We start from the raw sequence: 57080 nt of genomic DNA, 5'->3' as shown, positions 1-57080 counted from the left end.
GCGCCGAGCACGTTGCCGGCGGTGGCCACCGTCACGGCCCACCCCGGGCGCACTCCTCCATAGATGAGGGCGGCCAGCACCGCCTCGGACGGAGCGGGAAGCACCGAGCCGGCCACCACCGCCACGAGGAACAGCCCCGGCAATCCCCATTCGGCGAGCGTGGACGCATCCGGCATCGTGCCGTCCACTCTACGCCGCCTCGGGCCCCGAGGGCTGTCTTCACGGACGTTGGGCGTGGAAGACTCCAGGAAGCCGTCAGCCAGCTTCCGGGTTCAGCAAGAGAGGTGCGCGCATGCGATGGGCATGGACGATGGGTGTCGTCTCACTGGCGGCTGGACTCGCTGGCTGTCCCAAACCGCAGATCCTGCGCTTCACCGCCACGCCCTCCATCGTCTGCCCGGGAGACGCGGTGACCCTGAGCTGGGACACGAACGGCTCGGCCTGGCTCGAGGCCATCCCCGCGCTCTCCGGCCTGGGAGACAAGGCGCGCTCGGGCACCCAGACACTCCCGGTGAAGGAGTCCACGCGCTTCCGTTTGGAAGTCTCACGGGGCTCCAAGACGGCGCTCACCGAGAGCGAGGTGCTCACACCTCCCCGCCCCGTGGAGTACGGCGTCGTCGACAGTGGCCAGCCGAGCCCCTTCACGTGCCGCACCGAAGAGCGGGTGCTGGAAACCACGCTGAGCCTCGAGGAGGCCAACCTGTCCCCCCAGGTGACCCTCGGCGAGGTGCGCAACCTCAACGCGCGCACCCTCGTGATGGAGAAGGCGGAGACCTCCGCGACCCTGGACGAGGGCGCCCGCTCCTCCGCCTTCGAGGGCCAGCCCGCCCTGGGCCGCTGGCGGCTGCGACTGCCGCTCGACGAGGGCGAGCGCTGCGAGGACGCGCTCGAAGCCGTGGACGGACGGCTGCTGCTCCAGCTCCAACTCTCCTGCCCGAGGTGACGCCATGGCCGCGCTCGACGGAATCCAGAGAATCGTCCTGCTGATGCTGGAGAACCGGTCGTTCGACCATCTGCTCGGGCATCTGTCGCTGGAGAACCTCCACCCGGACGTGGACGGCTTGCGCGAGCCGGACGTCAATCCGCGCTACGCCAACGTCTTCGAGAACCGCGTCCACCGCCCCTTCCTCATCGAGGACGAGGCGTCGGTCATCCGGGATCCGCCCCATCAACGGGAGCTCGTGGCCCGGCAGCTGGCCCGGAGCACGAGCGGCAGGTTCCGCATGTCCGGCTTCGTCGACGCCTACGTCACCTATACCCAGCACCGGGCCCAGCACTCGCCGCCCATGGGCTACTTCGACTCGCGGGGGGCGTGGATGTCCTCCTTCCTCGCCCGCGAGTACTGCGTCTGCGACCGCTGGTTCACCCCCCTGCCGGCGGACACCCAGCCCAACCGCTGCATGGCCTTCACGGGGGACACCCTCATCGATCGCACCGAGTCCCGTCTGCTGCCCCACCGGGACCATGTCTTCGACTGGTTGGACCGCCACCACGTGCGCTGGCGCGTCTACTACGACGGCCCGCCCTTCTTCCTGCTGTTCGGACGCTTCACGGAGCTGCTGGGCTCGAAGTACCGCCCCTTCGACTCGCTCGCGCGCGACCTGCGCGAGGAGCCCCCGGACTCCGCGCCCCAGGTCCTCTTCATCGAGCCGCGCTACTACGACATCGCCTGGACGGACGAGCCCGCCAACTGCAACCACCCGCTCGCGCTCGTCAGCCAGGGCGAGCTGCTCGTGCACCGGCTGTACACGGCGCTCACGCGCGACCCCGAGCAGTGGGCACGCACGCTGCTCATCATCACCTATGACGAGCACGGCGGCTTCTTCGATCACGTGCCGCCCCTGCCCATCGAGCAGCCCATCGCCGCGGGAGCGCACTACACCGAGCCCTTCACCACGACGGGCCCCCGCGTCCCCGGGCTGATCGTCTCGCCCTGGGTCCGGCCGGGCCGGGCCTTCCACGGCCCGCTCGATCACACCTCGCTCTTGCAGTTGTTCGCCGAGAAATTCGGCGCGGGGCCCGAGGACTACTCGGCCTCGGTCAACCACCGCCGCGCCCAGGGCATCCGCAGCGTGGCCGAGGCCCTGTCGGACGTCCCCACGCTCCGGGCCTTCCCCACCGTGGTGCCGCACGCGAGCGCGCCCCAGCCCTCGATGAGACGGCCCCCCCGCTCCGCCAGCGAGCGCGCCTTCCAGAAGGCCGCCCTCGAGCTCAAGCGGCACGAGGGCCCGCTCCCCGCCGAGGCGAAGTACCCCGAGCTGGCCACGGTGCCCCCGGAGACGTGACTCACGCCGCGACGGCGTGATCCAACGAGCGCCAGGTGCCCAGCGCCCACTCCTGCTCCTCGGGGTCATCGAAGCTGACGACGCACAGGGCCCGGTGCGCCCCGGCCTCGCACAGCGCCGTGAGCCGATACTCCCCCGATTCGCTCTGCAACGTGGCCCGGCCCTTCACCCGCTCGCCCCGGTGCTGGAACTCATAGGGCAGCTCCTGCTCGGGCCCCGGGGCGATGCCCCCCACGTCCTGCAACGGCAGGAAGCGCACGCTGCGGCGGTGATCCCTCGCCACCCAACTGCCGTCCGCCAGACGCTGCTCGGCCAGCGAGCCGGGGATGCGGATCTCCCACCCCTGGGGCAGCGTCACCTGCACCGAGCCGCGCCGGTAGCCGATGAGCGGACCCGAGGGAGCGGCCGACGCGCGCCGGGACACCTCCTCGGCCAGCGTCCCGCCCACGCCCAGGTAGCCCAGCACCTGCTGCCACTCGCGCCAGGGGTAGGACAGGGACGGGTCCTCCCGCCACGCCTGCTCCAGCCACCGGGCCACGTCGCGGAAGAGCTGGCGCTCCTCCTCGAGCAGGGGCGGACGCCACACCATCTCCGTCCAGATGCGGCTGAGCGCGCGGCCCAGCTTCTCCGCCGCGCTCCGGCCGGGCTCCCACCAGGGGAAGATGTCCTGGCCCCGCGAGGGATCCTCCCGGACGGCCCGCAGCCATGCCTCGTCACGAGGCCCCAGGGGCGTGAGCACGGCCCCGGGGTGCTCGAAACCATGCCCGGCGCGCAGCGACAACATGGCCCCCGAGTGGCCCTGCTTGCGGAAGTCCAACACCCGGCCCGCCATCTCCCCGAGCCAGGCCAGCATGCGCGGGGCGATACCGCTCGCGTCCCCCGTATGGAAGTAACCCGTGGGGTCTCCCACCCCCGCGGTGGTGATGGCCGAGTCCGCCCAGTCCACCTGGAGCGCGTCGCCCAGGGCATGCAGCAGATCGCACAGGTAGCGGTGATAGCCGGGCCCCACCATGGAGGTGTTGGCCGAGACCACCACCCGCCCCTGTCCGGCGGCCACGATGGCCACGTCGTCCGCGGCCGGATGCAGCCTCGACAGGAGGATGGGGCCCTGCGCGCTCTCCACCACCCGCGTGCCTTCCAGCTCGTCTCCCGCGGCCTCGCGCAGCCAGGCCTCCACGCGCCGCAACCAGGGACGGGGTGCCTCGGGACCCGAGAGCGCGTCTTCCTGTCCGTACCAACCCGCCAGCAGCAACTTCACACCCATCGCGTCCTCGTTTCTCCGTCTGCTTCGAGCCTCATCCCCTCGCAACGGGTGGAAGGCGCGGATTATGTCGCGAACCGGAGGTATTCCGGGGTTCCCCAGCCCCCCCCCGGCGCCCACCCGACACGTCTCGACACGGAGAGCGACCAGGCGGGCGCTTCCCATAACGGGCCCCTCACGACCAGCGCACCTCGTAATCGACGTCGAGCACGCCCCGGCGCTCGCCGCGCACCTGGATGTCGCGGGCCGAGGAGAGCTCGATCGCGGCGGTGATCATCCCCTCGTTGTACTGCAGGGGCATGAAGTCCCGGCGCGCCAGCAACCGGGCGTGCCCTTCTTCCAGTATCTCCAACGAGCGCTCGCCGTAGCTCAGCGACGCCCGGCACCCATTGGGGATGGCGGCGAGCACCCGCCCGGGGTCGTGGCCGGCAAGCGCGAGCAGCGTCTTGCCCACGGTGGACTGGGCGAAGTCCGTCGTCGCGCGCCGCCCGAGCAGGTGCAGGACGGCCTCGGTGCCCCCATGCGTCGGGCCGAGCACTTCCGCGGCGAGGAAGACGGACCGCAGGAAGTCCGCGATGGGGTAGCTGAAGAAGTCCACGAACTTGCGCTCACCCGCGGCCGCGAGGCATCGGGCCCGCAGCGGCTCGCCGCCCAGGGAGCGCGCGGCGTCCAGCAGGCCGTTGAAGAACATGCCCCGGCAGGTGTCCGTGGGATGGGCCAACGCCACGAGTTGCTCCATTCCGGGATCAGAGGGGGACGAAGGGTGCACCGGCAAGGCTCCTGGGCACGTGGGGGGCGGCCCGCATTAGAGTGCAGATTCCGACCCTCGCGTCACGCCGTGCGGATGGAAGCGGCCGCTTCCAACCCCAACTCCACCACCGAAACTTCTCGCATCCGGAATTTCTGTACCTTTCCCGTCACGGTCATCGGGAACTCCTCCACGAGCTTCCAGTAGCGGGGAATCTTGAAGGTGGAGATGCGGCCCGTGCAGTAGCGGGTGAGCTCCTCGTGGGTGACGGTGGCGCCCGGCTTGAGCTTCACCCAGGCCATGACCTCCTCGCCGTACTTCTCGCTGGGCACGCCGATGACCTGGGCCTCGCTGATGACCGGATGGGTATGGAGGAACTCCTCCACCTCGCGAGGGTAGACGTTCTCGCCGCCGCGGATGATGAGATCCTTGATGCGGCCGACGATCTTCACGTAGCCCTCCTCGTCCAGGGTGGCCAGGTCACCGGTGTGCATCCAGCCGGCCTCGTCGATGGCCTGGCGGGTGGCCTCGGGGTTGTTCCAGTAGCCGAGCATCACGCTGTAGCCGCGCGTGCACAGCTCCCCGGGCGAGCCGCGCGGCACCACCCCGCCCGTCGCCGGATCGACGACCTTCACCTCCACGTGCGGGTGCACCCGGCCCACCGTGGTGACGCGCTTGTCGAGTGGATCATCCACCGCGCTCTGCGTGGACACGGGCGAGGTCTCCGTCATGCCGTAGCAGATGGTGACCTCGCGCATGTTCATGCGCGACTGCACCTGCTTCATCACCTCGATGGGGCACGGCGAGCCGGCCATGATGCCGGTGCGCAGCGTGGAGAAATCGAACTCACCGAACCGAGGATGATCCAGCTCGGCGATGAACATGGTGGGCACGCCGTAGAGCGCCGTGCAGCGCTCGGCCCCCACCGCCCGCATCACCGCGAGCGGCTCGAACGCCTCGCCCGGAATCACCAGCGTCGAGCCGTGGGACGAGCAGGCCAGGTTGCCCATCACCATGCCGAAGCAGTGGTAGAAGGGCACGGGCACGCACACCCGGTCCTCGGGCCCGAGCCGCAGCGTCTCGCCCACGAAGAAGCCATTGTTGAGCACGCTGTGGTGACTGAGCGTGGCCCCCTTGGGGAACCCCGTGGTGCCGGACGTGTATTGGATGTTGATGGGATCGTCGAACTGGAGCGAGGCCTCGCGCTCGGCGAGCGTGGCCTCGCTCACCTCGTCACCGCCCGTGCACAGCGCCTCCCAGTCGCTCTCCAGCATCAGCGCGAGGCGCAGCGCCGGGCAACGGGGCCGCACCTCGTCCAGGATCTGCCGGTAGTTCGCCTGACGGAACCCCCGGGCGAACAACAGCACCTCGGTGCCGGACTGGTTGAGCGCGTACTCCAGCTCCGCCGTCTTGTACGCCGGGTTGAGGTTCACGAGGATGGCACCCACGCGCGCCACCGCGTACTGCGTCACCACCCACTCGAAGCGGTTGGGGGACCAGAGCCCCACCCGGTCCCCCTTGCGCACCCCGAGCGCGAGCAGGCCCCGCGCCACCCGGCTGGTCTGCTCCCAGAACTCGCGCCACGTGGCCCGATAGCCCTGGGAGAGGACGACGAGCGCCTCGCGGTCACCCCAGCGCTCGACGGTGCGGCGCAGGTTCTGGCCGATGGTCTCGCCGAGCAACGGAGTCGTGCCGATACCGTGGACATAGGAAGGAGCGGGCATGGGCCGGGATGATGTTCGCGACACGGCGAGGCTCGCAAGGGCGACGTCCCACGCAATGGCTCCACCGCTTGACGCGTCAGGACAGGGCGGACCGGGGTTCACGCCCAGCGGGAGACGACATGGATTCACGGAGGATCGCGGGACTGGTGCTCTGCCTCATGGCCTCCACGGCCCCGGCACGGCCCCAGGCGGGCAAGCCCGAGTGGATGGCGCGCAGTGACGCCAATGCCCGGGTGCTGTTGGATCTCCTGGCGCGCTTCGACCCCGAGGACGCCTCGGCACTCGGCATGACCGGGCGGGACGAGCAGGTGATGGACCTGGGTCCCGGAGTGGCTGGGCGCAAGCGCGCCGCCATGACCCAGGCAAAGGCCACCCTGGAGCAGCGGCTCGAGGCGGAGAAGGATCCGAACGTCCGCCAGGATCTGCGCATCCTCGTGGACGCCGTGGACGAGGCCATCCAGGAGTCAACGCTCCAGGAGCGCTACCTGTTGCACTGGGTGGACGCACCCCAGGTGATGTTCCTCGGCCTGCGCGAGCTGCTCCAGGAGGACGTTCCCCCCGAGCGCCGCGCCCATGCCCTGTCCCGCTTGCGGCGCTACGTGGGACTGGAACCGGGCAGCACCCCGTTGACGCACCTGGCCCGGGCGCGCTTCGAGGAAGGGCTCGCCCACCCCGAGCGGCTCGGACCGGTGAAGCCCGCGCTGGAGCGGGCGATGAGCGAGGCCCCCACCTACGTGCGGGGCATCCGGGAGCTGTTCACGGAGTACAAGCTCGAGGGCGCCGAGCCCGCCCTGGCGGCGCTCGCGAAGCAGGTGGAGGAGGACGCGCGCTGGCGGCGCGAGGTGGTGCTGCCCCGGGCGCGCGAGGACGTCCGCCTGCCGCCCGAGCTGTATGCCTTCAAGCTGAGGCAGATGGGCATCGACCTGCCTCCCGAGCAACTGGTGCGCCGCGCGCAGGTGGCGTTCGTGGAGCTGCGCGCGCAGATGGCGGCCCTGGCGCCACTCGTGGCGAAGGCCCGGCGGCTGCCGGCCACGGACACGCTCGGTGTGCTGCGCGCGTTGAAGAAGGAGCAGTTGGGCCGGGAGCGGCTCGAGGGACACTACCGCGAGGTGCTCGGCGAGCTGGAGAAGTCGATCACGAAGCATCGGGTGGTGGAGCTGCCCCCGCGTCCGGTGGTGATGCGCATGGCCTCGGAGGCCGAGAGCGCCGCGCATCCCGCCCCCTACATGCAGCTACCCGACTTCGTGGGCGGGAGCGGAAGGCCGGGCCAGTTCGTGCTGTCGTTGGGCAGTTCGAAGGCAGGCGGCCAGGAGGGGCCCTCGGACGACTTCTCCTTCGGGGCGGCGGCCTGGAGCCTCTCCGCCCACGAGGGCCGCCCGGGGCATGAGCTCCAGTTCGCCGCCATGATGGAGCGGGGCGTGTCGCTCGCGCGGAGCCTGTTCGCCTTCAACTCCGTCAACGTCGAGGGCTGGGCGCTCTACGCCGAGGCGGAGATGCTCCCGTACGAGCCCCTCGACGGCCAGTTCATCGCCCTGCAGTTCCGCCTGTTGCGCGCGGCCCGCGCCATGCTCGATCCCATGCTCAACCTGGGACAGATTTCACCCGAGGAGGCCCTGCGCATCCTCACCGAGCAGGTGGGACTGTCCGTGCCCCTGGCCCGGCAGGAGATTGACCGATACACGTCCCGATCCCCGGGACAGGCGGGCAGCTACTTCTACGGGTACACGCGGCTGCTGGAGCTGCGCGCCGAGACCGAGCTCGCGCTCGGGACGAAGTTCGATCGCCAGGCCTTCAACACCTTCCTCGTCAACCAGGGGCTGCTGCCGCCGGAGCTGCTGGCCCGGGCCGTGCGCGAGGAGTTCATCCCCGCAGTCCTGGCGGCGCGCTCTCCAGCCAAATGAGCCGGGAGGCCAGGCCGTCACGGACATCCGCCGCGTACAGCCTGGTTCACTTCACGGACAGGGGTTGAAAGGTCACACCGTCGAGCCCCAAGCGCAGACAGGCATCGACAAACCGTTCGGTGCAGAGGATGACGGTAGAGAAGTCCTCCAGCCGGAAGACGTCCAGATCGTGGGGAAGGGTCGCGGCGTCCAGCAAGAGGGTTTCGGGCAAGCGAATACCACGGCGGCCACAGCGAGCGCAGAGCGGTTTGCGCTCCGGGGGCAGACAATCCGGGTGGAGCCGACCCACGGGGAGGAGTTCCAGTTCCAGCAACTCCGGCGAGGCATGCTGGCGGAAGCGCAATTGGGTTGGGCATCCCTTGAGACCGCGTAGACCCCCGGCCTGGAGTTTCTCCAGTGACTCACGACGAACCAGCAGCCACCAGGGAACCGGCGTGACAAACGACCCGAAGGAACCCCGTGCCTTTCCCATGAGCGGACCAAAGGAAGAACCCGGCTCCACAATGGCACCAGAAGGAAGCAGCGGGCGTACCATCTCACTCAGTCTTTCGTACTCCTCGATGGGCTCGGCTCGAGCGTCTTCGAAGTCAGCCATCTGGGAGACTGAAGTCAAATCCACCGAGGGGTATGTCTTGGAGCCGCCGCTCCAGGTGGCCTGACAGACAGGGCAGCAGAAGATGCCTGGAAGGCCCCATTTGTGCGCGCCGTCAACATCGCCCGTGTAGCGAGAGGACCGGTCCTGCTCGACTCTGAAATACTTCATACGCGCTTCCCTCAACTCAATCCTGGCAGAAGCGTGAAGGACTGACGGACACTCACAGACAGAAGCGGCGGAGCCAACGGGCCATGTTGCGATTTTCCAATAGCGAGGTGAGGCCAATCTTCTCCTCGGGGAAGTAGGGCTCCAGGAGGCGGGCGAGGGCCCTGAAGTGGGGCCGGCTGATGTGCTCGCGGATATCCATGGGGCTGGGCCACTCGCCCAGGGTGAGCAACAGACGCTCGCCTTCCAGGGACTCGAAGGAGACCTCGGGGAAAGGCAGTTCGCGGCGCAGCACCTCCAGGCCGCCGAGTTGGTTCAGCAGGGGCTGGCCCAGGAAGGTGAGCCAATAGGCGCCGCGGGCACCGGTGCCGATAACTCGGCTGGTCGTGCCGAGGTGGTAGAGGTCGAAGCCCCGGTAGCGATCAAGGAGGGGCAACAACTCCCTGCGGACCGAGTACCACTGCCCGCTAGGAGCAACGAAGGCCAGGCTGGCATAGCCAAAGCTGAAAGGCAGGTCGTGAGCTAGTTCGAGAGACAGGGCTCGGACCTTGTCCGCGCCGTGCTCCAGGAGATACTCCGTGGGCAGAGAGAAAGCGATGGCGCAGGCCGCTTTCTCGTCATTGAGGAGCTGGGAGTCAAGCTGGTAGCCGTCATACTCGAAGTTGTAGCCCCCCACCCCAATATCGAATTGCAATAATTGGACGTGACAGGCATGGGCCCTGGGACGATTCAGGATTTTTTCATTGATATACATCCAGCCCTGCTCATCCAGCAACTGCATGTCTCCCTGTTGATCCACATACCATCCCAGAGAACCAGAAGGGATGGCACGCAGATAGGTTTGCAGAGCAAGCCAGACCGTTTGAGCAATCTCCGGGTACCTGCGCCGCATGAAGAAGCACAGGATGAGACCGTCTCGGGCAGTGGGCTGCCCATCTATTCCACGCACTTTCACCACAGGGTAGCGCTCGCTCATTTGAAGATTCCCTTCGGAGACATCATCAGTGCCTTTCCACCGAAGGCGGCCCCATAGATTTCTCGCTGATCGGAACCCGCATAGACGCTCGTGTCTCCATATTGCGTCCACTTGGGCTCTCTGCCCGCGGGACAAGGAAACTTGAGGTCCAGGACCAGGATGGCCCGGAGAAGATGGCGGTCCGCGTGGAGGACGACGTCGGGCTTGATGGTGCCCCGCAGCTCTTCGGCACAGTCCGCATCGAGAAGGCGCTTCTCCTGCTCTCGGCTGACCGTCTCGAGGACCTTGGCATGGCGATAGAAACGATACCGCTGCTCGATGCTGAAGGGGCCGGGCCAGAGTTCTTTCAGGATGTCTTGCATACAAGCGAGGGCTCGGGCGTGCTTCAGATTGCCCAGTTCCATGGACTGGTAGATGGGCCTGCCACACCGGTCTACCCCCACCACCGCATTGCAGTCCGCAGCGGTTGGGGCGCCGTAGCCAAAGCGCTCGGCGTTGATGTCCCGCTCCGCTCGCTGGACACACTCCAGGAGGGCTGTCTCCAACCGACTGAGTTCCTCCTCGTCGTTCTGGAAAAAACCGAGGACCTCGGGAGCCAGAAGGCCAATCGTCGAGGCCGCGGCGACTGTGTGGAGACCACTACACCCGCCGCTCTCTTCAAGGCCGCGGCATGGCGCATGCGGCCTGCCGTCTCCGAGTCGAGGCGCAAGGCCCCACCGGAGAAGCCGGAGTGCCGGGGATGGGCCGCGCACGAGCCGAGCAGCGCGCAGCTCAGAAGCAGGAGGATGAACCGGGAACAGCCGAAGCGGAGCAAGGGCAGCATATAGGCTGTCAACAAACCATACGCGGTGAGCACGTGCGAAGAAGAAGTCGCATGACAGTGCATCCTCCCATGGTGGACTCGGCTCACAGGCAGAAGCGGCGGAGCCAACGGCCCATGTTGCGGTTGTCCAACAGAGAGGTCAGGCCGTTTGTCTCCGCGGGAAAGTAGGGCTCCAGGAGACGGGCGAGGGCCCTGAAGTGGGGTCGGACGATGTGCTCGCGGATATCCATGGGGCTGGGCCACTCGCCCAGGGTGAGGAGCAGGCGTTCGCCTTCCAGGGACTCGAAGGAGACCTCGGGGAAAGGCAGTTCGCGGCGCAGCACCTCCAGGCCACCGAGTTGGTTCAGCAGGGGCTGGCCCATGAAGGTGAGCCAATAGGCGCCACGGGCACCGGTGCCAATGACTCGGCTGGTCCTGCCGAGGCTGTAGAGGTCGAACCCCCAGTAACGCTCGAGGAGGGGCAGCAACTCCCTGCGGACCGAGTACCACTGCCCGCTGGGGGCAACGAAGGCCAGGCTGGCGTAGCCAAAGCTGAAGGGCAGATCGCGAGACAGTTCCAGGGCAAGAGTTCGGACCTTGTCCGCGCCGTGCTCCAGGAGATACTCCGTGGGCAGGGAGAAAGCGATGGCGCAGGCCGCTTTCTCGTCATAGTCACACAGGGGATCAATTTCGTAGCCATCATATTCGAAATTGTAGCCCCCCGCTCCAGACTCCAGCTGCAACAGTTCAACATGGCAAGCCTGAGCCCAAGGGCGATCCAGGATCTTCTCGCGGATATGCATCCAGCCCTGTTCATTCAACAGCAACGTGTCTCCCTCTGGAGATACGTACCAGGCCAGTGCTTCAGTGGGAATGGAACGCAAGTAGATCTGTAGAGAATGCCAGATTTTCTGAGCGATTTCCTTATGCTTGCGCCGCATGAAGAAGCACAGGATGAGACCATCTCGAACGGTGATTTGCCCATCTATTCCACGCACTTGCACCACAGGGTAGCGCTCGCTCATTCGAAGATCCCCTTTGGAGACAACATCAAGGATTTTCCGCCCAACGCTTCCTGGTAGATTCGATCCTGACTCGAACCGGCATAGGCACTCTTGTCACCATACTCCGTCCACTTGGGCTTCCCGCTTCCGGAGCAAGGGAACTTGAGATCCAGGATCAGGATGGCCTGGAGAAGATGGCGGTCCGCGTGGAGGACAACATCGGGCTTGATGGTGCCCCGTAGCTCTTCGGCACAGTCCGCATCGAGAAGGCGCTTCTCCTGCTCTCGGCTGACCGTCTCGAGGACCTTGGCATGGCGATAGAACCGATACCGCTGCTCGATGCTGAAGGGGCCGGGCCAGAGTTCTTTCAGGATGTCTTGCATACAAGCGAGGGCTCGGGCGTGCTTCAAGTTGCCCAGTTCCATGGACTGGTAGATGGGCCTGCCACACCGGTCTACCCCCACCACCGCATTGCAGTCCGCAGCGGTTGGGGCGCCGTAGCCAAAGCGCTCGGCGTTGATGTCCCGCTCCGCTCGCTGGACACACTCCAGGAGGGCTACCTCCAACCGACTGAGTTCCTCCTCATCGTTCTGGAAAAACCCGAGGACCTCGGGAGCCAGGAGGCCAATCGTCGAGGCCGCGGCGACTGTGGAGACCACTACACCCGCCGCTCTCTTCAAGGCCGCGGCATGGCGCATGCGGCCTGCCGTCTCCGAGTCGAGGCGCAAGGCCCCACCGGAGAAGCCGGAGTGCCGGGGATGGGCCGCGCACGAGCCGAGCAGCGCACAGCTCAGAAGCAGGAGGATGAACCGGGAACAGCCGGAGCGGACCGAAGGCAGCATGAGCGCCGAGAACGAACCACGGACGAAGAGGATGGCAAGAACGTTCCCGTCCACGATGGCGGACTGGGCCCAGGCTCGCGCCCTCAACTCCCCGATGCACTCGGCGCGGACAGGTCCGCGGACGAAGTCCTGTCCTCGGGATAGAGCACCTGCCTGCCGTGCAGTCGCGCGAAGGAAGTGAGCTTGTGCGGCTCGGCGCGGGTGCGGCTGGTGATGTGCAGCACCTCCACGCCCCGGGCGAACAGCGCGTCCGCCACGAGCGAACGGTGACACCGCCAGCGCACCGCCTCGGCGCACATGAGCGCCAGCGGCCCGTCCGGAGTCAGTTCCCTCAGTTCCTCGAGCCCCCGCGTGAACTCGTCCGTCAGCATGTAGTCGGCATAGCCTCGGAAGCTGGCGTTGCGCCACGCGCCGTTGGGTGAGTCCGCCCGCGCGCGCCGCAGTCCTCCGAGTCTCGCCAGGTGCACGTACCGGATGTCCGCCCGCGCGAGCGTCCGGGGCAACGTGTCCCGGTTGAACTGGGGATTCGTCCGCGAGCGGGGCACCGTGCGGATGTCCACGAGCGTCTGGATGTCATGCGCCTGGAGCAGCTCCACCAGCTCCTCCGCCGAGCGCGTGGAATGGCCCACCGTGTAGATGCGCGCCTTCGCCCAGCCCGGCGCCCTGCGTCTCGGTCGCTCCGTGTCCATCTCCTGGCCTTTCCCTGGCTCCAAGGTGGGCATGGGAAGGAACGATGAAAAGCAGGGGCTCGGTGAGGTGGCCGCCCGTCAGGACGTCCTGGGCGGCGCGCGGAAGACCCGGAACAGCAACAGCAACGAGGGGAAGATCAACGCGGCGCCCACCGCGAGCGCCATCAGCAGGACGCGCTGGGCCACGGGCGACGCCGCCGCCGACTGGAGGGTGAGGTCCGGCACCACGAGGTACGGGTACTGAGAGGCCGCCCACCCGGCGACGATGAGACCCACCTGCGCCGCGGCCGCCACGCGCGCCCACGCGAAGCGCCGGGTGAGCAGCAGCCCGAAGGCGAGCACCGCCACCACGGCCGTCGCCGCGTGCAGCGCCAGCGCATAAGACGAGGTCGTCAGCCCCACCCACACCCGGGGCGCTCCCCCTCGCGCGAGCACCAGCACTCCGAGCGCCGCCACGAACACCGCCACGCCCGCCCCCAGCGCCCGGCGCCGGAAGTCCTCCTGGAGCGCGGGCTCGTTCGTCTCCGCAGTGAGGTACACCGCCGCCAGGAAGGCGAACAGGCACAACGCGAACAGCCCCACCGCCAGCGCGAAGGGCGACAGCCATCCGGAGAACAGGGCGCGCTCCCCTCCTCCCAGCTCGCCCCCCGCCATGGCCCCCACGCACAGCCCGAGCAGCGCCGGCGACAACACGCTCGCCCCGCTGAAGACGAGCCCCCAGCGACGTTGCACCCGGTCCGCCCGCGCGTCGTAGGTGCGGAAGGTGAAGGCCGTGCCGCGGAACACGATGCCCAGCAGCAGCAACGTCAGCGGCACGTGCAGCGCCACCGACAGCGCCGCGAAGGCCCGGGGAAACGCCGAGAAGAGGATGACGACGGCGAGGATGAGCCAGACGTGGTTCACCTCCCACACCGGCCCGAGCGCCCGGGCGATCAACTCCCGCTGCTTCGCCTGGCGCGGCCCCGAGGCCAGCAAGTCCCACACCCCGCCCCCGAAGTCCGCGCCCCCGAAGAGCGCGTAGAGGACGAGGGCGGCCACCAACACACCTCCCAGCAGCAGTTCAGTGGGCATGGGCCACCTCGTGCGACTCGCGCCCGTGCGGCACCGTGCCCGACACCTGCCGTACCAGCAGGAACACCACCATGACGCCCAGGAAGAGGTAGACGAGCGTGAACGTCCAGAAGGGCACCGCCAGCGGGCCCACCGGCGTCACCGCGTCCGCCGTGCGCATCACCCCCCGGAGGATCCACGGCTGGCGGCCCCACTCGGTGACGAGCCACCCCGCCTCCATCGCCACCGCCCCGAGCGGCCCGCACACCAGCCACGCCCCCAGCATCCGCCGCCCGTCCGGCCAGGCTCCCTGGCGCCAGCGCAGCACGAGCGTCACCAGCGCCAGCAGCGCCATGGCGCCCCCCGCGCCCACCATCACCTGGAAGGCCAGGTGCACCTTGGTCACCGGAGGCCACTCGTCCCGGGGGAACTCCTCCAGCCCCTTCACCTCGGCGTTGGGATCGCTGAACGCCAGGAGCGACAGGCCCCGGGGCAGCTCGAGCGCGTAGCGCAGGGTGCCCGTCTCCATGTCCGGCAGGCCCCCCACGCTCAGGGGCGCGCCCCGCTGCGTCTCGAAGAGCGCCTCCGCCGCCGCGAGCTTCACCGGCTGCGCCCGGGCCACGTGCTCGGCGGACTGGTGGCCCACGAGCGGCTGCACCAGGGCGGACAGACATGCCAGCGGCAGTGCCACCGACAGCGCCTTGCGGTGGAAGGCCAGGCCCGGATGGCGCAGCAACACGAGCGCGTGGATGCCCACCATGGCGAAGGCACTCGCCTGGTAGCACGCGACGAGCGTGTGGGTCGTCTGGTGCACCCAGCCCGGGCTGAACATCGCCGCCACGGGGTCCACGTCCACCGGCCCCGTGGCCGTGAGCGTGAAGCCCACCGGATCATTCATGAAGGTGTTGACGAGCGTGACGAAGAAGGCACTCGCCGCGCCGCTCAGCGCCACCATCACCCCCGAGAAGAGGTGCAGCCCCGGCGAGATGCGATCGCGTCCGTACAGGTAGATGCCGAGGAACACCGCCTCGGTGAAGAAGGCCGTCCCCTCCAGCGCGAACGGCAGGCCGATGACCTCGCCCCAGGTACCCATGAAGCCAGGCCACAACAGCCCCAGCTCGAACGACAGCACCGTGCCGCTCACCGCCCCCACCGCGAACAGGATGGCCGTCCCCTTCGCCAGCTTCACGCTCAGCGCCGTGTAGTCCGGATCCCTCGTCCGCCGCGCCTTCAGGTCGCTGAGCACCATCAGCAGCGGCAGGGCGATGCCCGCGGCCGCGAAGAGGATGTGGAAGGCGAGGGACAGCCCCATCTGTGCGCGCGCGTAGAGCAGATCCATGTCATGGATGAATCTGTTTTATGCTCTATTATTACGCAATAATTAAAATTAATGACTACCCACGGATGAACAAGGGGCTCGCCCTCGGGTCGCGGGGCGGGTCGCGCCGCGCACGCTCGCCTGGAGCCCGGGCGGGAAGGTGGCCGCTGGAGTGCCTCGCGCCGTGCTCCCCGAAAGGCCGCGCGCTCCTCATCTTCCCGGGCATGGGTCAGACCTCTCGTTCATTGCGTGGAAGACTGCTGCTTGGCATGGGACTGCTGTGCGGGCTCGCCTCTCCGGCCTGGGCGCTGGAACAGCGCTATCCGGAGAAGAACGATACCCGCGAGCTGTCGGTGAGCACCCCCGCGGGCCAACCCCTGGGCAAGGGAATGCTCACCCAGTGGACCGAGGGGGAACGGCTCCACGTCCTGCTCACGTACGACTACAACGACGGACGGCGCATCGAGGAGCTCGCCATCTTCGCCCAGAAACCGGAGCTCGCCCAGGAGCGCTGGCGGTGGCGGGAGCTCAAGGGCGGCACGGCGACGCGGCAGTTCGACATCGACTTCGGCAGCGGGCGCGCCACGGGCACCCTCGTCAAGGACGGCAAGACGCGCCGCTACAACGAGAAGTTGAAGGTGGAGCCGGGCCGCACCTTCGCCGGCGTGGGCTTCGTCCTGGCCGCGAAGAACCTGATGCCGCGCCTGCGCCAGGGCGAGGACGTGAAGCTCCAGGCCCTCGCCACCACGCCCAAGCCACGCAAGGTCACGGTGACGCTCTCACGCGAAGGCACCCGGAACCTCACCATCGGCGGACGGACCCTCGACGCGGAGCACGTCATCATCCACCCGGAGATCGGCCTCGCCTCCCTCGTGGTGAAGGCGCCCAACACCGATCTCTACTTCACCGGCTCCGAACCGCCGGTGATGGTGGGCGGAGAGGGAACCCTGCTCGAGCCGGGAGACCCCGTGGTGCGCACCGGGATCCTCCCGAGGCAGAGCCCCGCGGCGGCACGTCGCCCCGCCCCGCGCGGCCGCTGAGGGGAGAGCGCCCCGCCCTCCATGCACCCGGGGCGGGGACGGCGGCCCCCTTACGGCTGCTGGGTCAGGGAGAACGACTGCGAGGGGCTGCCGTTGCAGGTGTATTGCACCAACTGGGTGCTGTCGGCGGAGCCCGTGGCGGTGAGGCACTTGCCGCTGTGGCGGCTGACGAAGCGGTAGGTCCCACCGGCCTCCGCCACGGGCTGCCACTGCTGGTTGTTGCCATTGCTGTAGACCCAGAGCTGGATCGGCGCGCCATCGGCCGTGGACACATCCGTCACGTCGAGCGTCTGGGCACTGTTGAGGCGGCTGTTGATGCGCACCTGGTCACCACTGGTCGGCTGGAATTGGAAGTGCTGCGCCTGGGTGCCATTGCAGGTGTATTGCTGGATGACGGTGCCATTCGCCGAGGCGGCGGACCTCGCGTCCACGCACTTGCCGGCGCCCAGGCCCACCACCGAATACCAGGCGGTCGGAGAGATCGGACCCGGAGAAGGGGGCGGCGTCCCTCCGCTCCCCCCCAGCCACTTCAGCCCGTCGAGGATGAACCGGTTCTGGATCGCACTGGCGAACGTCGACGACAGCGGCGTGTTGTTCGAGTAGTTCATCGCGTTGTGGCCGAAGTTCGCGTACAGCATCTTGTACTTCTTGTTCGTCCACAGGATGGGGTAGTCGCCGCTGTACCAGGACTGGTTCGGATCGGTGCCGAGCGGAAAGCTCACGGGGTCCACCGAGGCGAGCACCTGGATGTCCGCGTTGGAGCGCAGGTTGTTGCTCCAGCTGTACCACTCGCTCACCGCCGAGGTGAAGGTCGCCGGGAGGTTCACGGTCGACGCGTGCGTGCGGTTCTCCACCTTCAGCACGGCGGTGGTGGGGCCCCAGGTGTTCGACTGGAACGAGCCCGAGCCGAGGAACTGATGGTGGTACCAGCTCCAGTCCGCCGGGGAGGTGGTGAAGGCACTGACGTGGAATCCCATCCAGGCGCCCCCCGCCTGCATGTACTGCTGGAACGCGGAACGCTGGGCCGCGGTCTGCGGCAGGTCATCCAGGAACATCACGACCTGGTACTGGGCCAGCGTGGTGGCGTTGAGCTGATTCCAGTTGTTGGTGGCCGTATAGGAGAAGCCGTTCTGCGCGGCGAGCTGAGGGAACCAGAGGTTGGCCTCCCTGACGAAGTCGATGTGGGCCGCGTCCCAGGTGCCATTGTAGAAAGCCAGCACCTTGAAGCTCGGGGCGAGGCCGGGGACCTCGCGCCCCTCGGCCCGCCCCTCCCGCGGGAGCAACGCGAGGAAGCACACGACGAGCAGCACGAGCGGGTGCGAGACCCGATTGTTCTTCATGTCTGGAGTCATCCGCGGAGCCTTCCGATTCTCTGCGCGATCGACGGGGCGACGGACGACACGGCACCCGGTGTCCATCCCGCAGGGTGTACCCGTGTCCCTGGATGGGATCGGGCACACCCTTGACTACCCCAGGATGGCTCGGACCAGCAATATTCCCGCTTTAATTCTTTTTCCTGGGACGGCTGGAAGTCCGGGCTGTCCTTTTTCATGAGGGCACTTCCGGATGGAGGTGCCCGGTCCGCAGCGTTCGCACCCACCCGTCCCCGGAGAACCCTCCACCATGATCTCGTCCCCCACGCGGCTCCTCTCGTTGTCCCTGCTCACCCTCGCGCTCGCCACCACCGGATGTGGCGGCACCGAGATGGAGATGGAGGACGTGGCGCCCCAGGTTTCGGAGGAAACCGCCACCGCGGAGTCCGCGGCCTGCACGGACTACTGCGACAACTGTGTGTTGTTCGCCCGGTGCAGGGCGCCCAACCTCCCGTATGGGTTGACCTATTGGAGCGACAAGGTCGCGGTGATCAACAGCAACCACGCCCACGTGGGTTGTGTGGCGATGATCCCCACGTCGCACGTGTACGGGCACGCCGCCTTCGTCGCGGATGTGGACACCGCCCCCAGTCCCAACCGCATCACCCTGCGTGAGGCCAACTGGACCCCCAACGCCTGCACCTCGCGCACCGGCACCAAGGACGGCCTGAACATCCGCAACTTCTGGTGCCCCGCGGGCGTTCACACCGCCAAGTGCGCGGGTCCGATGTAAGCACCCCCCACGCAACAACGTTGCTCCTCCGCCGTCCGCGAAGCATCGCGGGCGTCGGTTGTCGTGAGGGCCGCTTCCTGGCGGTTGCGCATCGCGCGGGAAAAAATCGGGTGAAACCCAGAAAAGTAGTTTACCCCACCAGCCCGGCGAGCATTTAGTGCGGCGCGAGAAAGGAAGAACCCCTTATGTTTTCCATTCGCCGCCCTCGTCGTGGATTCGTCGCACGCGCCGTCCTCCCCGCCGCCGTGATGTTGCTGTCCGCCTGCGGCGCGAGCACGTCGGAAGAAGAAGCGCTTGGGCAGACCCGGGGAGCGCTCGCGGGCAGCGCTGGTTCGGCCGCGTTCCGCGCCGCCCTCGCCAAGCGCTGGGCCCCCATCCACTACCAGGACGTGGACGTGACGGGCTCGCATGGAATCAGCGGCAAGGCCGACTACATCACCCGGGTCGACTTCGACGGGGACTGGAGCGGCACGAACAACTGGGACAACGCCGCGTCCAGGGCGCTCCCCGCCTATGCCTACCAGTCCGTCGTGGAGACGAGCTCGCACTGGTACATCGTCTATACGTTCTTCCACCCGCGCGACTGGTTCGACTCCATCTTCGACTCGGAGCACGAGAACGACGGCGAGGGCGTGCTGCTCATCGTGGAGCGCAATGGCACGGAGTACGGCTCGCTCGTGGGCGCCGTGACCGTGGCGCACAAGGACTTCTTCTCGTACACGCCGGACGGCAGTCCGCTCACCTCGGGCGCGGAGTCGCTCGACGGCAAGCTGTCCACCGCGGACTTCGAGGGCGTCCAGCACCCCATCACCGCCCAGGAGGCCAAGGGCCACGGGCTCAAGGCCTGGCCGTACTACGACATCAACGGCGATGGCGTGAAGTACTACCCCTCGCTGACCACCGCCGAGGAGCCCTCGTCGGCCACCGACTCGGACGTGCGCTACAAGCTCATCGACATCTACGGCTCCGAGGGGTTGTGGACGCGCCGCTCCCTGTCCGAGCTGTTCGCCTCCGATGGCACGTTCCGCGGCGACACCAGCGGGGGCTGCGGCTACATCGCGGGTCAGTGCGGAACCAACTCGGCGAACGCGCCCTGGGGCTGGGACGACGGGGATGACGGCGCCGTCGCGCGGGGTGAGATCGCCACGGATCCGGCGAAGCTCGCGGCGATCTACTTCAGCCCGTCCTCACGCTTCGCCACGACGTACACGTTCAACCCCTTCAAGGGCCTGGGGGATCCGAACGCCCCCTGAGCGCTCGCGCCCCGCTCAGTTCGTCGCGGGCTGCTCGGCCCCGTCGTCGTCCGCCCCCTCGTCCTCGAACTCCGGCTCGCGCGGCGCGTCCACCAGGGCGCCGAGCGGGTAGATGACGAGGTGGCGCTGGGGCTCGCTGCCGTGGCTGACCGCCTCCAGGTGGTAGCGCGACACGAGCCGGTGCTGGAGCTTGCGCAGCCGCGGAGGTCTCGGGGCCAGCGGCACCACCACCGACTCCCGCAGGACACGCTGGATGGCCTCCTCGGCCTCCAGCACCGCCTCGCGCACCCGCTCCTCGTTCTCCCCCTCGGCCAGCAGGAACGCGTCGCGCAACACCCGCCGCATCTCCGACGCGCTGTTGCGCTTGATGGCCAGCACCGGCACCCCCGCCTTGCCCGCGAGCTTGCGCAGCTTCGGATCATTGGCCCGCGAGCGCAGCGTGAGGATGAGGTCCGCGCTCTCCAGGCGCCCGATGACCTTCGCGTCCACCGCGATGTCGCGCAGCACCCGCTCGAGCAGATCGCGGCTCACCGCGTGCGCGTACAAGCGCGTGGTGCCCTGACGCAGCCCCGGCTGTCTGCTCCCCGCCTCCTCCCGTGAGGAGGGCTCGAGGGCCGGGGCCTCTGGCGCGGCGGGCCGGCCCTTGCCCGAGGCGAGCCGGGACGGAGCGGCGAGCGGACGGATCGGCGGAGGGGGCGGCCGGGCCTGCGATGGGGCGCCCCGGACCGACCGGGGGCTGTCCACCGGGGAGGCCGGCGTCACCTCCACCTGTCCCCCGACGAGCTGGCGCTGCTCGCCTCCGGGGACCTCGCCGGCGAGCAGCCGATCCACGGCCTCGGCGGTATCGCGGTGCACCCGCACCTCGTCGCGGCTCACCATCTCCACCACCACGTCGAAGGTGGGTGGCCCCTTGCGCTCGGTGATCGTCTTCTGCGTGTGGCGGCGCCGGGCCTCCTCGTCGCTGAGCGTGACGGTGTGCACGCCGCCGACGAGGTCGGACAGCGTGGGGTTGAGCACCAGGTTCTCCAAGGTGTTGCCGTGGGCCGTCGCCACCAGCTGCACGCCGCGCTCGGCGATGGTGCGCGCCGCGGCGGCCTCGGCCGAGGTGCCAATCTCATCGACGATGATGGCCTCGGGCATGTGGTTCTCCACCGCCTCGATCATCACGTCGTGCTGGCGATCCGGCCGAGACACCTGCATGCGACGCGCGCCGCCGATGCCCGGGTGGGGAATGTCGCCATCGCCGCCAATCTCGTTGGAGGTGTCCACCACCATGACGCGCTTGCCCAGGTCATCGGCGAGCACGCGCGCCACCTCGCGCAGCTTCGTCGTCTTGCCCACCCCGGGCCGGCCGAGCAGCAGGATGTTCTGGCCCGAGGCGATGAGATCCTTGAGCATGTCGATGGTGCCGAAGATGGCGCGGCCCACGCGCAGCGTGAGGCCCACCACCTTGCCCCGCCGGTTGCGGATGGCGGAGACGCGGTGGAGCGTGCGCTCGATGCCGGCGCGGTTGTCCTCGCCCACGCTGCCCACCTGGGCGATCACCTGCTCCAGCTCCTTGCGGGTGACGGGGGCTTCGGACAGCCTGGCCACGCCCCCGACGAGGCGCGCCTCGGGCGGGCGGCCCAGGTCCATCACCACCTCGAGCACCTCGCCGGGTGGCAGCTCCCGGACCGCGTCCTGCAGGGCCTCGGGAAGCACGCCCACGAGGAGAAGGAAGTCATCAGGAGGAACGGTGGCACGTGGACTCATGACGCCCTTCAAGGTGCACCCTTTCCCGCGGGGTTGCACGTTCTGTGTCAGTCCTCGGACATCTCCGGGTCCACCACCCGGGTGGCTCCCCCCTCCTTCGTCAGCCGGAGGGGTTCCACCCGCGCCCGCCGCGCCAGGGCCCGGGCCAGCGGCTCCGCATGGGTCGTCACCCACACCTGGCTGTCGCGCGAGGCGTTCACGATGAGCGCCGCCAGGGGCTCGAGCAGGTCCGGATGGAGGCTCGTCTCCGGTTCGTTCAGCGCGAGGAACGCCGGGGGCCGGGGGCTCATCAGCGCCGCCAGCAGGCACAGGTAGCGCAACGTACCATCCGACAGTTCGCGCGCGGACAGGGGACGCTTCAACCCCGGCTGGTGCAGCAGCAGACTGAAGCGTCCCCGAGGGGCCTGGATCTCCAGGCGCGCGCCCGGAAAGGCCTCGGAGACGGCGCTCTCCAGGCCCCCGGCGTCTCCCACCTCGAGGATGGTCTGGAGCGCGGCGGCGAGGTCGCTCCCGTCCTGGGCGAGCACGGGCGTGCGCACGCCCATCCGCGGCGAGCGCTGGGGCGCCTCCAGGTCCGTGCGGAAGTGGTGGTAGAAGCGCCATCCCCTCAGCGCGCCCTGCACCTCGGCCAGGCGCGGGAAGCGGTGGGGCTCGGCGAGCTGCGACAGCACCGACTCGCCCGCCCAGAGCCGCAACGGATAGGTGACCCGCTCGCCGTGCGCGTCCCGGAGGAAGGCCGTGCGCTCCTTGCGCTCCAGCAGCACCACGCGCCGCCGGCCCTCCAGCGCCCACAGGTGCTCCTCCTTCACCTCGGGATCCAGGTTGAAGAGGCTCAAGGGCTGACCGCTCTCGTCCACCTGGGGCGGCACCGCGCCGAGGGTCAGCTGGTACTCCAGCTCCTCCCAGCTGACGCCCACCGTCAGCAGCGAGGGCCCCCGCTCGCGCGCGCCCGCCCACAGCACGCTGGGCACCCCGCCCTCCTCCGCGAGCGCCCGCGACAGCCGACCCTCGGCGGCCTCGGACAGCAGGTGGAGCGCGCGGTAGAGGTTCGTCTTGCCGCTGCCATTGGGCCCCACGATGACGGTGAGCGGCCCCACGGGGAGCACGAGCCTGCGCACCGAGCGGTAGCCGGCGACCTCCAGTTGGGTGATGGGCATGGCGCCCTACCCTATGACATGAGCGGCCCCTGTCGGGTTCACGAGACAACATCGCACCCCATGTGAATCCGCCCGCCACGCCCATGGAGCGAATGTGTGCCGTGCACCGGACAACGCCCGCTTGAGAAGACGCACGCTCCCTCACTCCCCAGCCTTCCCCGCCATTCCTATTTCCAGGCCCTCACTGACGGCTCGGGCCTCGACCAGGGGAATGGTGTGGGACTGCAAGACACGACGCTCGGATGGAAGCAATGGTCGCTGGTTGCCGCGCTCTGGGTGTCGCCCGTGTGGGCGGAAGCACCCGCCGCGCTCACCCCGCCCACCGCGCCCGGCGGCGCGGACATCTCCAACCTCGCCGAGAGCGCCTCGGCCAAACCCCAGCTCAACTCCTCGCTCGACAGCGAGGACGAGGAGGCGCCCCCCGAGTTCACCCTCGGCCCGGCGGAACCGGTGGCGCCGGGTGAGCGCAAATGGGTGCACAAGCTCGACGGCACGAGCCTCTCCTCCTATTTCGCCGAGGGCGTGCTCGCCCAGGCCAAGGGCGCGTACGACCAGCACCGCTACCGCGTCGCCCGGCAACTGCTGGACAAGGAGGCGCCGACGGCGCCCGTGCGCTACCTCCGGGCGATGAGCGCGTTCGGCCAGGGACAGTGGGCCGTGGCGGCCGAGGAGCTCGAGGGGCTCGCCCAGGACTGGCCCGTGATGAGCGACTACTGCCACTTCGAGGCGGCGCGGGCGTACGAGAAGCAGCGCAAGTGGACGGAGGCCATCGCCCACTACGAGGCCGTGAAGCCCGGCGCGCGGCGCTACACCGACGCGCGCTTCGGCATGGCGTCGCTGCTCGAGAAGCGCAAGCGCGACTACGCCGCGGCCGTGGCGGCCCTCACGCCCATCGTCCAGACGGACACGCCCCGGCCGGGGGACCCGGATCAGGCCGCCGCGTGGCTCACCATCGCCCGGCTGGCGCGCTACCAGGCCGACTACAACGGCGAGCACCGGGCGCACCTCGCGGTATGGGCGCTGCACCCCTTCTCCAAGGAGGCCACGGCGGCGGTGAAGGGCCTGCGCGACCTGCCCTACGTGCCCAAGTGGAAGGTGGCGCGCGCCGAGACGCTGCTGTCGCTGCACCAGAACCGCGAGGCGATGGACACGCTCGGGCGGCTGCTGCCGAAGCTGGAGCTGCCCGACGAGCTGGCCTGCCGCGCGCACTTCGCCTACGGCACCGCCCTGCGCAAGGAGCGCAAGCACTCCCAGGCCATCCGCGTGCTGCGGCCCGTCACCGAGCAGTGCCAGGACGCCGCGCTGCGGCCCCGCGCCCTCTACGTGCTGGGCTACTCGGAGTCGGTGGTGGAGCCGGAGAGCTCCATCAACACCTACCTCCAGCTCGCGCGCGACTACCCCCAGCACCCCTATGCCGATGACGCCCTCTTCTACGCGGCGGGCAAGGCGCAGGAGCGCGGGGAGAAGGCCGCCGCCGTGAGCTACCTGGATCAGCTCATCGCCAACTACCCGGAGGGCAACTTCGCCGCCGAGGCCCTCTTCCAGCGCTTCTGGATGTACCGCGCCGAGGGCAAGAACGAGGCGGCGCTCGAGGCCCTCACGCGCATCGAGGCCCTGCGGGGCACGGGCTCCACGCACGAGTTCGTGCAGCGAGCCCGCTACTGGCGCGCGCGCCTGCTGCCCGGCCTGGGCCGCGCGGTGGAAGCACATGCGCTGCTCGAGCGCGTCGCGGCCGAGGGCGCGGCCACGTGGTACGGCCTGCTGGCGCGCTCGCGCCTGGCGCACGAGGCCCCGGAGCGCACGAGCGCCATCGTCGCGCGGCTGCGTCAGCCCACCAGCCCCGCCGAGGTGTGGCCCCTGGAGGCCGGCGCCCTCATGAAGGACGCGCACTTCGTCACCGGCCTGGAGATGCTGCGGCTCGGACACCGCGAGGCGGCCGCGGAGCTGCTGGCCGTGGATCGCAAGGGCCGTGACGAGGAGTCCATCCGTCTGCTCTTCCACCTGCTGCGCGCCTCGGGCAACGAGCGCCATGCGCGCCCCATCGCCTGGGCCTTCCGGCGCGAGGGACTGGCGGCGCCCACCGAGGCCGAGACGCGCCTCATCTACTCGGCGGCCTACCCCCAGCCCTTCCGCGAGCTGGTGGTGCGTCACTGCCGCTCGGCACGGGTGAACCCGGACCTGATGCAGGCGCTCATGCGCGAGGAGAGCGCCTTCAATCCCAAGGCGCGCTCGTCCACGGGAGCGCTCGGGCTCGCCCAGCTCATGCCCGCCACCGCCTCCGTGGTGGCGCGCGAGCTGCGGCTGACGCTGGCCACGCCCGACGCCCTGCTCGAGCCGCACCACAACATCCGCCTCGGCTCGGCGTACCTCGGCGGCCTCCAGCGGCGCTTCTCCGGCAACCTGGCGTACGCGGTGGCCAGCTACAACGCGGGCCCGGGCGCGGTGGACCGGTGGATCTCCCGCTTCCCCGACGCCGAGCTGGACGAGTGGGTGGAGCAGATCCCCGTGGAGGAGACGCGCCTGTACGTCAAGCGGGTGCTGGGCAGCGCGGCGGCCTACCAGTTCCTCTATGACTCGGGCTCGCTCACGACACTGGCCTTTGGAGACCGGGGTTCCAATAATGCGGGCTCGCGCTGAGCCCCCATGTCCCCAGAAGAAATCCACGAGTCCAACACCCGCTTCCAAGACGCCTGGCGTTTCTTCGCCCGTGGCAGTCCCACCGGCGAGGTGCTCGACCAGCCCGAGGTGTGCATCGCGGCGAGCAATGTTCCCTGGGCCATGCTCAACGCGGCCTTCCTGCCCGCCCCGGTGGACACGGAGTCGGGCCTGAGCCACGCCGCCACCGCCGCCGCCCGCTACTTCATGCCCCGGAGACAGGGCTGGATGCTCGCGCTGTGCGAGGACTGGGTTCCGCCCGCCCTGCGCGCGCGCGCGGCGTCCCTGTTCGCGCCCCTGGGCCTGTCGCCCAGCGTGGTGGCCACCGGCATGGTCGCCGAGCGGCTGCTTCCCCCCGCCCGTCCCCTGCCCCGCATGGAGATGAGCGCGGCGAGTGACGCGCGCGTGCGGGGTGACCTCGCCGACCTCAACTCCCTCAGCTACGACGTGGCGCTGGCCACCGGTCGCCAGGTGTTCGATGTCCCGGCGATGTTCTCCGGCGACAACCTGGGCTTCGTCGGCTACCGCCTCGAGCAGGCCGCCAGCTGCGCGGCCGTGATGCGCGCGGACGACGTCGCCTACGTGTCCATGGTCGCCACCCTCGCCCCCCACCGGAAGCTCGGCTGCGCCGAGGCCATCATCCGCCACGCACTCACCGAGGCCCATCGCGCCTGGGGCCTGGAGCGCACGGTGCTGCACGCCACTCCCGCGGGACTGCCCGTCTATCGCCGCATGGGCTACCGGCCCGTGACCCGCTTCCAGTTCTACATGGCGCCACCCGCCGTGGGCCGGTGAACGCCTTTCCTGGAAAACTGTTTTCACGAAGAACACTGGTATCAGACCCGGGGTCGATTCAAGCTGGCGGAAGGAGCGCGCTAGGGTCTTCGCATGCGAGCCATTGCAGTGGGGGGAGTGGAAAGCATCGAGGCCGTGACGAGCTCCTTCTGGGCGCTCGCGCCCTACGGCATGGTGCTGCTGCGACTGGCGTTGAACTCCCAGACGCCTCTCCAGGATGCCCTGTGGATCCAGGCCAATCCCGCCACCCGGCGCCTGGTGCCGGACGCGCACCTGTTTCCGGGCCTGCGCCTGCGGGACATCCTCGACCAGGACAAGCAGGAGCCCTTCGTGCGCGAGCTGCTGCGCTGGGAGGACTCGCTCGAGGACGAGGGAAGCCTTTCCACCGAGCTGACCCATGGCGAGGGAGAGGACCGGGTCGTCTTCCACATCGACGCGGCCCAGCGCGCCGGGCACCTGATGCTGTGGATCCGCGACATCACCGCCGAGCGGCGGGAGACGGAGTCGCTGCGGCGCGATCGGGAGCTGTTCCAGCGGGTCATCCACTGCGCCCCGGACGCCATCTTCGCCAAGGATCTCGACGGGCGCTACACGCTCATCAACCCCGAGGGAGCGCGCGCGATGGGCGTCTCGCCGGCGGACATCATCGGCCATGGCGACCAGGACATCTTCCAGCCCGAGGATGCGAGCGCCACGCGGGCCCATGACGAAGAGGTGCTCGCCGCGCGGCGGCCCCTGACGTACGAGGACGAGGATGTCGCGGGCCAGCGGGTGTGGCTGTGCACCAAGGGGGTGCTGCGGGACGAGAAGACGGGAGCCGTCACGGGGTTGTTCGGCATCTCCCGGGACATCACCGAGCGCAAGCACCTGGAGCGAGCACTCCAGGAGAGCGAGGCACGCCACCGGTGGGCGGCGCGCGCCACCCGGGAGGTGCTGTGGGACTGGCATCTCGGCAGCGGCGAGATGAACTGGAGCACGGTGCTCGGAGAGGTGTTCGGCGAGGCACCCGAGCAGTGCGGCACGTCACCGGGCTGGTGGAGGGAGCGCATCCACCCGGACGATCAGCCGCGGATCCTGCGCGCCCTGCACGCCGCGATGGAGGGCCGGGAAGAGCACTGGTCGAGCGAGTACCGCTTCCGGCGGGCGGACGGCACCTACGCGTGTGTGCTGGAGCGTGGCCACATCGACCGGAGCCCCGAGGGACGGCCCGAGCGGCTCATCGGCGCGATGATGGACGTGAGCGAGCACAAGCGGCGCGAGGAGGAGTCGGCCCGGGAGGCACGGCTCGTCGAGCGTGTCCTCGGCATCGTCAGCCATGATCTGGGCAGCCCGCTGGCCGCCATCCGACTGTCCGCGCAGATGCTGGCGCAGTCCCCCAACCTCACCCCGGCGCAGCACACCACCCTCTCGCGCATCGAGGAGACCACCCGGCGCATGACCCGGCTGACGCGCCAGATGCTCGACAGCGTCCGGGCGCGCGACAAGGCCCTCCCGGTGGTGCGCCATGCCGTGGACCTGGAGCAGGTGTGCCGCCGGGTGCTCGACGAGTTCGCGGCCATCTACCCGCGGCGCCACATCCAGCTCACCGTGGAGGGCGACACCCAGGGCCACTGGGACGCGGACCGACTGGCGCAGGTCTTCTCCAACCTGGTGGGCAACGCGATCGAGCACGGCGACGAGTCCCACCCCATCACCATCCAGCTCTGGGATGCCGCCGGAGAGCAGCGGCTGGAGGTGAACAGCCACGGCAGGCCCATCGACGCGGCCCTGCTGCCCCACCTCTTCGAGCCCTTCCGGACCGGAGGCCGCGGCGGACGCCGGGCCTCGGGGGGCGTGGGGCTGGGCCTCTTCATCGTCCGGGAGTTCGTCCGGGGGCACCAGGGCGAGGTGGAAGTCCGCTCCTCACCGGAGGAGGGCACGACCTTCACGCTCCGCCTCCCGCGCCACGCGCCCGGCGCCACCCACGCGCCGGGCGCCTGACACCGCGAGCGCCTCGCTCAGCGCGTCTTGAGGTTCTGGGTGACGAAGTCCCAGTTGACGAGGCTGTCGAGGAACGTGGAGATGTACTTCGGGCGCGCGTTGCGGAAGTCGATGTAGTAGGCGTGCTCCCACACGTCGATGGTCAGCAGCGCCTTCTGGCCGTGCTTCATCGGCAGGTCCGCGTTGCCCGTCTTGGTGATGGCCAGCTTGTCCTTGTCGAGCACCAGCCAGGCCCAGCCCGAGCCGAACTGCGTGGCGGCGGCGTTGGAGAACTGCTCGCGGAAGTTCTCATACGAGCCGAAGTCGCGGTTGATGGCGTCCGCGAGGTCACCCGTCGGCTTGCCGCCGCCGTTGGGCTTCATGCAGTTCCAGTAGAAGGTGTGGTTCCACACCTGGGCGGCGTTGTTGAAGACGCCCCCGTCGCTGCTGAGGATGACCTGCTCGAGCGACTGGTTGGCCTCGGGCTTGCCCTCCAGCAGCTTGTTCAGGTTCGTCACGTACGCGGCATGGTGCTTGCCGTGGTGGTACTCGAGCGTCTCCGCGCTGATGTGGGGGGCGAGTGCATCCTTGTTGTAGGGCAGTTCGGGCAACGTGAACGGCATGGGAACGTCCTTTCGTCGTGGGTACGCTGAAGCTGCCCTTGCTCTACCGGCATGCGGTCCGTATGTCAGCGGCCTGGTCAATAAATTGTCCGGTCGCCAATGAGATGGCGCGGACGGACGGGGAAGGGGCCACGGGGATGTCACGGGAGAGCCGGACGGGAGAGGCAGCCATGGCCATGGAGCGCACCTCCGAGAACCTGGCGCGCAACCTGCGCGCGCTGCGCGACGCACGCGGCCTGAGCCAGCAGCAGATCGCCAGGCTGGCGGGCGTGCCGCGCGCGACGTGGACCCACCTGGAGTCGGGCAGTGGAAATCCGACCCTGTCGGTCCTGTTGCGCGTCGCGTCGTCGTTGCAGACCACGGTGGAGGAGCTGCTCGGCGCCCCCCGGCAGGAGGCCCGGCTCGTCAAGCGGGCGAGCCTCTCCTCGCGCACCAAGGGCAACGTGCGGATCGAACGGGTGCTGCCGGACAGCCTGCCGGGCCTCATCATCGAGCGGATGGACTTTCCCGGCGACGGCGTGCTCGTGGGCGTTCCGCACACGCCCGGCACGCGGGAATACCTCACCTGCGAGAGCGGCACCCTGGAGCTGGTGACCGTCGGCTCCGTGTGGACGCTCGAGGCGCGCGACGTGCTCGTCTTCCGGGGGGACCAGAAGCACACCTACCGCAACAAGGGGGACAAGCCGCTGGTGGCCTTCAGCATCGTCGTGCTGGCCCCCGGAGGCATCTGAGCGCGCCGGCTGCCCGGCGCGTCCCCCCTCACGGCGAGGCGGAGGGCGGCGGCAGGGCGAGCGCGTCCCGCAGCTCGCGCAGCTTGGTCTGGATGGCCCGGGCGTTGGTGGGCCCCATGCGAACCAGGTGCTTCTGCGCGGCGCTGAGCCCCTCGAGCTGCTCGGAGGCGTAGTTGAAGTTCACCCCGCCCGGCGCGTCCACCACCTCCACGTCGCCCTCGGGCACGGGGGTGTCCAGCATCCGCTGGATGGCGTTGGCGAGCGTCTGCTCGAAGCGCTGTCCGGGGCGGCTGATCTCCAGATAGGACCCCTGGATGAGGGGCCGGAGCGCCTTGTACGTGATGGCGCTGGTGGACGTGTCGAGCGACGTGAACACGCGCGTCACGCCGTCGTAGCGGGCGAAGCTCTCGGGAGCGATGAAGAGGCGGCGCTCGCGCTGGATCACCTGGAAGTCCCCCACGGGGGCCATGAAGGACAGCGCGGAGCGGGGGCTCTGGCCCTCGGCGATGTTGGACACGGCCGAGGAGAAGCGGCGCACCAGGTCCTCGGTGGAGGACAGCCACTTCTGCAGCTCGGGCAGGGGGGACAGCAGGCCCACCAGCTCGCGCACGCGGGCATCGCTCTCCGCCAGGGGAGGCAGCGGCGGGGGCACGTCATCAATGGAGGCATCCGGCGCCGTGGCCACGGGGGGAGAGGGCTCGGGCGTGGGCTCGGCGACCGGCGCCTGGCGGCCCTTCCACCAGGAGTAGCCCACGATGGCGAGCGCCACCACGACGCCCAGGAGCACCACGATCAGCGGCGCGCGCGAGGGCGGGGGCTTCGAGGCGCCCGGGGGCGGGCCGAACGACGAGGGCGGCGGCATCGGATCGCTCATGGTTCCTCATTCCTCCAGGACAGCGGCGTACGGGGCCAACGGCCCGCCTCCCGCGCTATTTCCCGGGAGGGGACGACGGAGTGGCGACGTATTGCTCCAGGCGCGTGATGCCCAGCTTCTTCATGCGACTTTGCAGCGTGGAGGGTTTGAGACCCAACAGCGCCGCGGCACCCCCGGGGCCGTAGAGCCGGCCCTGCGTACGGGCGAGCACACGCAGGATGTGCTGGCGCTGCACCTCCTCCAGCGTCGCCACGGAGCCCTCCTCCACGTGTTGCGAGACGGGCACGGGGGCGGGGGCGGGCTCGGACGGACGCTTCGGCTCGGGCGCCCGCGCGGGCACGTCGAAGGACTCGGCGCCCAGCTCCCGCTTGCGCGAGAGGATGGTGGCACGCTCCAGGGCGTTGGCCAGCTCGCGGATGTTGCCCGGCCAGTCGTAGGCCGCCAGGCGCGCGAGCCCCTCCGGCGCCACCTTCATCCCCCGCCGCGCCGTCCTCCGGGCCTGCTCCTCCAGGAGGAAGGCACACAGGAGCGGCAGGTCCTCCAACCGCTCGCGCAACGGCGGCAGCCGCAGGGGAAAGACGCTCAGCCGGTAATAGAGGTCCTCGCGGAAGCGCCGCTGGGAGAGGGCCTGGCGCAGGTCCACGTGCGTGGCGGCGAGGATGCGCACGTCCGCGCGCACCGTCCTGTCACTGCCCACCGGCTCGAAGGTCTTCTCCTGCAGGGCGCGCAAGAGCTTGGCCTGCAGCTCCACCGGCATCTCCCCCACCTCGTCGAGGAAGAGCGTGCCCCCGTGCGCCATCTGGAAGCGCCCGGCCCGGTCCTTCGTGGCCCCGGTGAACGCGCCCTTCACGTGGCCGAACAGCTCGCTCTCCAGCAGCCCCTCGGGAATGGCCGCGCAGTTGAGCGTCACGAAGGGCCCCTCCGCCCGGGTGCTCCAGCGGTGCACCGCCCGCGCCAGCCGCTCCTTGCCCGTGCCCGTCTCGCCCAGCAACAGCACCGGCGTGTCCGTCTCCGCCACCTGCCGCGCCCGCATCGCCAGCTCGCGCACCACCGGGCTGCGCGACGTCTCCAACACCCCCACCTCGTCCCCGCCCAACTGGGACTCCAAGAGCCGCGCGTGCTCGTGCTCGCGCTGGTGCAGCCGCTCGAGCGAGCTCTTCTGCTCGACCTCCTGCAGCGACGTGGCCAGCATCTGCCCGTACACCTCCACCAGATCCACCACCGACTGCGGATACGTCTCGCACTCGGTTCTATCCAACGTCAGCAGCCCGTAGCAGCGCTCCGCCGCGCACAGGGGCACCACCATGCACGAGTGCCCGGGCGGCAGGTCCAACACCCCGTCGAACGGGTCCCCATCTCCATGCGAGTGGTCCTCGTCCGTGAAGGCCCGCGCCCGCCGCGTCTCCAGCGCCTGGCGCAGCGAGGGGAAGTCCGCCAGCCGCAGCTCGTGCCGGCGCACCCGCTCGCTCGCCAGGGGCCCCCGGGCCACCACCGCCACCAGCTTTCCTTCTCGCAGCAAGAAGAGCGTGGCGAGATCGAAGCGCACCACCCGGGTGAGCCACTCCAGCCCCCGGCGCAGCAGCTCCGCCACCGGCCGCTCCGAGGTCGCCAGCTCGACCAGGTCCCGGGCTTCCCCGCGCCATTCCGCACGTGCCACCGCAACGATGTCATCCGCCATACGTCTACGTAGATAACCGGGGCGGCACCGAAATGTCAGTGGCGCCGGACACCGTTATTTCGGTATGCACCGTCCCGGCGGCACCGACTGGAACACGGGGGAGCAGCAACCCCCTGGAATCACGAAGGACGTGTTCTGGCACGGCGGCTGCTTTGAGAGTACACGAACTTCACCACCCGGGCCTGGAAGCAAGCAGGCCCCCATCCAAGGAGTCGAAGAACATGCTGACCGTTGGCGACAAGATTCCCGCGTTCAACCTCAAGGGCGTGGTGAGCCTCGAGAAGGGCAAGGAGTTCAAGGACATCAACCAGAGCTCCTACAAGGGCAAGTGGACGGTGCTCTTCTTCTGGCCCAAGGACTTCACCTTCATCTGCCCCACGGAGATCGCGGAGTTCGGCAAGCGCGAGAAGGACTTCCAGGATCGCAACGCGCAGATCCTCGGCGTGAGCACGGACAGCGAGTACGTGCACCACGCGTGGCGCACGCACCACCCGGACCTCAAGGCCCTGCCCTTCCCGATGCTGGCGGACATCAAGCGCGAGCTGAGCGCGGCGCTGGGCGTGCTGCACAAGGACGAGGGCGTGGCCCTGCGCGCCACCTTCATCGCGGACCCCGAGGGCATCATCCGGCACGTGTCGGTGAACGACCTGTCGGTGGGCCGTAACGTGAGCGAGGTGCTCCGCACGCTGGACGCGTTCCAGACGGACGAGCTGTGCCCCTGCAACTGGCAGAAGGGCGAGGAGACGCTCACCACCAAGCTGGCGAAGGCGGGGTAAGGCGTCATGGCGTCGCTCGAAGTCGTTCGCGGTGAGCTGGCGGATGCCCACAAGGACACCCGCCTCAACCTCCAGTCCGTGCTGGAGAACAACAGCCTCACCCCCACTCAGCGCTGGGGCGTGGCCGTGGCGTGTGCCTACGCCTCGCGCAACGAGCTGCTCAAGAAGGCCATTCTCCACGAGGCCCGCCAGGCCCTCGGCGAGCAGGCCGAGCCCGTCATCGAGGACTCCCGCGCGGCGGCCTCGCTGATGGGGATGAACAACATCTACTACCGGTTCCGTCACATGGTGGGCAAGGAGTCCTACTCCACCAAGCGGCCCGGTCTGCGGATGAATCGTCTGGGGCAGGTGCTCACCAACAAGGTGGACTTCGAGCTCGTCTGCCTCGCGGTGAGCGCCATCAACGGCTGCGAGATGTGCGTGCAGTCGCACGAGAAGGTCGTCATCGACGGTGGCATCTCCGAGGATCAGGTGAACGATGCCATCCGCATCGCCTCGGTCATCCACGCGGCGGCGGTCGGTCTCGAGTCGTAAAGCCGTCAGTTCCCCATCGCGCGGGCTTCCCAGAAGCGCCCTCCGGTATCACCACCGGGGGGCGCTTCCTTTTGCGCCCTCGTGCATCCAATCCACACTCTTCAGAAAGGACATCCACATGTACCGCAGCCCGAGCCCCCTTCCCGAGCAGTCCCGCGCCGCCCTCGTCGAGCAGCTCAACGCGCGTCTGGCCGACGGCCTGGATCTGCACAGCCAGATCAAGGTCGCGCACTGGAACATCAAGGGCCCGCAGTTCGCGGCGCTCCATCCGCTCTTCGAGACGTTCGCGGTGAGCCTGGCCAACCACAACGACTCGGTGGCCGAGCGCGCCGTGACACTGGGCGGCAAGGCCTACGGCACCAGCCGCTACGTGGCCAAGACGAGCCGGCTGGCGGACTACCCGCAGGAGACGACGAAGGACCTGGAGCACGTGAAGCTCCTGGCCGAGCGGATCGAAGGCTACCTCGTCGGCTTGCGCGACAGCCGCAAGGCGGCCGAGCAGCACCAGGACACGGACACCGTGGACCTGTTCACCGGCATCATCACCGAGTTCGAGAAGCACGCGTGGTTCCTGCGCGCCTCGCTCGAGAGCTGAAAAGCGGGCACGCGGGAATGAACCCGCCTGCCCACCCCCTCACCTCTCCAGCCTCAGGGTGACTGCGTGCCCGCGACGGACTGGGTGCGGCCCACGCCCATCTGGTCCAACGAGAAGGCCCAGAGGTCGCTGTACTCCTCGATGATCTTGCTCGTGGGCTTGCCCGCGCCGTGGCCAGCCTTGGTCTCGATGCGGATGAGCACCGGGGCCTCACCGGCCTGCGCCGCCTGGGCGGCCGCCGTGAACTTGAAGCTGTGGCCGGGCACCACGCGGTCGTCATGGTCCGCGGTGTGCACGAGCATGGCGGGGTACTGCGTGCCGGGCTTCACCTGGTGCAGCGGCGAATAGGCGTGGAGCGCCTTGAACTCCTCCGGGTTCTCCGCGGAGCCGTAGTCGCTCGTCCACGCCCAGCCGATGGTGAACTTGTGGAAGCGCAGCATGTCGAGCACGCCCACGCCGGGCAGCGCCACGCCGAAGAGGTCCGGCCGCTGCGTCACCGCCGCGCCAACGAGCAACCCGCCGTTGGAGCGACCGGAGATCGCCAGCCGAGGCGTGGAGGTGTACTTCTGGGCGATGAGGTACTCGGCCGCGCCGATGAAGTCGTCGAAGACGTTCTGCTTGCGCAGCTTCGTGCCGGCCTCGTGCCACTCCCGGCCGTACTCGCCGCCGCCGCGCAGGTTGACCACGGCGTAGAGGCCACCCTGCTCCATCCACACCAGGTTGGCCACGCTGAAGCCCGGCGTCAGGGGGACGTTGAAGCCGCCATAGCCATACAGCAGCGTGGGCGTGGTCCCATCCCACTTCAGCCCCTTCTTGTGGCTGAGGAAGATGGGCACGCGGGTGCCGTCCTTGCTCTGGAAGAAGACCTGCTCCGTCTCGTATTGCGACGGATCGAACTTCACCTGGGGCGCCTTGAACACCGTGCTCTGACCCGACTTCACGTCGTAGCGGTACACGGTGGGCGGCGAGGTGTAGCTGGAGTACGAGTAGAACGTCTCCGTGTCCTGACGCTTGCCGTTGAGGCCCGACACGCTGCCCAGGCCCGGCAGCGCGAGCTCGCCCTGGGGCTTGCCGTCACGCGACACCCGCCGCACCACCGAGTGCGCGTCCTTCATCACGTTGAGCAGGAAGAGCTCGTTGACCATGTCCACCGAGGCGATCGTCTCCTCGCCCTGGGGGATGATCTCCTTCCACTCCTTGCGCTCCGGCTTGCGCAGATCGATGGCGACCACGCGGCCGCGGGGCGCGTCCAGATCCGTCTTGAACCAGAACAGCGTGCCGTCGTTGGCGATGTAGTCGTAGTCCGCGTCCCAGTCGCGCAGCAGCTCCACGACCTTGGCCTTGGGGTCCTTCAGGTCCTTGTAGAACACCAGGTTCTTCTGCTCGGTGCCCCGTGAGACGTTGATGAGCAGGTAGCGCCCGTCGTCGGTGACGTGGCCCCCAAAGCCCCACTCCTTTTGATCCTTGCGCTCGTAGACGAGCGTGTCCTGGCTCTGCGGCGTGCCGAGCTGGTGGAAGTAGAGCTTCTGGTAGTAATTGGAGCCGCTGAGCGCCTCGCCCGCCTTGGGCTCGTCATAGCGGCTGTAGAAGAAGCCCTTGCCGTCCCGGGTCCACGAGGCGTCCGAGAACTTCACCCACTTGATGATGTCCGGCAGATCCTTGCCCGTGCGCACGTCACGCACGCGCAATTCCTTCCAATCGCTGCCGGCGGTGGCCACGCCATAGGCCAGCAGGTTGCCGTCGTCGGTGATGTCCTGCCCGGAGAGCGCCACCGTGCCATCCGCGGACAGCGTGTTGGGATCCAACAACACCCGGGGCTCGGCCGAGAGCGAGTCCGCCGTGTAGAGCACGGACTGGTTCTGCAGGCCGTCGTTGCGGAAGAAGAAGTAGCGGCTGCCCTCCTTCCAGGGGACGGAGAAGCGCTCGTAGTCCCACAGCTCCGTCATGCGCTGCTTGAGCCGCGAGCGCAGGGGAATCTTCTCCAGATAGCCGAAGGTGAGCTGGTTCTCCGCTTCGATCCACTGACGGGACTCGGGCGAGTCCGGGTTCTCCAGCCAGCGGTAGGGGTCGGCCACCTTCGTGCCGTGATAGTCGTCGACCACGTCGTCCTTGCGCGCGGCCGGATAGCTCAGGCCCCTGGGCGCGCTGACGGGCGTGGCGGCGGAGGGAGACGGAGCGCTGGGGGCGGGCGCCTCCCGCGGCTCCGGAGCATGACTGCAGTGCGTGAGCCAGAAGGCGCACGCGACAGCGGAAACAAGAGGGGTTCGCATGGCGCGCGAACCTATCAGCCCGGGAGCGTATTTCCGACGCTCCCGGGCCCGCGCGCGTTCAGGCGCGAATCACCAGATCTTCACGCGCTTGTCGGTCGGCAGGAAGGCGCCATCGCCCTCCTTCACACCGAAGGCGGAGTAGAACTCGGGCATGTTGCGCACCACGCCATTGACCCGGTACTCGCCCGGCGAGTGCGGATCCGTGAGGAGTTGCTGACGCAGCGCATCCTCGCGGTTGGCCGTGCGCCACACCTGGGCCCAGCCGAGGAAGAAGCGCTGGTCGCCGGTGAAGCCCTCGATGACCGGAGCCTCCTGGCCTCCGAGCGACAGCTTGTAGGCTTTGTAGGCCACGGTCAGGCCGCTCAGGTCGCCGATGTTCTCGCCCAGGGTGAGCTTGCCATTGACGTTCATCCCCTGGAGGGGGCTGAAGCTGGAGTACTGGTCGGAGAGCTGGCCGGTGCGCTGCTGGAAGGCGGCCTTGTCCTCCGCCGTCCACCAGTCGCGCAGGTTGCCGTCGCCATCCGAGCGGCTGCCCTGATCGTCGAAGCCGTGGCTGATCTCATGCCCGATGACGCCGCCGATGGCGCCGTAGTTGGTGGCGTCATCCGCCTGGGGATCGAAGAACGGAGGCTGGAGGATGGCCGCCGGGAAGACGATCTCGTTCATCGAGGAGTTGTAGTAGGCATTCACCGTCTGCGGCGTCATGCCCCACTCCAGCCGATCGATGGGCTTGCCGAGCTTCTCCACGTTGCGGTTGTACTCGACGTCCTGTGAGCGCTTCACGTTGCCCACCAGGTCATCCGCCCGGACGCTGAGCGCGGAGTAGTCCCGCCACTTCTCCGGGTAGCCGATCTTCACGTTGAACTTCGCCAGCTTCTGCTGGGCCTGGGCCTTGGTCTCCGGGCTCATCCAGTCGAGCTGATCAATCCCCTGCTTGAAGGAGACGCGGAGGTTGTCCACCAGCTTCTGCATGCGCGCCTTGCTCTCGGGCGTGAAGTAGCGCTCCACGTAGATCCGGCCGAGCACCTCGCCCAGCGCGCGGTCCACGGATTCCACGCCGCGCTTCCACCGGGGCCGGTCCTCCTCCAGACCCTGGAGCGTCTTGCCGTAGAAGGCGAAGTGGGCCTGCTCGAAGGGCGTGCTGAGCATGGGCGCGAACCCGCTCACCACCTTGAAGGTGAGGTACTGCTTGAGCGTGGGCAGGGGCGTGTCCTGGAGCATCTTCGCCATGGCCTGGAAGTAGTCCGGCTGGCGCACGATGACGGCGGGCGACTTCTCGGTCCCCGCGGCCTTGAGATAGCTCGTCCACGAGAACCCCGGCGTGAGCGAGTCCAACTCCGCCACGCTCTTGAGGTTGTACGTGGCTTCGCGGTCGCGGTTGCGCACGCGATCCCAGTGCTTCTCCGCCAGCGCGGTCTCCAGCGCGAGGATCGTCTTCGCCGCACCCGCGGGATCCTTCTCTCCCGCCAGACGCATCAGCGTCTCGATGTAGGTGAGGTACGCGGCGCGCGTCTCGACGAAGCGCGGCTCGGGCTTGCTGTAGTAGTCGCGATCCGGCAGCCCCAGCCCGCTCTGGTTGACGTAGAGGATGTAGCGCTCGGCGTTCTTGGCGTCCTGGCCCACGAAGCCGCCAAACGGCGTCTGCACGCCCATGCGCCCGAGCGCGGCGAACAGCTCCGGCAACGCCTTCTTGTCCTTGAGCGCGGCGATGCGCTGCAGATCCGCCCGCAGCGGCTCGATGCCGAGCGACTGGATGCGCTCGGAGTCCATGAAGCTCTTGTAGAAGTCCGCCACCTTCTGGGTGTCGGAGCCGGACGCCGGAGACTGCACGGCGGCGGACTCCTCGATGAGGGTGCGCAGCGCCTCCTCGCTCTTGTCGCGCAGCTCGATGAACGAGCCGTAGCGGCCCTTGTCCGCCGGAATCCTGGTCGTCTTCAACCACGTGCCGTTGACGTAGCGGAAGAAGTCATCCTGGGGACGCACGCTGGTGTCGAAGTGCTTCGTCTCGACGCCGAGCGACAGGGTCGGGCTCTTGGCTTCCGCCTGGGGAGCGGAGGGGGACTCCGCCGGAGAGGTGGAGCGGGTGCTCGCCGCGCATCCCAGCAGGAGGCAGGCTCCGAGCGTACCCGGGGCCCAGGCGTGACGGAGGAACTTCATGCGGTTCATGGAATCTCGTGGGGTTGGGGTTGATGAAAAAACCCGGGCCGCCAACCCCGAAGGCGGCGGGAAATTCCCATCCGCCCCCAGGGACCGTCACGTCCGGGGAATGTCCGCGCCCGGGGGGAAGCCCCGGGCCAGGCGCTGACGATCCTCCTGGTAGCGCCGCAAGAACCACTGGCCCGCGGGACGAGTCAGAAGCTCCTCGCGCATCCCCTCGAGTTGACGCGGCATGCGCTCCCCTCGCCGGGGCGCATACGGAGAGCCCTCGGGGCGCATCAACGGAGAGTAGAGCGCCGCCGCGGTGATGTCCGCGATCGACAGACGGTCCCCCACCAGGTAGCGCGCGGGATCTCCCTGGATCTCCCGCTCCAGCCGCTCGATTCCCGCCAGCAGGGCCACCCGCGACGCCTCCACCTTCTCGGGCGACTGGACGTAGTGGTGCTGGATGTTCTTCTTCACGAGGGGAAACATCGCGCGTCCGATCAGGCGCACCGGGAGCGGAAAGGCCCTGAAGAGCACGGACTTCACCTCCGACTCCTCCTCGAGCAGCTTCGCGTACACCCAGCGCCGCACGTGCACGCCGGCCGTCTCGTCGTAGTAGGCCTCCAGCTCCAGGACGCGCTCGCGCTCGGGCCCCTCGACGGGGATCAGCCGGGGCGCGGACGGATAGGCTCGCTCCAGGTGCAAGGCGATGTCGGTGGAGTCACCCAGGGGCGTGCCCCGGTCCACCAGGACGGGAACGGAGTGGCCACGCCCCCCCATCAAGCGCTTCGTCACTCGAGCGTGCGGACCGGGCAGCAGATTGCGGACACCATAGGGGATGGCCTTGGCGTCGAGGTTCCAGCGGGTCTTCTCGCAGAAGTGGGAGATGGGGAATTGATAGAGCGTGCGGTCGGGGTGAGGCATGGCGCGGGAGCATGCCGTTCCGGCACCTCCGGGTACAGCCATGATAGGTTGCCCGGGCCCCCATGCCTCGCACGGAAGCACAGAACCAGCGGTTGAAGGAGGAGCGACGGCGTGCCCTGCTGGAGGCGGCCCGGCGGGTCTTCGCGCGCAAGGGGCTCGCGGCGAGCAAGATGACGGACCTGGCCGCCGCGGCGGGCATCAGCTACGGGCTCGTCTACCACTACTTCCCGGACAAGGAGTCCGTGTTCGCCGCGCTCGTCGAGGAGTCCGTACAACAGGGCATCCAGCTCATCGCCGAGGCCCGCCAGCACTCCGACTCCCCGTGGGAGCAGTTGCAATGGCTGTGCACCCGGGTGTTGGACGGCGTCCAGCGCGAGCCGTCCTTCCCGCTCATCCTCGTGCAGGCGCACGCGAGCGAGAGCGTGCCCGGCCCCGTCGGGCAGGCCCTGGAGCGCTACAGCTCGCAGTTCTTCCAGCAGCTCGTGACGCTCATCGAAGCGGGCCAGGAGGCGGGACAGGTGGTGCGCACGCCCGCGGCCGAGCTCGCGTGGATGTGGTTGGCCACCATCCAGGGGCTCGCGCTGATGCGCATCCTCCCCCACATGAATCACGTGCCGTACCCCAAGACGAACACCCTGCTGCGGCTCTTCGCGCCGTGAATCATTCATGGTGAAAGCGCGTGCCCTCCTCCGCTAGCGTGCGGCAGGTGAGCGAAGACTCGTTTCCCGCGTTTCGCACCGTGCCGCGCACGGGCGTCATCTACGTCACCACCGAGGCCATGCGCCGGGGCTACAAGGGAGGCGACCCCGAGTGGTGCAACCTCGGCCAGGGACAGCCCGAAACGGATGACCTGCCCGGAGCCCCTCCTCGCGTGGGCCAGGTCACGGTGGACGTGAACGACCTGGAGTACGCCCCGGTGGCGGGACTCTGGGAGGTGCGCGAGACGATCGCCTCGCTCTACAACCGCCTCTACCGGCGCGGCCTGCCCAGCCAGTACAGCGCGGAGAACGTCGCGCTCTCCGGAGGAGGACGCACCGCGCTCACCCGCGCCGCCGCGAGCCTCGGCTCCGTCAACCTCGGCCACTTCCTGCCCGACTACACCGCCTACGAGGAGCTGCTGGACGTCTTCAAGGCCTTCACCTCCATCCCCATCCTCCTGGAGGGCGAGCGCGGCTATGCCTTCACCCACGAGGACTTGCGCCGCGAGGTGCAGGGCCGGGGCCTGTCCGCCCTGCTCTTCTCCAACCCCTGCAACCCCACGGGCAAGCTCGTGCAGGGCGAGGAGCTGGCGCGCTGGGTGCACGTCGCCCGGGAGCTGGAGTGCACCCTGCTCATCGACGAGTTCTACTCGCACTACGTCTGGACGGGCCGCCCGGGTCAGCTCCCCATCGAGAGCGCCGCGCGCTACGTGGAGGACGTGAACCGCGATCCCGTCGTGCTCTTCGACGGCTTCACCAAGAACTGGCGCTACCCGGGCTGGCGCATGACGTGGACCGTGGGGCCTCGCCAGGTCATCGAGGCGGTGTCCAGCGCGGGCAGCTTCCTCGACGGCGGAGGCAGCCGGCCCCTGCAGCGCGCCGCCATCCCCCTGCTCGACGAGGAGCTCGTGGTGAAGGAGACGCTCGCCATCCACCGCCACTTCCGCGACAAGCGAGACCGCTTCCACTCGCGCCTGGAGCGCCTGGGCATCCGCACGGATCGCCCGCCCGATGGCACCTTCTACATCTGGGGCAACGTGTCCGGCCTGCCCGCGCCCCTCAATGACGGCATGGGCTTCTTCCGCGCCGCGCTGGAGCAGAAGATCATCGCCGTGCCGGGGGAGTTCTTCGACGTGAACCCCGGCAAGCGCCGCGCCCGCCCCTCGCGCTTCCGCAACTACGTGCGCCTGTCCTTCGGTCCCTCCCAGGACGTGCTGGAGAAGGCCGTGGATCGGCTGGAAGCCATGATCCTCCCGCGCACCACGGGCTGAGCACCCCCCGGAGCCGCCACATGTCCGCCCCACCGTCGCCCACGAGCCCCCCCTCCCGCCACGTGCTCATCGCGGGAGGCGGCATTGGTGGGCTCACCCTGGCCCGAGCCCTGCGCCAGGCGGGCATCGCCTCCACCGTCTTCGAGCGCGCCGAGGTCCTGCGTCCGGTGGGCGCGGGCATCATCATGCAGATGAACGCCATGAAGGCGCTGCGCTCCATCGGCCTGGCGGAGGCGGTGAGCCAGGAGGGCCAGCCCCTCACCTCCCTGGCCACGCTCACCGACTCCGGCGGGGTGCTCACCCGCGTGGAGCTCGGCCTGCTCGCACGGGAGCTGGGAGAATCGGCCATCGCCATCCGCCGCTCCCGCCTGCAAGCGGTCCTGCTCTCCGGGCTCGCGGAGGGACAGGTGCACACGGGACGCGCGGTGACGGGCTTCCACGACGACGGCGAGCGCGTGACGGTGCGCTTGTCGGATGGCACCACCGCCACGGGAGACCTGCTGGTGGGCGCGGACGGGCTCCACTCCGTGGTGCGCCAGGCGCTGTGGGGCGATGTCACGCGCTACTCGGGCTACACGAGCTGGCGGGGCATGACGACGCGGCCGCCCCAGGCCCCCCCCACCCACGCCAGCGAGAGCTGGGGGCCCGGCGCCCGCTTCGGCATCGTCCCCGTGGGGCACGGAGAGGTGTACTGGTACGCCACCCGGAACGCCCCCGCGGGAGTCCGGGATGAACCCGGCCGCGCCCGCGAGGCCCTGCGCCAGTGCTTCGGCGGCTGGCACGCGCCCATCGCCGCCGTCCTCGACGCCACGTCCGAGGAGAACATCTTCCGCACCGACATCCATGACCGGGTGCCGCTCGCGCGATGGAGCCAGGGCCGGGTGACCCTGCTGGGAGATGCCGCCCACCCCATGACCCCCAACATGGGACAGGGCGGCTGTCAGGCCGTCGAGGACGCCGTGGTGCTCGCCCGCTGCCTGGCCCGGGAGCCCGAGCCCGTCACGGCGCTCGCCGAGTACGAGCGCCGCCGGCTCGCGCGCGCCAACCAGTTCGTTTCCCGCTCCTTCCAGCTCGGACGCCTCGCCCAGCTCGAGAACACCGCGGTCCGCTTCCTGCGCGACACCCTCATGCGCCTCGTCCCCTCGGGGGCCGCCCTCCGGCAGGTGCGCGACGTCATGCGCTTCGACCCCTGAGCAGGTGACTCGGATCTGCCGAGGTCCCTGGGTGCGGCATCCCGGGCACCCGTCATTCATTCCGGAACCACTCGGCTGGGATGCCCAGCGCGGCGAGAATCCGATCCGGTGAGCGCTCCCCCTTGATGTCGCTAGCAACTCGCAGACGCGGAAGGTCATCGGGCGGCTGGGCGAACTCTTCGACCCCCTCGCCCCCTCTCCTCACGGTGACAAAAAACTCGTCCAGGTCTGGCGATGCAATAACTGCGTATACGGTCGCATTGGGAATCCGTTCCGACACAGTGATGTCGGCGTACCCTATGTCGCCTGTTCCGCTGGCAATAAGGAGCCCTTGCGGCGTGTCCTCAAGGCGATAGCGCCCTGGAGTGAGTGACTCGCCAGCATCCTCCTCCAGAACCCGAGTCGCCTCTTGGGCCCGGACTCCTTCCACCATCGCGACCTTCCGCAGGGAATCTTTCGCTGCTCGGTTGGACGATCTCGCGCCTCCTGGAAGCGGGCAACCGAGAGACTTCGCCAGGGATTCTGGATCGTTCTCCAGGACGTCCGGTGAGCCCTTTCGCCACGACATGACGGTCCAGGGATCGTTGGCGCGCTCAATCGAGTACACAGGCTCATCACAACCGAGCGATAGTTCCTTGGAGATCTGAATCTCGGCGCCTACGTCAATGGGGTTGGTCCCCACGATGGCGTGGTAGCGGCCACTTCCCAAGCTCATCTCGAACGGCGGCCCTTCTTCGTCCTCCTCGCCCTTTTCCAGACCCAATGCATCGTAGGCACGGTTCTCCAGCCATGCCGGCTCACCTGAAGCCAGGACCGCCCAGAGAGGCCACCGGTTCATGGTGCACCTCCAGGCAAGTCCTCCGGTAGCTTGAGCGCTGCGCGCAACTGCTTCGTCTGCCCCAGTATTTGGGCTTCCTCTACCTCGATGATCTGTGTGCCCCGCACGTTTCTGCGTAGGAATTCCGCCAGCTTCTCCTTGGTCGGCCCACTTAGCTTGTCGGTGATAACGAGGAAGGGCCTCCCTCGGGGGGCCTTCGCCGCATCAGCGAGTTGTTCGAGCAGGTGCTGTAATTGATTTGCTAGTGCGGCCTGCTGTTCATTGATCGCCTGCGTGCCCTGTTTGGCATCCCATGCATTGAGCGCCATGCGCCACCTGTCTTTGTTCCAGCCCTTTACTTCTACCCCATGTTGGAGCCGTGGCCCCATCACCGCCGTTAGCACGTTGTCGATGATATGCCCCTCCTCCAATGGCACTTGACGCCCGGTCACTCGAAAGCCCGGGAAAAGCTTTTGAGCGTTGCGCTCTGTCAGCATCTCCACCGCGATTCCTCGGAGTTGCTCGCGCGCCCGCCGCTGCACCGCCAGGTTCCACGGCTCCGCTGCCGCCTGTTGGAACAGTTTCCACGCCGTCTTCTCGTTCCTGCCCATGAAGTCGAGGTACTCAAGATTCAGCCCCATCGAGCGCAACCAACCCAGGTCCACGCTGCCTCTGCGCGCCTTCCTCGCCAGCTCAATCACTGCCTCGACTTCCAGTTCCGGGTGACTGACGAGCCACGCGGCCTCCGACAGGAATGCAAGCGGGTCCCTCAGGCTCGGAGCCCCCGAGCGCCTCAGTAATTCCGCGAGCGCCGGCTTCGCCGCACTGCGGGTCGCGGCACGCATGTCTTCTACTGCGGCGAGGTAGGCTTGGGCCTTGTCGGCCGGCAGGGCCGCCGCACGCCGCGCCACCGCGCTGTAGGCGCTCGCCATTTCTTGGCTCTCCGCCGACAACTGCTTCAGCGCCTCCAGCGTCTTCACGGCTTCCTCGGCCGCGAGCCCCGCGCGGCGGATGCCCCCGAGGGCCCTTGCGGCGGCCATTTCTCCGCGAATGGCGAAGAAGGCCTGCTTGAAGGCCTCGGCGCCGCCAGGAAGGGAAAACCGCAGGCCGTCCGGTGTCGCAACCGCCTTGCCCTCGGCGAGCGTCCGCTCCAGCGTTTTCACCAGGGCCTGGACGGACTCCACCGACGCGCGCAGTCCGGACGAGGCTCGGGCACCAGCCGTGCTCAACGCCAGCCCTCCCCGGTGTACCAGCTCGCGTCCTATACCCGAGGTGGCGAGCTTGTAGATATCCCGGCCAGCCAGCGCCACCATGGCCAGGTCATGTACCGCGAGAAAGTCCCGTCCCTCGGGCGTCCGCGACAGCTCGTCCCGGTACGTGTCCACCACCGCCAGAGTCGCCACCAACGAGATACGGCCCACGAAGAGGCGCACCGCCACTCCGCGTGCCGCCGCCAGCGTGCCGCCTCGCGCTGCTGTGGCTGACACTCCTGTCCACAGCGGTGCCTTCGTCAGGGCAGAAGCGGCGCCGTACACCATGTGCATCTCGCTGATGCGGCTCACTGCCGACCACACAAGTGACTTGTCCGGCGTGGAAGCGAGCAGAGCCAGCTCCATGGCCGTCATCAGGTGCGTGCGCGGCTGTGGCCCATGCACTTCCAGCCGCACCCATTCCAGTGGGTGCAGAGCCCGGCTGCGCGGCGCCTCGTCCACCGAGGACAGATAGCGGGCCTGGAATTCCTGCCGCACCGGTTGGAAGTACAGGGCCATGCGCCTGGAAGGTCCCGCCGCTTCTCCGGGCAGAGCGGGTTCGGCACCCATGCGCACTCCCTGCTGCTCCTCCCACGCCTCCGGCGCCACCAACGTCGTGGACACCAGCCCAGAGGGGACGTTGAGCAGATATGTCCTCTCGCCCTCACGCCCCAGGTGGAAGGTGGGCAAGGACTCGATGAGGTCCAGCACGAGGGGAAACGAAGCGAGTGCCTTCTGGGTGAAGGCTTGTCCCAGCAACACCTTGCTGTCCGGCGCGTTGCTGCCGAGCAGCTTCTCCAGCACCCCACTCGAAGTGAGCTTGCGCTCCAACGGTGGAAACTCCCGGTCAGGCGTGGACAGCAGAACACGCGCCAGCAGGTGCACTGCCTCCTCCTTCATGTCGGAGGTGAGCGCAGGGCCTGAGAGGATGGTGTTGAAGACGCCCAGTCGCTCGTCCGGGGTGAGGAGGGCGAGCACGTCATGATCGAGGGAAACAAGGGACTTGGGCGCTTGCGGTGTCACCGTGGCGAGGGCTGTCTGGAGGAACTCTCGCCGCAAGACCGCCAACTCGCCTGTACCGGCTCCCACCCCCGGCCGCCAGTCTCCCGGTCGAACGAGGAGCGTGCCTGGGTAGTACCAGTAGGCATTACCCTCGGGGTGTTCGAGCGGGTCGGGAGCGCCAGCAACGGTGTTGAATTCGGCGCTGTAGCCCCGCCAGCGCCCGTCCTCCCCGGGGATGATGACGCGCGGGCTTCCGCGTGGAGCGTTGCGCACGCGCAGCTCCGCACGCTCCAGGGACGTCTCCTCGGTGAGCAGCAGCAAGGTGCGCACCTGGATGCTGGAGCCGTCGGCGAAATAAAAGCGGCCCACTACGCTGCCCGGGGCGAGGACGGGCGAGCCATCCGTGACGCTGTAGCTCGCCGTGAAGCGTTTGGAGCGCAGAGCGATGGCCTTCCGCAGGGGCTCGGCGGCCTCTCCAAGGATGTGCCCGCGCTGCGACTCGTCCCTCAAGGGCTCAAGCGCCTGGAGGTACCGGTCGAAGTAGCTCTGCCCGGCCCCGTCCTGAATGTCCGAGCGTTGAGCCCAGCGCAGGCCGCGCTCCACCAGTGCGGCGGCCCCGGCCCTGTTCAGCGTGGCCGCCGAAAGCTGGGCGCGGCTCCAAGCGACATCCGCCTCCAGATGCGAATTCAGGGCATGACGCATGGTGGCGAGCAACTCCGGCACGAGCGCTGGCGGGTGGCGCACGCGCACACAGACGTGGAGGCCCTCCACAGCGCTGGAGGGAGGCGCTCGGGGCTCGATATCGAAAGCGCCCGCCGCCGAGGCATCCCCGAAGAGCCGCGAGGCTATTTCCCCGCGCGAGGCATACCCGGGAACCCAGAGCAGCTCGGGCCGAGCCGGGTCCACTTGAACGAGGAACGGAGCCAGTTCGGGCGAGAGGACGGCCTGCGCGCCGGCCTCGTCCTCGAGCGTGTCCTCTCGCTCGGGCTCGGACGGCTCGTCCTCCAGCCACTCTGGCGGGATGTCCTCCATGGGGGGGAGGCGCCAGGCGCGCTCCAGGGCGGGCTTCCCCGCGTGCTTCCAGTTCCATTCATAAGTGAGGGTGAGGTGCTCGCCGGCGCCCACTCCCTCCGGGACGTCTACCACCACCTCCTCCCGTCCGCGCTCGCGGTTGACGACCCGCGGCAGGGCCTCGGGCGAGTAGGCATCGAGCGAATCTACCCGCAGCCGCTGGTCCTCGCCCCAACCGAGCGCCGCTGCGGCAATGACTTCTCCACCTGCCTTCACCACCAAACGGCCGGGATCCACCACACGGAGGGCGAGCACGCCCTCCTTCCAGTCCTCCAGGCGGGGGCTGAGGGCTTCGGCTCGCGAATGCGCTTCGGCCGAGAGCGTCACCCTCACTCGTCTCAACTCCGCGCCGGCTGCGCTCATGCTGGCCATGAGACAGCTCGCGAGCAGGAGAGCCTGGAAACCAAAGGATGAGGCCGACTGTTGCTGGCCGGAGGTTCGCCGCGACGAGTCCCTCGCTCGCCCGGCGTAACTCCCGCCCCAGGGCACCAGGGCCAGCAGGATTGTGCCGAGGCTGTCCCCGACAGGGCGCTTCCGGACGACGATTGCGTAGTCCTTCGCCATGCGAGGTGCCCCTTGAAATGACAACCGCCCGAGATAGCCCCTGCCGCTGACTACCCAGAAAGGAGATTGGGACACCTTCCATGGTGGGATGCTGCCCTGTCAACTCTGTCGGACTGAGCATGGGCTTGCCCCAGTGACGTTGGACAGCAGGGTTGAGATGCCATTGAGCACCAGGTGCCGGTCGATGTGCTCGCACATGGACCAGCCCACCACCTTGCGCCGAGGATGGCTCAGGCCCCGAGCATCTCGTAGCTGGACACGAGCTGGGCGGTGCGCTGGAGACGCTCGGAGCTCAAGCGGAAGAGCGCCTCGCGCAGCCCGGTGTTCATCACGATGAGCCGCTCCACGTCCGCGCGTGCCAGCCGCAACAGCGTGCAGGGGGTGTCGGCGATCACCGAGGCGGTGGCGGGCAGGCCGAGCAGCACGGAGAGCTCGCCGAACATGTCGCCCTCGTGCAGCGACGGATGCTGACTCTCGTGACCATCCGGGAGCAGGTGGACCACGCGACACTGGCCCCGGAGCAGCAGGTAGAGGGCGTCACCGGGCTGTCCCTGGACGAGCAGGCTCTGGCCGGCCGGCACCGCGTGGAACTGGACGGCCTTCGTCATGGCCTCGCGCTGCAGGGGCGTGAGGGCGAACAGGAGCGGGTTGCCCCGCAGGATGTTGGCCAGCAGCCGCACCTGGTAGAAGGACCGCAGCATGTGCGCCACGGAGGGATGCAGCTCGGCGAGCCGCTCCACCTGGTCCCGCGTCAGCTCGAACACCACGGTGCGCGTGGCGGCCACCACGCTCGCCAGCCGCGGAGCATCCGACAGCAAGGCCATCTCCCCGAAGAAGTCGCCCTCGCCCAGGCAGGCCACCTTGCGGTTCTGCCCACCATCCCCCTGACGCACCACGTCCACGCGCCCTTCCACGATGGCGAACAGGGACTGGCCCACCTCGCCCTCCGTGATGATGGCGGCCCCCGACTCGAAGGGCTTGAGCCTCAGCTCCTCCACCACCGCCAGGAACGCCTCCGGGCTCAGCTTCGAGAAGAGCGGGATGCGCGGGAGCACCTCGTCGCCCTCCCCGTGCGACTCCTGGAAGGTGGCGGACACCGCGGGCGAGGGCATCAGCCGGGGCCGGGGCTCCGAGTGGCCCGCGTGGAAGTCCGCCAGCAACCGCTGGGTGGGACCATGGCCCGGCTCGAGCTGGAGGATGAGCTTGCACAAGGCGATGGCACGCAGCAGCCACCCCTGACGCGCCCAGGCCTTGGCCACGTCCGTGTATGCCTCGATGGCCTCCTGCTTGCGCCCCAGCCGCTGGAGCAGCTCGGCCACCTTCTGGCGGCTGGCCAGGTCCTCCGGCGCGGCCCGGGTGATGTACCGGTACTCGGCGAGTGCCGCCTCCCACTGCCCGCTGGCGAAGAGTTGAGCGGCGTTGTCCTTGTGCTCACGAAGCGTCTCGACCATGGCGTGCCTCCCCCTGCGATATCGGGCCGCGTCAGCGGCGGCCCGCGTTCATGAGGAGACAGTGCACGAGGAAGGGGCGCGCCCGATGTGATGGCGTCCACAGCCAGCGAGTGAGGTGCGTCACACCTGCCCCGCGCGAAGCCTCCTCCCGGTACGGGCCCTCTCGAGCGGCTCACGCCTCCCCGGAGCCCAGGCGGCCAGGAGAACGGGCGTGCACGAGCCGGCCTTCCATCCGCACCCTTGCGGCGGAGGAATGGCTTGCGACATCTCCAGCACCGCCTGAATCCCACGCACCTGTGGGACCTGTTCGTGATCTCCGACCCCGACCTGGGACGGCTGCGCAAGGGTCTGCGCGCGGCCCTGGGCGCGGGCCTCGCCGCCCTCGTCCTCTCCCGGCTGGCGCGCTTGCTCGGAGAGCCACCCACCGTCACCCTGGTGGGCACCATGGTGGCGATGATGGGCTCGCAGATCGCCACGGACCCGGAACCCCGGGAGCAGCGCCTCACCACCGCGCTCCTCCTCGTGCCCGCGCTGACCTCGTCCGTCCTGGGCACGCTCGCCGCCCAGGTGCCCCTGCTCGGCGCCGCGGCCTTCGCCGTCACCATCTTCGTCTCCACCTTCGTGCGCAGGTTCGGTCCCCGGGGCCTGGCGCTCGGGATGATTGGCTTCTTCTCCTTCTTCAACGCCCTCTTCTTCCACGCCCAGCTCTCGCAGGTGCCCGCGCTCGCGGGGGCCATGGTGGTCGCCGTCGGCATCGCGTACACGGTGCGCTTCGTGCTCGTCCCGGACCGCCCCGACCACGCCCTGCGGCGCACCGTGCGGGCCTTTCGCAAGACGATCGACGTCGTGCTGTGGGAGCTCGCGGACATCCCCGAGCAGCCCCGGATGACCTGTGCCCTGTTGCGCCGGCTGCTCCGGCAGGCCGATCGCCTGAGTGACGCGGCGCTCGCGGTGGAGGACCTGGCCTCCCGTGGCCACTCGGACCTGAGACAGCAGCTCTTCGAGCTGGAGCTCGCCGCCAACCGCGTGCTCCGCTCCGTGCAGCAGGTGGTCGACTCGGGCGCATTGTCATCGGGGGCGCGAGCGGACATCCGCCAGGCCCTGGTGTCGGCGCGGGTCGCCATCCGCGACCGGGATCCCGCGGCGGCCCGAACGATGAGGGCGTACCTCGACCGGGTGCGGGAAGCACCCGGAGACGAGCGGGGCCGGGTGGATGCCCAGCGCCTCCACCGGGCCCTGACGGATCTGCTCGAGGCCTCCGCTCGGCTTCCCCGCGAGCATCCTCCGCTCGTCCCGGAGCCGGCCGCCACACCCGCGGGCAAGGCCGCGCCGGGCCCGCTCGCGCGCACGGGCCTCCATCCCTCCACGCGCCAGGCCATCCAAATCACCGTGGCGAGCGTCATCGCGATGGGGGTGGGCTACGCGGTGTCCGCCGAGCGCTGGTACTGGGCCGTCATCACCGCCTTCGTCATCTTCACGCGCACGCGCTCGCGGGGAGACACGTTGCAGCGCGCCTGGGCGCGGGTGCTGGGAACGGTACTCGGCGTGCTCGCCGGACTGTTCCTCGCCAGGGCCGTCAGTGGCCATGCCGGCATCGAGCTGGTGAGCATCTTCGTGTGCGTCTTCTTCGGTTTCTATCTGATTCAAATCTCCTACGCGTGGATGGTGTTCTGGTTCACCACGCTCCTGTCCGTGCTCTATGGATTGCTCGGCCGCTTCACTCCGGCGCTCCTCCTGCTGCGCATCGAGGAGACGGTGATTGGCGCGGTCATCGGCGCCGTCATCGCCCTCATCCTCTTCCCCGAGCGCACCACGGCGCAGATCCAGACGTCCGCCCGGCAGGTACTGGACGCGGTGTGCGAGTACCTCGAGGAGGCCGTGGTGAAGCGCACCCCGGAGACGGATCCAGCCCGGCTGCTCGACTCCGCGCGGGTGCTGGACGCGCGCCTGCGCGACCTGCGCACCGCGGCGCAACCGCTCACCGGGGGGCTCCGGCACTTCACCCCGCGCGCGACGAACACCCTGCGGACCGTGTCCGAGCTCGTCCTGTCCGTGCGGCACCTGGAGATGGGACGTGGGCTGATGGAGATGAACGACGCGTCGCGGGAGCTGTTGCGCGAGGCGGCGGAGCGGCTCGCGAACAACGCCCGGGTGCTGGCGGGCGCGCTGGGCCAGGAGGCGCCTCCCCGCGTCGAGCCCGCGTCCACGCTCATCCAGGAGGCCCGGCACCGCCTCGCGCCCGAGGAAGCCGCCCGCCGGGGCACCGCCAGCCCCTTCCGCCTCCTGCACTGGCTCACGCGCGTGGATGACATGCTCACGCACCTGGCCAGGACGGACCAGGACACTCCCCGGGTACTCGTGCCCTGGCGGGCCTAGCTCAGAGCGGCTCGCCCAGGTCCAGGGTGGATGCGCGCGTCGCCTTGGACAGCTTGCGCTCCAGGCGCTCGACACGGCGGCGCAGGGCCTCGCCGCTCTCGGCGGGCGGGCAGAGACGGGCGTGGTGGAGCGCACGCGGCAGATCCTTGAGCCCGTGCTCGTACAGCTTCGCCAGGGACAAGTGGAGCGGAGCCGTCTGCTCCTTCCGGGCCGACGCGAGCGCCCGCTGCAGGTTGGCCACCGCCGTGCGGACATCCCCGCCCCGGCGCGACAACCGCGAGGCGAGCGCGAGCGCCTCGGCCCGCACCGCGCCCGAGTCTCCCGCCGCCGCGGCCTGGGCGAAGGCGAGGGCCCGCTCGGGATCTCTCGCCCGGAGCGCCACGCCCGCGAAGCCCAGCAGGTCCCTCGGGTCCTTCCCTTCCGCGCCGCTCGCCCGGAAGCGCCGCGCCAGCAGGCCCAGCAGGGCCGCCAGCAGCAGGAGATCATTCACGTTGTGCTCCAGCACGGGCGTCAAGGCCGAGCCCTCGGCGCCGCGCAGGAAGCGGAAGTACAGCTCCGGGATGAGCGCCCCATCCACGTCGCCCACCCGGTGGAAGCCGAGCACCTGCTCCTCCAGGTGCACCAGCCGCGTCCCGCTGCCCCGGTGCTTGAAGACGCGACGCGCGCAGTGCAGCAGGTCCAGGTGCGGCAGCTCGGCGGGGACGGGCACGCGGTTGAGCACGAAGCGGGTGCGCAGGAGCGGCCAGTCGAAGCTCTTGCCGTTGAACGTCACGAGGCACGAGGCCTGGGCCATGCGCGCGGCCAGCTCGCGCAGGAGCGGCGCCTCCTCGCCCAGCCGGCGCAGGAAGAGCTGGTGCACGCGCAACGAGCGACCCTCGAACCAGGCGAGGCCCACCAGGAAGGGCACCGTGCCCGTGCCGCCCGCGAGCCCCGTCGTCTCCGTGTCCAGGAAGAGCATCCGCTGGAAGTCCACGCCCGCGAGGCTCGGCTGCAACGCGAGGCTCGCCACCAGAGAGGCCTCCGCGTCCAGCGCCTCCGCGAGCGGCGCGCTTCCATGGTGGTGCTCCGGAGACAGCAGACGCTCGGCGACGTGGATGACCCCATGCGGCGTCGTCCGGGACTCGGCGGGGAGAGGACCCGGAGGAGGTGTCGGAGGACCGCGGCGGAGCGCCGTCCCGTGACGTTCGGTCAGCTCTCCGAGCATCCGACGCAGCATGGCCACGCGCGCGGCCTGCTCCGCCGAGGGCGCCTCGGGCTCCACGGCGGGGGCGGGCACGGGAACCACGGGAGCGGCCGGAGCCGGAGTCGCGGACGTGCCCGGCTTGCCCCCGGGACCCACGCCGCCGAGTCGCGCCAGCTTGCGCTTCAAGTCCACGGTGCACCTCGCCTATTGCAGGGCCACGACGCCGAGCGCCGAGAGGATCTCCAGCGCGAGCCGCTTGCGCGGATGATCCTCCACCGGAGCACTGCCTGGGAAGGAGCCCGCCGCCGGGCCGATGCACGCGGGGCAACCCTCCTCGCACGCGCACCCCTCCAGGAGCCGGCGCGCGCGCCGCAACAGCTCCTCGCGCTGATCGAACAGCCGCGCCGCCAGGCCCACGCCGCCGGGGATGTTGTCGTAGAGGAAGATGGTCGGATCGAACCCCACGCCGCCGTCCTTGCGCGGCGGCCCGTCCGCGTCGTCCTTGCTCCCGAGCGTCTTGCCCAGGTCCCTCGGATCGATCATCAGCCCCACGCACGCCACGGTGCGCAGCGCGGTGGCGATGCCCCGGAGCGCGTCGATGACGGCGGGGCGCGGCGCGCCGAACGAGCGCACCACGGACTCGGGCACGGTCAGCCAGAGCGAGGTGGTGTGCATCTGCATCTCCGGCAGGGCCACCTCGCCGTAGCCCACGTTCTCGTGGGTGTGGAACTTGATCTTCTTGTAGCCCACCACCTTCTCGATGACGCTCACCTCGCCCATGCCCGCCTGGAGCGTGGGACCCATGGGGGCGCCCTGGTCCTCCTGGATGACGTTGACGCGCACGTAGGTCATCGCGTCGGTGAAGTAGTCCGGCGCCACCTTGCGCACGTAGGCCTTGTGGTTGTCGTAGTCGAAGCGCTCGACCTGATACTGCTCGGCCTCGTGCTGGTAGATGGCCTGCTCGTGCAGCATGGTGTGCGCCGAGCGGAAGTCCATCTCCGCGAGCGTGCGGTCCGTACCCAGCTCGATGATGACCACGTTGTCCCAGCCCACGCTGCGCAGCGACACGTGGTTGGCCGGGTACGCGTCCGAGGACCAGTGGAACATCTTGCGGCCCTCGGGGCCGGGCGAGGGGTGCACCACCTCGTGCTGGGACAGGTAGCCGAGCGCGTCCGTCACGGACTCGGCCGGCACGTCCCCGAAGGTGTCGCCTTCGGCGAAGGGCAGCTCGAAGGCGGCGCACTTGAGGTGCTGCACGAGGATCTCCACGTTGTCCGGATCGATGCGCGCGTGCTCCACCGGAGCGCCCGTGAGGAAGCGGGGATCGGCGGCGAGGTACTGATCCAACGGAGCGCTGGAGGTGACCAGGAGCGCGAGGCTGCCCGCGCCCCGACGGCCCGCGCGGCCGAAGCGCTGCATGAGCGCCGCCACCGAGCCCGGGTAGCCCGCGCACACCACGGCGTCCAGTGAGCCGATGTCGATGCCGAGCTCCAGCGCGTTGGTGGCCACCACGCAGCGCACCTCACCCGCGCGCAGGGCGGCCTCGGTGGCGCGGCGCGTGCCGGGCAGGTAGCCGCCGCGGTAGCCCTGGATGAGGTTCGGGTCCATCTTCTCGGCCACGAACTTGTCGCGCAGGTACTTGAGCATCACCTCCACGGAGTTGCGCGACTGGGCGAAGAGGAGCGTGGACACCTCGGCGCGCACGAGGTCCGCGGTGAGGCGCACGGCGCTCTTGAGGTAGCTGGCGCGGATGCCCAGCTCGGCGTTGACCACGGGAGGGTTGTAGACCATGACGCGGCGCTCGCCCGCGGGAGCGCCACTCTCGGAGATGAGCGCCACCTCGCGGCCCAGCATCCGCTCGGCGTGGGCCTTGGGGTTGCCGATGGTGGCCGAGGCCAGGATGAACGTGGGCGAGGAGCCATGGAAGGCCGCCACGCGTTGCAGGCGGCGCAGCACGTTGGCCAGGTGCGAGCCGAAGACGCCGCGGTAGGTGTGCAGCTCGTCGATGACGACGTAGCGGAGGTTGGAGAAGAGGCGGGCCCAGCTCGCGTGGTGCGGGAGGATGCCGGTGTGCAGCATGTCCGGGTTGGTGAGCAGCACGCCGCTGCGCTCGCGGGCGGCGCGCCGGGCATCCGCCGGGGTGTCCCCGTCGAAGGTGATGGCACCGTGATCCAGGCCCGCCTCGCGCATGAAGACGCGCAGGGACTCTTCCTGGTCGCGCGAGAGCGCCTTGGTGGGGAAGAGGTAGAGGGCCCGGGCCTGGGGCTCGCGCGCGAAGCGGTCCAGCAGGGGCAGGTTGTAGCAGAGGCTCTTGCCCGAGGCGGTGGGCGTGGCGATGACGAGGTTTTTGCCCGAGCGGGCCAGCTCGTACGCCTCGGCCTGGTGGGAGAAGAGCCGCTCGATGCCGCGGCGACGCAGGGCCTCGCGCACCTGGGGGGCCACGCCCTCGGGGATGGGCGCATGGGCACCGGGCCGGGCCGGAGTCACCTCGTCCAGGACGATGTCTGGCCAGAGCTGGTTGTTCTCGCGCCACCCCTGGAGGACGGCATCGAGTCCGCGAGGTCCCGTCCAAGGCTTGCGCCGGGACCCGGTGAATGCCCCTTCTTCCTTCTCTGGCTTCATGAGGCCGGGCACTGTACAGGCGTGCACCCGGAGGGGCAACGTACAACGCTCCACCGAGGGCGCTGCTGTCGGAACGATGAGCGAGAAGACCGCCCGCGCTTCGGACTAGAACGGGGCCGTCATGGACTTCTTCCTCGAGCTCATCGAAGGCATTCGCGGCGCGGGCCGCAAAGGCGGGGTGGTGGCGGTCCTGTTCGGTGCCGTCTTCCTGGCCGGGGGTCTGTCTCTCGCGCGAGAGGCGAAGGACGATTACCGGCACCGCCGGAACAGGCAGCCCGAAATAGCCGCGCTCGGAATCCTCCTCGGCGCCGGAAGCATCCTGGGGGGGCTGTCACTCATCATCACGGGAGGGTCCTCGCGGAGCGGGCCCGCGCACCGCGAAGCGCCGAACGATCCACTCGACTCCGTCCCTCTGCCCTACTCGCTCTGCGTCCAGTGTCCTCAAGTCGTGAAGCGCTGGACTGTCCAGACGTGCTCCCACTGTGGAGGCGATCTGGTGCACATCCAGAACGAGGAGGACGAGCAATGGGCACGAGAGACGCTGGCGGCCCGGAGCCACCCGGCTGCCCGTCGTCCCGCCCGGAAGGTTTCGAGGGCGCCAGGGAGCAGGAGATGATGAGAGGCCGGTGGTGCCTCTAGCTCGACTTGTCTGGACCGGATTCAAGGCCCGATGCCACGAGTGTTCTGAAACACCACGCGCCACCCATCGGGGTCTTCCACGGTGACGCCCGCCCCGGCCCAGTACGGATTCTCGGGCGCAACGGGTGGGTAGCCCAGGACGGAGAGCCTCGCGACGATGGCATCCCGCGCGGCCACGTCCGGCACGTAGAGGACGAGCAGGTTGTCCCGGGTGGGCGCGGGACACGGGCTGCCCGCCTCGTGGCGGGTGAACTCGAGATGCACGCCGTACCCGGGAAGCCCGATGAACACGCCGTCGTAACCCGCGTGGCTCTCGAAGCCACCGAGGTGCTTCAAGCCGACCCCCTCGACGTAGAAGCGGACGACTTCCTCCAGCTTGTCGGTAGGGCGCGCGATGCGCAGCTGCGTGACGGGCAGTTCCTCGGGCCAGGTTTCCGGGACGTTCATGGGTAGCACCATCGATAGGGGTCCAGTGGGGAAGGTTCAGACCTTTCGTAACGCGGGCTGCCGAGCATTACCGTCCCAAAGGATGAACCCGCACCACGCGTCCGACGACAGCCCGGCGGCTCGCCCAACCGTTCACCCTGCCCACGTTGTTGCCGATGAGCAGCCGGTCCACGGTGGCCTCCTTCACCAGATGCAGGAGGAAGCCCCCTCTCCACCGGACCAGCACCACGTCACCAGCCTCCACCACGGCGGGGTCCACGTGACCCAGCGTCACCGGCTGCCCATCCTCGATCCGTCCTCGCATGGAGCCGCCTCGCGGCCGGACCGTGACCTCTTCCCCTCTCGTCAACGCACTGACCGCGTCAGTCGCCCATCCCATCGTGTTGCTCCTCGTCAGGAATTCGCGCCGAGAGACGTCCCCAGGCCCTCGTCTCTGACGCGGACTGGACCGCGTGTCCCGAGCCACGTCCGCGCGTCCCCACGACCGCGGACCTGTCCTCCGGTGGTGGAGATCGATCACATCCTCGGACGCGGGCTCACCTTCTCCGAGGCCCGGGTGCTGCGCGAGGGAGGCTCGGACCACTACCCGGTCCGAGCGCTCGTCTCGTTCCCGAAGGAAGAACCCAAGGGGTCCGGCAAGCCGTGAGCTGCGAAAGCCGCAGCGCCCGGCTCACTGAACCCAACAGGGCATCTCGCTCGACTTGACTTCAGCAGTCAAATCCGCTGCCGTGTGGGCACAGTCCAGCAAGGGGCGTCACATGGCGGATGAAGAGCGCGGGAAGAACAGTGGGGAGGGGCCGTTCCTGCTCGGCAAGAGCTACGAGGAGGTGGGTCCGGAGCTGGGCCGCCTCTACGAAGCGCGGCATGGATGGACAGGCAGGGCGGCCCTGACGCTGCTGCCGGGAGCGGGCGTGGAGTGGCGGCCCGAAGGAGCATGGGAGGTGCGGGTCTATTGCCGGCCAGCCACCTCCTCCATGTCATTGACGGTGGTGCGGTCGCCCGACTCGGCGCAGGTGTCGGAGCTGACGAACGTCTTCGTGCAGATGGCCGCCGCCCTCACGCGTGTGGAGGGCAGCACCCAGGTACAGGCCCACATCGCTCGGGGGGCCGTGCGCCCCTGGGGACGGTGGGCCGCGTGCGCCGCAGCGGGTGCCGCGGTGCTCGCGCTGGGTGTCTGGCTCCATGGGATAGGTAGTTCGGGGCGAGCGGAACTCGCCTCTTGGGGCGAGACAAGGAAGAGACCCTCTCAACTCGATGCGCCGGGATTGGCCA

47 protein-coding genes (2 of these 47 running past the window's edge) are annotated in these 57080 nt (G+C 69.0%); 20 read left to right on the top strand and 27 right to left on the bottom strand.

Going from position 1 to position 57080, the window contains the following annotated elements; all coding sequences use genetic code 11:
• Positions 1-176, bottom strand: partial view of a YqaA family protein gene (locus CYFUS_RS11880; RefSeq protein WP_095985325.1) — the beginning only. Its footprint begins 316 nt before the window's first position; the window shows 176 of its 492 coding nt (coding positions 1-176); it begins with the start codon at positions 174-176; its stop codon lies beyond the left edge, outside the window.
• A 116-nt stretch (positions 177-292) separates the two neighbouring features.
• Here CYFUS_RS11880 and CYFUS_RS11875 point away from each other — a divergent pair, with 116 nt between their 5' ends.
• On the top strand, positions 293-943 hold the full coding sequence (locus CYFUS_RS11875) for a hypothetical protein (protein ID WP_157758394.1): 651 nt from the start codon (positions 293-295) through the stop codon (positions 941-943).
• A gap of 4 nt (positions 944-947) precedes the next feature.
• Positions 948-2285, top strand: coding sequence for a phospholipase C (locus tag CYFUS_RS11870; protein WP_095985323.1), 1338 nt, complete (start codon positions 948-950; stop codon positions 2283-2285).
• Between the two features lies 1 nt (position 2286).
• On the opposite strand, the gene CYFUS_RS11865 is transcribed toward CYFUS_RS11870, so the two are convergent.
• The 3 genes from CYFUS_RS11865 to CYFUS_RS11855 all read right to left on the bottom strand — a co-directional run bounded on the left by CYFUS_RS11865 (position 2287) and on the right by CYFUS_RS11855 (position 6018).
• Positions 2287-3549: a hypothetical protein gene (locus CYFUS_RS11865; protein ID WP_095985322.1), complete on the bottom strand. Its 1263-nt coding sequence runs from the start codon at positions 3547-3549 to the stop codon at positions 2287-2289.
• A gap of 172 nt (positions 3550-3721) precedes the next feature.
• Complete coding sequence (locus CYFUS_RS11860) at positions 3722-4273, bottom strand: DUF2378 family protein (RefSeq protein ID WP_157758393.1); 552 nt, start codon at positions 4271-4273, stop codon at positions 3722-3724.
• Between the two features lie 104 nt (positions 4274-4377).
• Positions 4378-6018, bottom strand: a complete 1641-nt coding sequence (locus CYFUS_RS11855; RefSeq protein ID WP_095985320.1) for an AMP-binding protein — start codon at positions 6016-6018, stop codon at positions 4378-4380.
• A 119-nt stretch (positions 6019-6137) separates the two neighbouring features.
• Between CYFUS_RS11855 and CYFUS_RS11850 the strand changes: the two genes are divergently transcribed.
• Positions 6138-7919 carry a DUF885 domain-containing protein gene (locus CYFUS_RS11850; protein WP_095985319.1) on the top strand — a complete coding sequence of 594 codons (1782 nt, stop codon included), beginning with the start codon at positions 6138-6140 and terminating at the stop codon, positions 7917-7919.
• A 46-nt stretch (positions 7920-7965) separates the two neighbouring features.
• Here CYFUS_RS11850 and CYFUS_RS11845 read toward each other — a convergent pair whose 3' ends face one another.
• Complete coding sequence (locus CYFUS_RS11845; RefSeq protein WP_095985318.1) at positions 7966-8682, bottom strand: double-CXXCG motif protein; 717 nt, start codon at positions 8680-8682, stop codon at positions 7966-7968.
• A 52-nt stretch (positions 8683-8734) separates the two neighbouring features.
• Complete coding sequence (locus CYFUS_RS11840; protein ID WP_232537508.1) at positions 8735-9655, bottom strand: type VI immunity family protein; 921 nt, start codon at positions 9653-9655, stop codon at positions 8735-8737.
• 173 nt (positions 9656-9828) lie between these two features.
• On the opposite strand from CYFUS_RS11840, the gene CYFUS_RS50525 reads away from it, so the two are divergent.
• Entirely contained in the window at positions 9829-10482 is a 654-nt protein-coding gene (locus CYFUS_RS50525; RefSeq protein WP_157758392.1) for a hypothetical protein, read from the top strand.
• 79 nt (positions 10483-10561) lie between these two features.
• Here CYFUS_RS50525 and CYFUS_RS11830 read toward each other — a convergent pair whose 3' ends face one another.
• The 5 genes from CYFUS_RS11830 to CYFUS_RS11810 all read right to left on the bottom strand — a co-directional run bounded on the left by CYFUS_RS11830 (position 10562) and on the right by CYFUS_RS11810 (position 15381).
• Positions 10562-11482 carry a type VI immunity family protein gene (locus tag CYFUS_RS11830; RefSeq protein WP_232537507.1) on the bottom strand — a complete coding sequence of 307 codons (921 nt, stop codon included), beginning with the start codon at positions 11480-11482 and terminating at the stop codon, positions 10562-10564.
• A complete protein-coding gene (locus CYFUS_RS11825) occupies positions 11479-12357 on the bottom strand; it encodes a hypothetical protein (protein ID WP_232537506.1) in 879 nt (292 codons plus the stop codon). Before CYFUS_RS11825 ends, CYFUS_RS11830 begins: the two co-directional genes overlap by 4 nt.
• A gap of 29 nt (positions 12358-12386) precedes the next feature.
• Positions 12387-12992 carry a DUF488 family protein gene (locus CYFUS_RS11820; RefSeq protein WP_198316551.1) on the bottom strand — a complete coding sequence of 202 codons (606 nt, stop codon included), beginning with the start codon at positions 12990-12992 and terminating at the stop codon, positions 12387-12389.
• A 78-nt stretch (positions 12993-13070) separates the two neighbouring features.
• Positions 13071-14063: a cytochrome d ubiquinol oxidase subunit II gene (locus tag CYFUS_RS11815; protein ID WP_095985317.1), complete on the bottom strand. Its 993-nt coding sequence runs from the start codon at positions 14061-14063 to the stop codon at positions 13071-13073.
• Complete coding sequence (locus CYFUS_RS11810) at positions 14053-15381, bottom strand: cytochrome ubiquinol oxidase subunit I (protein ID WP_198316550.1); 1329 nt, start codon at positions 15379-15381, stop codon at positions 14053-14055. Before CYFUS_RS11810 ends, CYFUS_RS11815 begins: the two co-directional genes overlap by 11 nt.
• A 248-nt stretch (positions 15382-15629) precedes the next feature.
• On the opposite strand from CYFUS_RS11810, the gene CYFUS_RS11805 reads away from it, so the two are divergent.
• On the top strand, positions 15630-16400 hold the full coding sequence (locus CYFUS_RS11805; protein WP_095985315.1) for a hypothetical protein: 771 nt from the start codon (positions 15630-15632) through the stop codon (positions 16398-16400).
• Positions 16401-16450: 50 nt separating this feature from the next.
• On the opposite strand, the gene CYFUS_RS11800 is transcribed toward CYFUS_RS11805, so the two are convergent.
• Complete coding sequence (locus CYFUS_RS11800; protein WP_232537505.1) at positions 16451-17740, bottom strand: ThuA domain-containing protein; 1290 nt, start codon at positions 17738-17740, stop codon at positions 16451-16453.
• A gap of 283 nt (positions 17741-18023) precedes the next feature.
• On the opposite strand from CYFUS_RS11800, the gene CYFUS_RS11795 reads away from it, so the two are divergent.
• Positions 18024-18506 carry a hypothetical protein gene (locus CYFUS_RS11795; protein WP_095991954.1) on the top strand — a complete coding sequence of 161 codons (483 nt, stop codon included), beginning with the start codon at positions 18024-18026 and terminating at the stop codon, positions 18504-18506.
• A 185-nt stretch (positions 18507-18691) separates the two neighbouring features.
• Complete coding sequence (locus tag CYFUS_RS11790; RefSeq protein ID WP_095985313.1) at positions 18692-19759, top strand: hypothetical protein; 1068 nt, start codon at positions 18692-18694, stop codon at positions 19757-19759.
• A 15-nt stretch (positions 19760-19774) separates the two neighbouring features.
• Here the strand turns inward: CYFUS_RS11790 and CYFUS_RS53860 are convergent, their stop codons facing one another.
• Positions 19775-21511 carry a R3H domain-containing nucleic acid-binding protein gene (locus CYFUS_RS53860; RefSeq protein ID WP_095985312.1) on the bottom strand — a complete coding sequence of 579 codons (1737 nt, stop codon included), beginning with the start codon at positions 21509-21511 and terminating at the stop codon, positions 19775-19777.
• Positions 21512-21558: 47 nt separating this feature from the next.
• Positions 21559-22668, bottom strand: a complete 1110-nt coding sequence (locus CYFUS_RS11780; RefSeq protein WP_095985311.1) for an AAA family ATPase — start codon at positions 22666-22668, stop codon at positions 21559-21561.
• 216 nt (positions 22669-22884) lie between these two features.
• Between CYFUS_RS11780 and CYFUS_RS11775 the strand changes: the two genes are divergently transcribed.
• From CYFUS_RS11775 to CYFUS_RS11765, 3 genes are all read left to right on the top strand, one after another.
• Positions 22885-25305 (top strand): transglycosylase SLT domain-containing protein, encoded by a 2421-nt coding sequence (locus CYFUS_RS11775; protein WP_095985310.1) that lies wholly within the window; start codon positions 22885-22887, stop codon positions 25303-25305.
• Positions 25306-25311: 6 nt separating this feature from the next.
• Positions 25312-26118, top strand: coding sequence for a GNAT family N-acetyltransferase (locus CYFUS_RS11770; protein ID WP_095985309.1), 807 nt, complete (start codon positions 25312-25314; stop codon positions 26116-26118).
• Positions 26119-26211: 93 nt separating this feature from the next.
• A complete protein-coding gene (locus CYFUS_RS11765; RefSeq protein WP_095985308.1) occupies positions 26212-28098 on the top strand; it encodes a PAS domain-containing sensor histidine kinase in 1887 nt (628 codons plus the stop codon).
• Between the two features lie 17 nt (positions 28099-28115).
• Here CYFUS_RS11765 and CYFUS_RS11760 read toward each other — a convergent pair whose 3' ends face one another.
• The gene (locus tag CYFUS_RS11760) at positions 28116-28700 is read right to left on the bottom strand and encodes a superoxide dismutase (protein WP_095985307.1); all 585 of its coding nucleotides are present in this window, start codon (positions 28698-28700) and stop codon (positions 28116-28118) included.
• 170 nt (positions 28701-28870) lie between these two features.
• Here CYFUS_RS11760 and CYFUS_RS11755 point away from each other — a divergent pair, with 170 nt between their 5' ends.
• Complete coding sequence (locus CYFUS_RS11755; RefSeq protein ID WP_095985306.1) at positions 28871-29431, top strand: helix-turn-helix domain-containing protein; 561 nt, start codon at positions 28871-28873, stop codon at positions 29429-29431.
• A gap of 28 nt (positions 29432-29459) precedes the next feature.
• Here CYFUS_RS11755 and CYFUS_RS11750 read toward each other — a convergent pair whose 3' ends face one another.
• Entirely contained in the window at positions 29460-30305 is an 846-nt protein-coding gene (locus tag CYFUS_RS11750; RefSeq protein WP_232537504.1) for a DUF3014 domain-containing protein, read from the bottom strand.
• 55 nt (positions 30306-30360) lie between these two features.
• Positions 30361-31983 (bottom strand): sigma 54-interacting transcriptional regulator, encoded by a 1623-nt coding sequence (locus tag CYFUS_RS11745; protein ID WP_095985305.1) that lies wholly within the window; start codon positions 31981-31983, stop codon positions 30361-30363.
• A gap of 221 nt (positions 31984-32204) precedes the next feature.
• On the opposite strand from CYFUS_RS11745, the gene CYFUS_RS11740 reads away from it, so the two are divergent.
• The 3 genes from CYFUS_RS11740 to dps all read left to right on the top strand — a co-directional run bounded on the left by CYFUS_RS11740 (position 32205) and on the right by dps (position 33888).
• The gene (locus tag CYFUS_RS11740) at positions 32205-32759 is read left to right on the top strand and encodes a peroxiredoxin (protein WP_095985304.1); all 555 of its coding nucleotides are present in this window, start codon (positions 32205-32207) and stop codon (positions 32757-32759) included.
• Positions 32760-32765: 6 nt separating this feature from the next.
• A complete protein-coding gene (locus CYFUS_RS11735; protein WP_095985303.1) occupies positions 32766-33293 on the top strand; it encodes a carboxymuconolactone decarboxylase family protein in 528 nt (175 codons plus the stop codon).
• Positions 33294-33411: 118 nt separating this feature from the next.
• Complete coding sequence (gene dps, locus CYFUS_RS11730; RefSeq protein WP_002626619.1) at positions 33412-33888, top strand: DNA starvation/stationary phase protection protein Dps; 477 nt, start codon at positions 33412-33414, stop codon at positions 33886-33888.
• A 53-nt stretch (positions 33889-33941) separates the two neighbouring features.
• Here dps and CYFUS_RS11725 read toward each other — a convergent pair whose 3' ends face one another.
• The 3 genes from CYFUS_RS11725 to CYFUS_RS11715 form a co-directional block, all read right to left on the bottom strand.
• Positions 33942-36158 (bottom strand): prolyl oligopeptidase family serine peptidase, encoded by a 2217-nt coding sequence (locus CYFUS_RS11725; RefSeq protein WP_198316548.1) that lies wholly within the window; start codon positions 36156-36158, stop codon positions 33942-33944.
• Positions 36159-36227: 69 nt separating this feature from the next.
• Entirely contained in the window at positions 36228-38324 is a 2097-nt protein-coding gene (locus tag CYFUS_RS11720; RefSeq protein ID WP_095985302.1) for a M13 family metallopeptidase, read from the bottom strand.
• Between the two features lie 87 nt (positions 38325-38411).
• Entirely contained in the window at positions 38412-39224 is an 813-nt protein-coding gene (locus CYFUS_RS11715) for a glutathione S-transferase family protein (protein WP_157758391.1), read from the bottom strand.
• 62 nt (positions 39225-39286) lie between these two features.
• On the opposite strand from CYFUS_RS11715, the gene CYFUS_RS11710 reads away from it, so the two are divergent.
• Genes CYFUS_RS11710 through CYFUS_RS11700 form a run of 3 tightly spaced genes read left to right on the top strand, consistent with a single transcriptional unit; the run spans position 39287 to position 42386 of the window.
• Entirely contained in the window at positions 39287-39883 is a 597-nt protein-coding gene (locus tag CYFUS_RS11710; RefSeq protein WP_095985300.1) for a TetR/AcrR family transcriptional regulator, read from the top strand.
• 20 nt (positions 39884-39903) lie between these two features.
• Positions 39904-41193: a pyridoxal phosphate-dependent aminotransferase gene (locus CYFUS_RS11705; protein ID WP_420042686.1), complete on the top strand. Its 1290-nt coding sequence runs from the start codon at positions 39904-39906 to the stop codon at positions 41191-41193.
• A 20-nt stretch (positions 41194-41213) separates the two neighbouring features.
• Positions 41214-42386, top strand: a complete 1173-nt coding sequence (locus CYFUS_RS11700) for an FAD-dependent monooxygenase (RefSeq protein WP_095985299.1) — start codon at positions 41214-41216, stop codon at positions 42384-42386.
• 52 nt (positions 42387-42438) lie between these two features.
• Here CYFUS_RS11700 and CYFUS_RS11695 read toward each other — a convergent pair whose 3' ends face one another.
• From CYFUS_RS11695 to CYFUS_RS11685, 3 genes are all read right to left on the bottom strand, one after another.
• A complete protein-coding gene (locus CYFUS_RS11695; protein ID WP_095985298.1) occupies positions 42439-43224 on the bottom strand; it encodes a hypothetical protein in 786 nt (261 codons plus the stop codon).
• Entirely contained in the window at positions 43221-47090 is a 3870-nt protein-coding gene (locus CYFUS_RS11690; protein WP_095985297.1) for a hypothetical protein, read from the bottom strand. Before CYFUS_RS11690 ends, CYFUS_RS11695 begins: the two co-directional genes overlap by 4 nt.
• Positions 47091-47320: 230 nt before the next feature.
• Positions 47321-48541, bottom strand: a complete 1221-nt coding sequence (locus CYFUS_RS11685) for a cyclic nucleotide-binding domain-containing protein (protein WP_095985296.1) — start codon at positions 48539-48541, stop codon at positions 47321-47323.
• 258 nt (positions 48542-48799) lie between these two features.
• Here CYFUS_RS11685 and CYFUS_RS11680 point away from each other — a divergent pair, with 258 nt between their 5' ends.
• Positions 48800-50917 (top strand): FUSC family protein, encoded by a 2118-nt coding sequence (locus tag CYFUS_RS11680; RefSeq protein WP_095985295.1) that lies wholly within the window; start codon positions 48800-48802, stop codon positions 50915-50917.
• Between the two features lies 1 nt (position 50918).
• Here the strand turns inward: CYFUS_RS11680 and CYFUS_RS11675 are convergent, their stop codons facing one another.
• The 4 genes from CYFUS_RS11675 to CYFUS_RS11655 form a co-directional block, all read right to left on the bottom strand.
• On the bottom strand, positions 50919-52292 hold the full coding sequence (locus CYFUS_RS11675) for a ribonuclease H-like domain-containing protein (RefSeq protein ID WP_095985294.1): 1374 nt from the start codon (positions 52290-52292) through the stop codon (positions 50919-50921).
• Between the two features lie 12 nt (positions 52293-52304).
• Positions 52305-54722: a DEAD/DEAH box helicase gene (locus CYFUS_RS11670; protein WP_198316547.1), complete on the bottom strand. Its 2418-nt coding sequence runs from the start codon at positions 54720-54722 to the stop codon at positions 52305-52307.
• Between the two features lie 660 nt (positions 54723-55382).
• Positions 55383-55808 carry a VOC family protein gene (locus CYFUS_RS11660; protein ID WP_095991949.1) on the bottom strand — a complete coding sequence of 142 codons (426 nt, stop codon included), beginning with the start codon at positions 55806-55808 and terminating at the stop codon, positions 55383-55385.
• A gap of 67 nt (positions 55809-55875) precedes the next feature.
• Positions 55876-56112 carry a hypothetical protein gene (locus CYFUS_RS11655; RefSeq protein WP_232537503.1) on the bottom strand — a complete coding sequence of 79 codons (237 nt, stop codon included), beginning with the start codon at positions 56110-56112 and terminating at the stop codon, positions 55876-55878.
• A gap of 198 nt (positions 56113-56310) precedes the next feature.
• Here CYFUS_RS11655 and CYFUS_RS50520 point away from each other — a divergent pair, with 198 nt between their 5' ends.
• Together CYFUS_RS50520 and CYFUS_RS11650 are read left to right on the top strand one after the other, a co-directional pair.
• Positions 56311-56454: a hypothetical protein gene (locus CYFUS_RS50520; RefSeq protein ID WP_157758390.1), complete on the top strand. Its 144-nt coding sequence runs from the start codon at positions 56311-56313 to the stop codon at positions 56452-56454.
• Positions 56455-56566: 112 nt separating this feature from the next.
• Positions 56567-57080, top strand: the 5' portion of a protein-coding gene (locus tag CYFUS_RS11650; RefSeq protein ID WP_095985292.1) for a hypothetical protein. 236 nt of this gene lie beyond the right edge of the window; only the first 514 of its 750 coding nucleotides appear in the window; its start codon is at positions 56567-56569; its stop codon lies beyond the right edge, outside the window.

This window comes from Cystobacter fuscus, assembly GCF_002305875.1.
Classification (GTDB): domain Bacteria; phylum Myxococcota; class Myxococcia; order Myxococcales; family Myxococcaceae; genus Cystobacter; species Cystobacter fuscus_A.
Note: the sequence above shows the minus strand (reverse complement) of the source record. Positions and strands in the feature narration are given on the sequence as shown.

Bases quoted from the DNA above. Each gene is read 5' to 3' on its own strand.
- CYFUS_RS11875 (WP_157758394.1), top strand. From the start codon at position 293: ATGCGATGGGCATGGACGATGGGTGTCGTCTCACTGGCGGCTGGACTC.
- CYFUS_RS11870 (WP_095985323.1), top strand. From the start codon at position 948: ATGGCCGCGCTCGACGGAATCCAGAGAATCGTCCTGCTGATGCTGGAG.
- CYFUS_RS11865 (WP_095985322.1), bottom strand. From the start codon at position 3,549: ATGGGTGTGAAGTTGCTGCTGGCGGGTTGGTACGGACAGGAAGACGCG.
- CYFUS_RS11855 (WP_095985320.1), bottom strand. From the start codon at position 6,018: ATGCCCGCTCCTTCCTATGTCCACGGTATCGGCACGACTCCGTTGCTC.
- CYFUS_RS11850 (WP_095985319.1), top strand. From the start codon at position 6,138: ATGGATTCACGGAGGATCGCGGGACTGGTGCTCTGCCTCATGGCCTCC.
- CYFUS_RS11845 (WP_095985318.1), bottom strand. From the start codon at position 8,682: ATGAAGTATTTCAGAGTCGAGCAGGACCGGTCCTCTCGCTACACGGGC.
- CYFUS_RS11840 (WP_232537508.1), bottom strand. From the start codon at position 9,655: ATGAGCGAGCGCTACCCTGTGGTGAAAGTGCGTGGAATAGATGGGCAG.
- CYFUS_RS50525 (WP_157758392.1), top strand. From the start codon at position 9,829: ATGGCGGTCCGCGTGGAGGACGACGTCGGGCTTGATGGTGCCCCGCAG.
- CYFUS_RS11830 (WP_232537507.1), bottom strand. From the start codon at position 11,482: ATGAGCGAGCGCTACCCTGTGGTGCAAGTGCGTGGAATAGATGGGCAA.
- CYFUS_RS11820 (WP_198316551.1), bottom strand. From the start codon at position 12,992: ATGGACACGGAGCGACCGAGACGCAGGGCGCCGGGCTGGGCGAAGGCG.
- CYFUS_RS11815 (WP_095985317.1), bottom strand. From the start codon at position 14,063: ATGCCCACTGAACTGCTGCTGGGAGGTGTGTTGGTGGCCGCCCTCGTC.
- CYFUS_RS11810 (WP_198316550.1), bottom strand. From the start codon at position 15,381: ATGGATCTGCTCTACGCGCGCGCACAGATGGGGCTGTCCCTCGCCTTC.
- CYFUS_RS11805 (WP_095985315.1), top strand. From the start codon at position 15,630: ATGGGACTGCTGTGCGGGCTCGCCTCTCCGGCCTGGGCGCTGGAACAG.
- CYFUS_RS11800 (WP_232537505.1), bottom strand. From the start codon at position 17,740: ATGAAGAACAATCGGGTCTCGCACCCGCTCGTGCTGCTCGTCGTGTGC.
- CYFUS_RS11795 (WP_095991954.1), top strand. From the start codon at position 18,024: ATGATCTCGTCCCCCACGCGGCTCCTCTCGTTGTCCCTGCTCACCCTC.
- CYFUS_RS11790 (WP_095985313.1), top strand. From the start codon at position 18,692: ATGTTTTCCATTCGCCGCCCTCGTCGTGGATTCGTCGCACGCGCCGTC.
- CYFUS_RS53860 (WP_095985312.1), bottom strand. From the start codon at position 21,511: ATGAGTCCACGTGCCACCGTTCCTCCTGATGACTTCCTTCTCCTCGTG.
- CYFUS_RS11780 (WP_095985311.1), bottom strand. From the start codon at position 22,668: ATGCCCATCACCCAACTGGAGGTCGCCGGCTACCGCTCGGTGCGCAGG.
- CYFUS_RS11770 (WP_095985309.1), top strand. From the start codon at position 25,312: ATGTCCCCAGAAGAAATCCACGAGTCCAACACCCGCTTCCAAGACGCC.
- CYFUS_RS11765 (WP_095985308.1), top strand. From the start codon at position 26,212: ATGCGAGCCATTGCAGTGGGGGGAGTGGAAAGCATCGAGGCCGTGACG.
- CYFUS_RS11760 (WP_095985307.1), bottom strand. From the start codon at position 28,700: ATGCCGTTCACGTTGCCCGAACTGCCCTACAACAAGGATGCACTCGCC.
- CYFUS_RS11755 (WP_095985306.1), top strand. From the start codon at position 28,871: ATGGCCATGGAGCGCACCTCCGAGAACCTGGCGCGCAACCTGCGCGCG.
- CYFUS_RS11750 (WP_232537504.1), bottom strand. From the start codon at position 30,305: ATGAGCGATCCGATGCCGCCGCCCTCGTCGTTCGGCCCGCCCCCGGGC.
- CYFUS_RS11745 (WP_095985305.1), bottom strand. From the start codon at position 31,983: ATGGCGGATGACATCGTTGCGGTGGCACGTGCGGAATGGCGCGGGGAA.
- CYFUS_RS11740 (WP_095985304.1), top strand. From the start codon at position 32,205: ATGCTGACCGTTGGCGACAAGATTCCCGCGTTCAACCTCAAGGGCGTG.
- CYFUS_RS11735 (WP_095985303.1), top strand. From the start codon at position 32,766: ATGGCGTCGCTCGAAGTCGTTCGCGGTGAGCTGGCGGATGCCCACAAG.
- dps (WP_002626619.1), top strand. From the start codon at position 33,412: ATGTACCGCAGCCCGAGCCCCCTTCCCGAGCAGTCCCGCGCCGCCCTC.
- CYFUS_RS11725 (WP_198316548.1), bottom strand. From the start codon at position 36,158: ATGCGAACCCCTCTTGTTTCCGCTGTCGCGTGCGCCTTCTGGCTCACG.
- CYFUS_RS11720 (WP_095985302.1), bottom strand. From the start codon at position 38,324: ATGAACCGCATGAAGTTCCTCCGTCACGCCTGGGCCCCGGGTACGCTC.
- CYFUS_RS11715 (WP_157758391.1), bottom strand. From the start codon at position 39,224: ATGCCTCACCCCGACCGCACGCTCTATCAATTCCCCATCTCCCACTTC.
- CYFUS_RS11710 (WP_095985300.1), top strand. From the start codon at position 39,287: ATGCCTCGCACGGAAGCACAGAACCAGCGGTTGAAGGAGGAGCGACGG.
- CYFUS_RS11700 (WP_095985299.1), top strand. From the start codon at position 41,214: ATGTCCGCCCCACCGTCGCCCACGAGCCCCCCCTCCCGCCACGTGCTC.
- CYFUS_RS11695 (WP_095985298.1), bottom strand. From the start codon at position 43,224: ATGAACCGGTGGCCTCTCTGGGCGGTCCTGGCTTCAGGTGAGCCGGCA.
- CYFUS_RS11690 (WP_095985297.1), bottom strand. From the start codon at position 47,090: ATGGCGAAGGACTACGCAATCGTCGTCCGGAAGCGCCCTGTCGGGGAC.
- CYFUS_RS11685 (WP_095985296.1), bottom strand. From the start codon at position 48,541: ATGGTCGAGACGCTTCGTGAGCACAAGGACAACGCCGCTCAACTCTTC.
- CYFUS_RS11670 (WP_198316547.1), bottom strand. From the start codon at position 54,722: ATGAAGCCAGAGAAGGAAGAAGGGGCATTCACCGGGTCCCGGCGCAAG.
- CYFUS_RS11660 (WP_095991949.1), bottom strand. From the start codon at position 55,808: ATGAACGTCCCGGAAACCTGGCCCGAGGAACTGCCCGTCACGCAGCTG.
- CYFUS_RS11655 (WP_232537503.1), bottom strand. From the start codon at position 56,112: ATGCGAGGACGGATCGAGGATGGGCAGCCGGTGACGCTGGGTCACGTG.